Origin of the sequence: Mucilaginibacter rivuli (assembly GCF_019391655.1) — a bacterium.
GTDB lineage: Bacteria > Bacteroidota > Bacteroidia > Sphingobacteriales > Sphingobacteriaceae > Mucilaginibacter > Mucilaginibacter rivuli.
In genome coordinates, this window is sequence record NZ_JAHXPQ010000003.1 from 1 (window position 1) to 57,671 (window position 57,671).

50 protein-coding genes (1 of these 50 running past the window's edge) are annotated in these 57,671 nt (G+C 42.4%); 29 read left to right on the forward strand and 21 right to left on the reverse strand.

The window, feature by feature from the left end:
- Positions 1–172 precede the first annotated feature (172 nt).
- The 6 genes from KXQ82_RS07245 to KXQ82_RS07270 all read left to right on the forward strand — a co-directional run bounded on the left by KXQ82_RS07245 (position 173) and on the right by KXQ82_RS07270 (position 6,085).
- Positions 173–1,468 (forward strand): DNA polymerase Y family protein, encoded by a 1,296-nt coding sequence (locus KXQ82_RS07245; RefSeq protein ID WP_219487518.1) that lies wholly within the window; start codon positions 173–175, stop codon positions 1,466–1,468.
- A 71-nt stretch (positions 1,469–1,539) separates the two neighbouring features.
- Entirely contained in the window at positions 1,540–2,082 is a 543-nt protein-coding gene (locus tag KXQ82_RS07250) for a hypothetical protein (protein ID WP_219487519.1), read from the forward strand.
- Positions 2,075–2,848 carry a CPBP family intramembrane glutamic endopeptidase gene (locus KXQ82_RS07255; protein ID WP_219487520.1) on the forward strand — a complete coding sequence of 258 codons (774 nt, stop codon included), beginning with the start codon at positions 2,075–2,077 and terminating at the stop codon, positions 2,846–2,848. Before KXQ82_RS07250 ends, KXQ82_RS07255 begins: the two co-directional genes overlap by 8 nt.
- Before the next feature lie 205 nt (positions 2,849–3,053).
- A complete protein-coding gene (lepA, locus tag KXQ82_RS07260) occupies positions 3,054–4,841 on the forward strand; it encodes a translation elongation factor 4 (RefSeq protein WP_219487521.1) in 1,788 nt (595 codons plus the stop codon).
- Entirely contained in the window at positions 4,838–5,197 is a 360-nt protein-coding gene (locus KXQ82_RS07265) for a hypothetical protein (protein ID WP_219487522.1), read from the forward strand. Before lepA ends, KXQ82_RS07265 begins: the two co-directional genes overlap by 4 nt.
- A 6-nt stretch (positions 5,198–5,203) precedes the next feature.
- Positions 5,204–6,085, forward strand: a complete 882-nt coding sequence (locus tag KXQ82_RS07270) for a bifunctional 5,10-methylenetetrahydrofolate dehydrogenase/5,10-methenyltetrahydrofolate cyclohydrolase (protein WP_219487523.1) — start codon at positions 5,204–5,206, stop codon at positions 6,083–6,085.
- Positions 6,086–6,202: 117 nt separating this feature from the next.
- Here KXQ82_RS07270 and KXQ82_RS07275 read toward each other — a convergent pair whose 3' ends face one another.
- Positions 6,203–6,529, reverse strand: coding sequence for a Rieske (2Fe-2S) protein (locus KXQ82_RS07275; RefSeq protein ID WP_219487524.1), 327 nt, complete (start codon positions 6,527–6,529; stop codon positions 6,203–6,205).
- 143 nt (positions 6,530–6,672) lie between these two features.
- On the opposite strand from KXQ82_RS07275, the gene KXQ82_RS07280 reads away from it, so the two are divergent.
- Both KXQ82_RS07280 and KXQ82_RS07285 read left to right on the forward strand, forming a co-directional pair.
- On the forward strand, positions 6,673–7,296 hold the full coding sequence (locus KXQ82_RS07280) for a 7-carboxy-7-deazaguanine synthase QueE (protein ID WP_219487525.1): 624 nt from the start codon (positions 6,673–6,675) through the stop codon (positions 7,294–7,296).
- Between the two features lie 37 nt (positions 7,297–7,333).
- Positions 7,334–9,229 (forward strand): OmpA family protein, encoded by a 1,896-nt coding sequence (locus tag KXQ82_RS07285; protein WP_219487526.1) that lies wholly within the window; start codon positions 7,334–7,336, stop codon positions 9,227–9,229.
- A 114-nt stretch (positions 9,230–9,343) separates the two neighbouring features.
- On the opposite strand, the gene KXQ82_RS07290 is transcribed toward KXQ82_RS07285, so the two are convergent.
- The 4 genes from KXQ82_RS07290 to KXQ82_RS07305 all read right to left on the reverse strand — a co-directional run bounded on the left by KXQ82_RS07290 (position 9,344) and on the right by KXQ82_RS07305 (position 12,261).
- Positions 9,344–9,613, reverse strand: coding sequence for a hypothetical protein (locus KXQ82_RS07290; protein ID WP_219487527.1), 270 nt, complete (start codon positions 9,611–9,613; stop codon positions 9,344–9,346).
- A 66-nt stretch (positions 9,614–9,679) separates the two neighbouring features.
- On the reverse strand, positions 9,680–10,429 hold the full coding sequence (locus KXQ82_RS07295) for an ABC transporter ATP-binding protein (RefSeq protein WP_219487528.1): 750 nt from the start codon (positions 10,427–10,429) through the stop codon (positions 9,680–9,682).
- A complete protein-coding gene (locus KXQ82_RS07300; RefSeq protein WP_219487529.1) occupies positions 10,426–11,292 on the reverse strand; it encodes an ABC transporter permease in 867 nt (288 codons plus the stop codon). The genes KXQ82_RS07295 and KXQ82_RS07300 overlap by 4 nt, the downstream gene beginning before the upstream one ends.
- Complete coding sequence (locus KXQ82_RS07305) at positions 11,293–12,261, reverse strand: ABC transporter substrate-binding protein (RefSeq protein ID WP_219487530.1); 969 nt, start codon at positions 12,259–12,261, stop codon at positions 11,293–11,295.
- 154 nt (positions 12,262–12,415) lie between these two features.
- Here KXQ82_RS07305 and KXQ82_RS07310 point away from each other — a divergent pair, with 154 nt between their 5' ends.
- The 4 genes from KXQ82_RS07310 to KXQ82_RS07325 all read left to right on the forward strand — a co-directional run bounded on the left by KXQ82_RS07310 (position 12,416) and on the right by KXQ82_RS07325 (position 17,816).
- Positions 12,416–13,564: a methionine aminotransferase gene (locus KXQ82_RS07310; RefSeq protein ID WP_219487531.1), complete on the forward strand. Its 1,149-nt coding sequence runs from the start codon at positions 12,416–12,418 to the stop codon at positions 13,562–13,564.
- 34 nt (positions 13,565–13,598) lie between these two features.
- The gene (locus KXQ82_RS07315; RefSeq protein WP_219487532.1) at positions 13,599–14,378 is read left to right on the forward strand and encodes an amidohydrolase; all 780 of its coding nucleotides are present in this window, start codon (positions 13,599–13,601) and stop codon (positions 14,376–14,378) included.
- Positions 14,379–14,389: 11 nt separating this feature from the next.
- Positions 14,390–15,178 (forward strand): leucine-rich repeat domain-containing protein, encoded by a 789-nt coding sequence (locus KXQ82_RS07320; protein ID WP_219487533.1) that lies wholly within the window; start codon positions 14,390–14,392, stop codon positions 15,176–15,178.
- A 70-nt stretch (positions 15,179–15,248) separates the two neighbouring features.
- On the forward strand, positions 15,249–17,816 hold the full coding sequence (locus tag KXQ82_RS07325) for a GH92 family glycosyl hydrolase (protein WP_219487534.1): 2,568 nt from the start codon (positions 15,249–15,251) through the stop codon (positions 17,814–17,816).
- Between the two features lie 50 nt (positions 17,817–17,866).
- Here KXQ82_RS07325 and KXQ82_RS07330 read toward each other — a convergent pair whose 3' ends face one another.
- Positions 17,867–18,745 (reverse strand): polyphosphate kinase 2 family protein, encoded by an 879-nt coding sequence (locus tag KXQ82_RS07330; RefSeq protein ID WP_219487535.1) that lies wholly within the window; start codon positions 18,743–18,745, stop codon positions 17,867–17,869.
- 109 nt (positions 18,746–18,854) lie between these two features.
- On the opposite strand from KXQ82_RS07330, the gene KXQ82_RS07335 reads away from it, so the two are divergent.
- From KXQ82_RS07335 to msrB, 3 genes are all read left to right on the forward strand, one after another.
- Positions 18,855–21,161 (forward strand): transglycosylase domain-containing protein, encoded by a 2,307-nt coding sequence (locus tag KXQ82_RS07335; protein ID WP_219487536.1) that lies wholly within the window; start codon positions 18,855–18,857, stop codon positions 21,159–21,161.
- Positions 21,162–21,248: 87 nt separating this feature from the next.
- Positions 21,249–24,416, forward strand: coding sequence for a tolB protein precursor (locus KXQ82_RS07340; protein WP_219487537.1), 3,168 nt, complete (start codon positions 21,249–21,251; stop codon positions 24,414–24,416).
- 32 nt (positions 24,417–24,448) lie between these two features.
- Positions 24,449–24,928: a peptide-methionine (R)-S-oxide reductase MsrB gene (gene msrB / locus KXQ82_RS07345; protein ID WP_219487538.1), complete on the forward strand. Its 480-nt coding sequence runs from the start codon at positions 24,449–24,451 to the stop codon at positions 24,926–24,928.
- Here the strand turns inward: msrB and KXQ82_RS07350 are convergent.
- Entirely contained in the window at positions 24,915–25,271 is a 357-nt protein-coding gene (locus KXQ82_RS07350) for a GIY-YIG nuclease family protein (protein ID WP_219487539.1), read from the reverse strand. The genes msrB and KXQ82_RS07350 overlap by 14 nt on opposite strands.
- Positions 25,272–25,351: 80 nt before the next feature.
- Here KXQ82_RS07350 and KXQ82_RS07355 point away from each other — a divergent pair, with 80 nt between their 5' ends.
- From KXQ82_RS07355 to KXQ82_RS07380, 6 genes are all read left to right on the forward strand, one after another.
- A complete protein-coding gene (locus KXQ82_RS07355; RefSeq protein WP_219487540.1) occupies positions 25,352–26,125 on the forward strand; it encodes an XRE family transcriptional regulator in 774 nt (257 codons plus the stop codon).
- A gap of 61 nt (positions 26,126–26,186) precedes the next feature.
- Positions 26,187–26,606 carry a hypothetical protein gene (locus KXQ82_RS07360; RefSeq protein WP_219487541.1) on the forward strand — a complete coding sequence of 140 codons (420 nt, stop codon included), beginning with the start codon at positions 26,187–26,189 and terminating at the stop codon, positions 26,604–26,606.
- A gap of 67 nt (positions 26,607–26,673) precedes the next feature.
- Positions 26,674–27,795, forward strand: a complete 1,122-nt coding sequence (locus KXQ82_RS07365; RefSeq protein ID WP_219487542.1) for an aminotransferase class I/II-fold pyridoxal phosphate-dependent enzyme — start codon at positions 26,674–26,676, stop codon at positions 27,793–27,795.
- Positions 27,788–28,405, forward strand: coding sequence for a dethiobiotin synthase (gene bioD, locus KXQ82_RS07370; RefSeq protein WP_219487543.1), 618 nt, complete (start codon positions 27,788–27,790; stop codon positions 28,403–28,405). Before KXQ82_RS07365 ends, bioD begins: the two co-directional genes overlap by 8 nt.
- A 69-nt stretch (positions 28,406–28,474) precedes the next feature.
- The gene (locus KXQ82_RS07375) at positions 28,475–29,365 is read left to right on the forward strand and encodes a 3-hydroxybutyryl-CoA dehydrogenase (RefSeq protein WP_219487544.1); all 891 of its coding nucleotides are present in this window, start codon (positions 28,475–28,477) and stop codon (positions 29,363–29,365) included.
- A gap of 56 nt (positions 29,366–29,421) precedes the next feature.
- A complete protein-coding gene (locus tag KXQ82_RS07380) occupies positions 29,422–29,718 on the forward strand; it encodes a YXWGXW repeat-containing protein (RefSeq protein WP_219488057.1) in 297 nt (98 codons plus the stop codon).
- A gap of 102 nt (positions 29,719–29,820) precedes the next feature.
- Here KXQ82_RS07380 and argS read toward each other — a convergent pair whose 3' ends face one another.
- Entirely contained in the window at positions 29,821–31,590 is a 1,770-nt protein-coding gene (gene argS / locus KXQ82_RS07385) for an arginine--tRNA ligase (protein ID WP_219487545.1), read from the reverse strand.
- A gap of 83 nt (positions 31,591–31,673) precedes the next feature.
- Here argS and KXQ82_RS07390 point away from each other — a divergent pair, with 83 nt between their 5' ends.
- Positions 31,674–33,128: an arginine deiminase family protein gene (locus KXQ82_RS07390; protein WP_219487546.1), complete on the forward strand. Its 1,455-nt coding sequence runs from the start codon at positions 31,674–31,676 to the stop codon at positions 33,126–33,128.
- Positions 33,129–33,156: 28 nt separating this feature from the next.
- The gene (gene ctlX, locus KXQ82_RS07395; protein ID WP_219487547.1) at positions 33,157–34,065 is read left to right on the forward strand and encodes a citrulline utilization hydrolase CtlX; all 909 of its coding nucleotides are present in this window, start codon (positions 33,157–33,159) and stop codon (positions 34,063–34,065) included.
- Positions 34,066–34,077: 12 nt separating this feature from the next.
- Here ctlX and KXQ82_RS07400 read toward each other — a convergent pair whose 3' ends face one another.
- Positions 34,078–34,785, reverse strand: a complete 708-nt coding sequence (locus tag KXQ82_RS07400) for a hypothetical protein (protein WP_219487548.1) — start codon at positions 34,783–34,785, stop codon at positions 34,078–34,080.
- 174 nt (positions 34,786–34,959) lie between these two features.
- On the opposite strand from KXQ82_RS07400, the gene KXQ82_RS07405 reads away from it, so the two are divergent.
- Positions 34,960–36,354 (forward strand): arginine decarboxylase, encoded by a 1,395-nt coding sequence (locus KXQ82_RS07405; protein ID WP_219487549.1) that lies wholly within the window; start codon positions 34,960–34,962, stop codon positions 36,352–36,354.
- 83 nt (positions 36,355–36,437) lie between these two features.
- The gene (locus KXQ82_RS07410) at positions 36,438–36,986 is read left to right on the forward strand and encodes a hypothetical protein (protein WP_219487550.1); all 549 of its coding nucleotides are present in this window, start codon (positions 36,438–36,440) and stop codon (positions 36,984–36,986) included.
- 135 nt (positions 36,987–37,121) lie between these two features.
- On the opposite strand, the gene KXQ82_RS07415 is transcribed toward KXQ82_RS07410, so the two are convergent.
- From KXQ82_RS07415 to KXQ82_RS07430, 4 genes are all read right to left on the reverse strand, one after another.
- Entirely contained in the window at positions 37,122–38,033 is a 912-nt protein-coding gene (locus KXQ82_RS07415; protein WP_219487551.1) for an alpha/beta hydrolase, read from the reverse strand.
- A gap of 80 nt (positions 38,034–38,113) precedes the next feature.
- Entirely contained in the window at positions 38,114–39,337 is a 1,224-nt protein-coding gene (locus KXQ82_RS07420; protein ID WP_219487552.1) for a multidrug effflux MFS transporter, read from the reverse strand.
- Between the two features lie 80 nt (positions 39,338–39,417).
- Positions 39,418–39,627 carry a cysteine-rich CWC family protein gene (locus KXQ82_RS07425; RefSeq protein ID WP_219487553.1) on the reverse strand — a complete coding sequence of 70 codons (210 nt, stop codon included), beginning with the start codon at positions 39,625–39,627 and terminating at the stop codon, positions 39,418–39,420.
- 9 nt (positions 39,628–39,636) lie between these two features.
- Complete coding sequence (locus KXQ82_RS07430; RefSeq protein ID WP_219487554.1) at positions 39,637–40,824, reverse strand: BamA/TamA family outer membrane protein; 1,188 nt, start codon at positions 40,822–40,824, stop codon at positions 39,637–39,639.
- A 243-nt stretch (positions 40,825–41,067) separates the two neighbouring features.
- Between KXQ82_RS07430 and tig the strand changes: the two genes are divergently transcribed.
- The 4 genes from tig (at position 41,068) to KXQ82_RS07450 (ending at position 45,907) form a co-directional block, all read left to right on the forward strand.
- Positions 41,068–42,417 carry a trigger factor gene (gene tig / locus KXQ82_RS07435; protein WP_219487555.1) on the forward strand — a complete coding sequence of 450 codons (1,350 nt, stop codon included), beginning with the start codon at positions 41,068–41,070 and terminating at the stop codon, positions 42,415–42,417.
- Positions 42,418–42,793: 376 nt separating this feature from the next.
- The gene (gene clpP / locus KXQ82_RS07440) at positions 42,794–43,495 is read left to right on the forward strand and encodes an ATP-dependent Clp endopeptidase proteolytic subunit ClpP (RefSeq protein WP_219487556.1); all 702 of its coding nucleotides are present in this window, start codon (positions 42,794–42,796) and stop codon (positions 43,493–43,495) included.
- Positions 43,496–43,670: 175 nt separating this feature from the next.
- Entirely contained in the window at positions 43,671–44,909 is a 1,239-nt protein-coding gene (gene clpX, locus KXQ82_RS07445; protein WP_219487557.1) for an ATP-dependent Clp protease ATP-binding subunit ClpX, read from the forward strand.
- Between the two features lie 137 nt (positions 44,910–45,046).
- Positions 45,047–45,907 carry an AMP nucleosidase gene (locus KXQ82_RS07450; protein WP_219487558.1) on the forward strand — a complete coding sequence of 287 codons (861 nt, stop codon included), beginning with the start codon at positions 45,047–45,049 and terminating at the stop codon, positions 45,905–45,907.
- A gap of 45 nt (positions 45,908–45,952) precedes the next feature.
- On the opposite strand, the gene KXQ82_RS07455 is transcribed toward KXQ82_RS07450, so the two are convergent.
- The 8 genes from KXQ82_RS07455 to KXQ82_RS07490 all read right to left on the reverse strand — a co-directional run.
- Positions 45,953–46,324: a helix-turn-helix domain-containing protein gene (locus KXQ82_RS07455; RefSeq protein WP_219487559.1), complete on the reverse strand. Its 372-nt coding sequence runs from the start codon at positions 46,322–46,324 to the stop codon at positions 45,953–45,955.
- Positions 46,325–46,394: 70 nt separating this feature from the next.
- Entirely contained in the window at positions 46,395–46,886 is a 492-nt protein-coding gene (locus tag KXQ82_RS07460; RefSeq protein ID WP_219487560.1) for a hypothetical protein, read from the reverse strand.
- Between the two features lie 132 nt (positions 46,887–47,018).
- A complete protein-coding gene (locus tag KXQ82_RS07465; protein ID WP_219487561.1) occupies positions 47,019–48,644 on the reverse strand; it encodes an arylsulfatase in 1,626 nt (541 codons plus the stop codon).
- A 56-nt stretch (positions 48,645–48,700) separates the two neighbouring features.
- Positions 48,701–52,393 carry a DUF4450 domain-containing protein gene (locus KXQ82_RS07470; RefSeq protein ID WP_219487562.1) on the reverse strand — a complete coding sequence of 1,231 codons (3,693 nt, stop codon included), beginning with the start codon at positions 52,391–52,393 and terminating at the stop codon, positions 48,701–48,703.
- Between the two features lie 10 nt (positions 52,394–52,403).
- Complete coding sequence (locus KXQ82_RS07475) at positions 52,404–53,786, reverse strand: FGGY-family carbohydrate kinase (protein ID WP_219487563.1); 1,383 nt, start codon at positions 53,784–53,786, stop codon at positions 52,404–52,406.
- A complete protein-coding gene (locus KXQ82_RS07480) occupies positions 53,787–55,061 on the reverse strand; it encodes a sugar isomerase (RefSeq protein ID WP_219487564.1) in 1,275 nt (424 codons plus the stop codon).
- A 140-nt stretch (positions 55,062–55,201) separates the two neighbouring features.
- Positions 55,202–55,516 (reverse strand): L-rhamnose mutarotase, encoded by a 315-nt coding sequence (gene rhaM, locus KXQ82_RS07485; RefSeq protein WP_219487565.1) that lies wholly within the window; start codon positions 55,514–55,516, stop codon positions 55,202–55,204.
- Positions 55,517–55,601: 85 nt separating this feature from the next.
- Positions 55,602–57,671 carry the 3' portion of a bifunctional aldolase/short-chain dehydrogenase gene (locus KXQ82_RS07490; RefSeq protein WP_219487566.1) on the reverse strand. 48 nt of this gene lie beyond the right edge of the window, so the window shows 2,070 of its 2,118 coding nt (coding positions 49–2,118); its start codon lies off the right edge, out of view; its stop codon occupies positions 55,602–55,604.

The window sequence follows — 57,671 nt, forward strand, 5'->3', positions numbered from 1 at the left end:
TCCCTCTATCGGGACGACGAAGCAATCTCAAAGATAGATCTAAAAGCGATGTTTAACGGCTTACCTGTCCGCAGAGATTGCTTCGTTCCTCGCAATGACATATTTATGAACAGGCACAAAAACAAAATCGATTTAAATTTGATTTTACTAATAATTTTAGCAATTTTGAATTATGAATCAGAACTCGTTAGCCGTACGTACCGAAGCCCGGGTGCTGTTTGTAGATATGAACAGCTTTTTTGCCCGTTGCGAGCAGCAGGTTAACTTTTGGCTGCGCGGCAGGCCCTGCGGGGTTTGTGTATACACGGGCAAGTATGGCTGCGTGATATCGCTATCAACCGAAGCTAAAGAGCGCGGCCTTAAAGCAGGGATGCGTTTGGATGCCGTGATGGCAGCCTGCCCTGATTTTGTCCCGATAGAAAGCAACCCTACCCGTTACCGGGAATACCACGTTAAAATAATTAATATACTGAAAGAATACTGTGATGATGTTGTACCTAAAAGCATTGACGAGGCCATCATCAACCTCAACAACTATAAACTGCTTTACCCCGACCCAATGCTGATAGCCAAAAAGATAAAGCGCGATATACTGGAAAGGGTGGGTGATTTTTTAGAATGCTCTATTGGTGTAGCACCAAATGCTTTTTTGGCAAAACTGGGTTCGGTAATGGGTAAAAAGCGTGGCGGGACGTTCCTGATCAACCCGCAAAACATTGACGAGGTACTAAAAACCCTGCGCCTTGGCGACTTGCCGGGCATTGGCGCCAACATGGCTTACAGATTGGAGCGCTGTGGTGTAAATACACCTTATGATATGCGCCATACCCCACCCGACCGTCTCAAAGCCATTTTTAAAAGTATTGAAGGTATTTACTGGCATTACCGCCTCAACTTTATTGAAACCAATATCGCATCGCATGATTACCGGGGCATGCAGGCAATGCGGCAGATATCTGCTGAAAAGCGCAAAACTCCCGGCTACATTGAGCAACTGTTTATGACGCTGTGCCTCACCCTCGAAAAACGGATGGTACGCCATAACTTTTACAGCAAGGCCATTGGCTTTACCGCCAGTTATGTTGACGGCACCCGTTGGGACGATGCCTTTAAAGTGAACACCGCCGTGCAGGATGCCATTAGCCTGATGCGGATGATACGCAAGCGCATAGCCAAATTTGAGGAGCAAACCGGCTCGGCCCCTATTATGAACAATAACATCAGCAGCATGCGGGTATCGGTTACCAACTTTGTGGATAACAGTAATGTGCTGTACAGTTTGTTTGAGGATATTAGCAGAGCTGATACCGCACGCAAAACCATGCACCAGATAAAAGATAAATTTGGCCAGGATAAGTTAGTACGCGCCGTCGAAATGACCGACGGCAAAGTGATAAAAGATGTAATAGGCTTTGGTTCGGTGAAGGATTTAACCAGTTTGGATTACGCGGCGCAGCCGAGGTATTAATTTTATTCAGCTCTTTTAAAATTGATTCATAATATTTAATATTACAGAATAAGCTAAACCACTCCCTGACTATGAACGATGATCTTTCCATCCAGACTAATGAAGCCGCTCTTTGCGGAGCATGTTACCATACCATAAACGATGCCGACGCTTTTTGTGATAGCTGCGGTTATCCTGTAAAAGGTACATTGGAACAACAACAAGCTTTTGTTGATAACAAAATGGTAAAGGAAATTGACCTTGAAGATTATAATGCCAAAATAAAGAACGCAGGCAATAAGCTATTTTGGGTTGCAGGGATATTCGCGATAAGCGGGTTTGCTTTATACGCTACCGGTAACAACGCCGAGGAAAAAACAAACACCCTGATCGGCTGCCTTATTATATCGCTCATATTTGTGGCCTTAGGCGCCTGGAGTAGAAAGAAACCATTGGCGGCTTTGATATCGGGCGCCGCATTGTATGGCATCGTCCTAATCCTTGGCGCGATAGAAAATCCATTGTCTATCATTAGCGGGATCATATGGAAGGTTATCATTATCGGTGCTTTTATTAAGGGTATAAAAGCGGCTATTGAAGCTGATAAATTAAAAAAGGAGCTCAATATTGAATAATACTTTGACGCAAACCGAAGTTGCAGTTTTTAAAAATTGCACGCACTGCGATGGCGAAATAGCTTTTGAAAGCAGGTTTTGCAGACATTGCGGCGTTGTGCAAAAAGCCCAGGATGACATAACAAGCGAGCAAAAGTGGAACAGCATTCAATACGCCGGTCTGTTTTATCTATTAAATATCGGCCTTTGCTGCTTGTTCAAATTTATCGATAGCCTTCAAACCCTGGCTATATCATTTATTTTTGACGGGCTGCTTGCCATAGTTGCGGTGGTATTTTTTTGCAGCAACTGGGCCGAAAACAAAATGCTGCTCCGCTGGCCAAACTTTTCAATTGTGAAGCTCGCCGGGTATTGTCTGGGCGCTATACTAGCATCCCTATTAGTTGGCTTTAGCGTAAGATGGATCAATCATACCCTGTTTTCTGAAGAACTTTATTACTCGGGTTTATACCGGGGGCATAAATACGCGAATGAATTGATGGTATTGTCCATAGCATTTATGCCCGCTATTTTTGAGGAGTTAGGTTTTCGTGGGTACATGCTTCAAAATTTGCTTGGTGTATCTGATAAGAAACAGGCAATTTTTATCACCTCGTTTTTATTTGCAATTTTACACTTGTCATTTCTTTCACTTTTTTGGCTTATTCCATTTGCTTTGCTGCAGGGTTATATCCGTGTAAAAGAAAACACTTTATGGTATGGCGTATGTATACACTTCTTTTTTAACCTGACAGTCTGCATTTCTGAAATATGGAGGCTCAGGTAATTGGTCGTTGGGCTAAAAAATACTATATTGTATGGAAGGTCGGCTTTATTTGAATGTTTTTTTACTCTTCCTTTAAAGCGATGGCCAGTGAAAAACACCTGTTTTTACCTGCTTTTTGAATTTGAAAACGAGTGTGTGCAACCCGAAATATAGCATGAAAATACCATGTGAATTTATCCCCTAAAAAACCTATTTTTGCGCCTGAATGAAGCACATCCGTAATTTTTGCATTATCGCACACATTGACCACGGTAAGAGTACCCTTGCCGACAGGTTATTAGAATATACCAACACCATTACCCAGCGCGAAAGTCAGGCGCAACTACTTGACGATATGGACCTTGAGCGTGAGCGCGGCATCACCATCAAGAGCCACGCCATACAGATGGATTATACCCTTAACGGGCAGAAATATGTATTGAACCTGATAGATACCCCGGGCCACGTAGATTTTTCGTACGAGGTTTCCCGGTCTATAGCAGCCTGCGAGGGCGCGTTGTTGATCGTTGATGCATCGCAGGGTATACAGGCGCAAACCATATCTAACCTGTACTTAGCATTAGAAAACGACCTGGAAATTATCCCGGTACTGAATAAAATGGACCTGCCCGGTGCTATGCCCGAGGAGGTGAAAGACCAGATAGTAGACCTGATAGGCTGCAAGCGCGAAGAGATATTAGCTGCTTCGGGCAAAACCGGTATGGGCGTACACGAAATACTGGAAGCTATTGTAGCGCGTGTCCCCGCTCCTGTTGGTGATCCGGGAGCACCTTTGCAGGCTTTGATATTCGACTCGGTGTTTAACTCGTTCCGTGGTATCATTGCTTACTTTAAAGTAGTTAACGGCGAGATACGCAAAGGCGACAGGGTGAAATTTTTCGCTACCGAAAAGCAATACATTGCTGATGAGGTAGGTACGTTGAAACTAAATCAATTACCTAAAGACGTTATTAAGACCGGCGACGTGGGTTATATTATATCGGGTATCAAAGAGGCCCGCGAGGTTAAGGTTGGCGATACCATTACCACCATAGCCCGCCCATGCGAAGCCGGTATACAAGGTTTTGAAGAAGTTAAGCCCATGGTATTTGCCGGTATTTACCCGGTTGATACCGATGAATACGAAGAATTGCGCGAGGCTATGGCTAAACTGCAACTGAACGATGCTTCGTTAGTGTTTGAGCCGGAATCATCGGCTGCTTTAGGTTTTGGTTTCCGATGCGGTTTCCTTGGGATGCTGCACATGGAAATTATCCAGGAGCGTTTGGAGCGCGAGTTTGATATGACGGTAATTACTACCGTGCCCAACGTATCGTACCTTGCCTTCACCACCAAAGGCGAAGAACTGGAAGTACATAACCCATCCGACCTGCCCGACCCGAGCAAGTTACAGTATGTTGAAGAACCTTTCATCAAGGCCAACATCATAACCAAATCGGAGTTTGTAGGGCCTATCATGTCGTTGTGTATCAATAAACGTGGTTTTATTGTTAACCAATCATATTTGACCTCTGACCGTGTTGAGTTGGTATTTGAGATGCCTATGGGCGAGATCGTATTCGACTTTTACGACAGGTTGAAAACCATATCTAAAGGCTACGCTTCGTTCGATTATGTACAGATAGGTTACCGCCAGTCGGACCTAGTGCGTTTAGATATACGACTGAACGCCGAGCCTGTTGATGCCTTATCTTCATTGATACACCGCAGCAACAGTTACGATTTTGGTAAGAAGATCTGCGAAAAGCTGAAGGAACTGATCCCTCGCCAGCAATTCGAGATCATTATACAGGCCTCTATCGGTGCCAAGATCATCGCCCGCGAAACGGTGAAAGCCATGCGTAAAGACGTTACAGCCAAATGTTACGGTGGTGATATCTCGCGTAAGCGTAAGCTGTTAGAGAAACAGAAAAAAGGCAAGAAACGCATGCGCCAGGTTGGTAACGTAGAGATACCGCAAAGCGCGTTTATGGCGGTTTTGAAGTTAGATTGATCGAAACCAGAGATAACCTGATGGCTAAATACTTGCAAGTGAGTTTTTATACATTGATGGGAATAAAGACGATTATTAATTTGGGTGATTTTTCGTATGCAGAATGGATAGTTTATGATAACAATGTCCCTAAGTACCATGTTAACCTGTACACTGAAAACGAATCGGACATGACCATAAACTCCCTGATCAACAAGGGAATTGAAAGTATTGAAACTGTAATATCTAAAATAAGTATCAAACAGGAAGCTAACCTTCATTTGGCCAAAATGCCACTTATTCGACTTACTAAAAAGGAAGAATACGTAGAGTTAGACCTACAACCATTACCTGATTCTTGGCTCAAAAATATATAAAGCTGTATGCAATTACTCGACGGAAAATACGTATCAGAAAAACTTAAGGTTGAAATAGCCGAAGAAGCGGCTAAGCTATTAGCCAAAACAGACCGTAAACCACATTTGGTGGCGGTTTTGGTTGGCCATGATGGTGGTAGCGAGACCTATGTGGCCAGCAAGATGAAAAACTGCGAAAAGGTTGGTTTTAAATCGAGCCTTGTACGTTATGAAAGCGATGTGACCGAAGAAGAATTGCTGAAAAAGGTAGAAGAGCTTAACGCTGATGCGGATATTGACGGTATCATTGTTCAGCTCCCCCTCCCAAAACATATAGATCCCGAAAAGGTAACCGAGCGCATTGATCACCGTAAGGATGTGGATGGCTTCCACCCTGTTAATTTGGGCCGTATGCAGCGTAACCTGCCATCATTCATCCCGGCAACGCCTTATGGTATTACATTGATGCTGAAAGAATACGGCATTGAAACCGCGGGCAAACATTGCGTTGTAGTTGGCCGCAGTAACATTGTAGGCTCGCCAATGAGTATTCTGATGGCGAGGAATACTACCCCAGGTAACTGCACGGTAACCATTTGCCATAGCCGTACACCCGATATTAAAAAGTTTACGCTCGATGCTGATATCCTGATCGTTGCTATCGGCAAAAAGAATTTTATTACGGCAGACATGGTAAAAGATGGCGTTGTTGTAATAGACGTAGGCATGAACCGCGAAACCTCTACCCTAACCAAATCGGGCTATAAACTGTATGGCGATGTTGATTTTGAAGGCGTAGCACCAAAATCATCGTGGATAACGCCTGTACCGGGTGGTGTGGGTTTGATGACCATTATTGGGTTGTTGAAGAATACTCTGGCTTCGGCGAATGGAGAGGTTTATAGTTAGATTTTTTTAGCGCGTCATTGCGAGGTACGAAGCAATCCTAAACTATGCATTCACACCTGCCTATTGCCGACCTTTCTATCGAAGATTGCTTCGTACCTCGCAATGACGTAATAGTTGTTAGCCGAAAATATCCCAGATAGATTTCACCCCAACATACACCCCATCCTCCCTAACCGCAACGGGATAGGTCTGCAAATAATCACCCTGCCCCGGATTACCCCTTCCTGTTTTAATATCATAACCGTAACGGTGAAACGGACATGTCAGCTTACCATCAGTACACCAACCCTGGCTGATATCGGCGCCGGCATGGGGACATTTGGCAGCTAAGGCATACACTTCATTATCAACGCCAACAAGGCAAATAATTTTACTGCCAGCCTTTACTTTGCTAATAAACGGATATTTTAAATCACTGTTATCTAATACTTTATGCCAATTCATTTAAATACGTACAAAAGATTGTGCCAACCCGAAGTTAGTGGTTTTTCTGATGTGATGCACATCGTTCTGTGACGTCATATTATTGCTATAAAAGCTGCTTATCGGGCACAGCTAAATTTTTTGTGTAAATTTGCAGCTTAATTATGGTGAATCAGATACCGGAAGACGGCACATTGCTTCCATTAATGGAAGAGTTTTATACAATACAGGGCGAAGGTTTTAATACCGGCAAAGCCGCTTATTTTATACGCCTGGGCGGTTGCGATGTGGGCTGCCATTGGTGCGATGTAAAAGAAAGCTGGGATGCATCCATCCACCCGCTAACCACTGCTGATACCATAGTTGAAAACGCTTCAAAGTTTCCCGGTAAAGCCGTTGTAGTTACCGGTGGCGAACCGTTGATCTATAACCTGGATTACCTTACCACGCAATTACAGCAACAGGGCATCAAAACCTTTATCGAAACATCAGGTGCCTACCCTATGTCGGGCTCATGGGATTGGATCTGCTTATCGCCGAAGAAATTCAAAGCGCCAAGCTCAATGGTCGCGCCTTTGGCACACGAGTTAAAGGTGATCGTTTTTAACAAATCAGATTTTGAATGGGCCGAGCAATACGCCCAACTGGTATCGCCGGGGTGTAAATTGTACCTGCAGCCCGAGTGGTCAAAATCAAAAGAAATGATCCCGCTTATTGTTGATTATGTGATGAATAACCCTAAATGGGAAATATCCTTACAAACGCACAAATACCTTAATATTCCGTAAACTTGCAATACGTAGCGCATTTGCACGTATATAGAATATGAAACGCCTGTTTGCCATCCTGCTGCTTTGTGTACCCATGTTGATGCAGGCCCAGGAAAGATCATATTCTACAGCCAATAAAACCGCCATAAAGCAATATACCAGGGCAAGGCAAAGCATTGATGCGCAGCAATATGATGAAGCGATTACCCAGCTAAAGTTAGCCTTAGAAATGGAGCCAAACTTTTTAGAAGCGCATAACTCCATTGCTGATCTGCTCCGCCTAAAAAAACAGTACAAAGCATCAATTGAGCATTACCTGAAAATCATTGCCATAAACCCGCAATTTAACCGGGCTGTTTATTATAACCTTGGTGATGAAGAGGTTAATATTGCCGATTACACAAACGCTTTAACGCACCTGCAAACCTACCTCAGCTATCCTGCTATAACACCTGAAAAAAGGCAATATACTGAGCATTTGATAGCTGATTGCAAATTCAGCATAGAAGCCATTAAGCACCCCATGCCCTTTAAACCCATCAACTTAGGCCCCGAGGTGAACAGCAGTTACGATGAGTATTTCCCGGTGGTAACTGCCGATGAGGGCGAACTGATATTTACCCGTAAAATAAAGAACAATGAAGATTTTTACCATAGTGCTAAAGTAAAAGGCAAATGGGCCGGCGCCACCTATCTGAGCGAATACATTAATTCACCACAGTACAACGAGGGCGCCCAGGCCATTACGCAAGATGGCGAGTATATATTTTTTACCTGTTGCGACAGACCAAGCGGCTTAGGCAGCTGTGATATTTACGTAGCCAAAAAAAACGGCGATAGCTGGGATACGCCATTTAACTTAAATACGCCTGTAAATTCAAACGCGTGGGAATCGCAACCATCTATCAGCGCGGATGGACAAACGCTTTATTTTTCCAGCAACCGCAAAGGTGGTTATGGTGGTTATGATATCTGGAAATCAACGCTGACCGATAAAGGCTGGGGTACACCCGAAAATCTTGGCCCGAATGTAAATACGCCTTTTGATGAGCAATCGCCTTTTATCCACCCGGATGATAATACCTTGTATTTTTCATCGGACGGATGGCCGGGCTTTGGTAATATGGACCTGTTTATCAGCAGGCGCGGTACGGATGGCGCATGGCAAAAACCGCTTAACCTGGGCTACCCTATTAATACCAGTGCAGATGATAGCGGGCTTAGCTTAAATGCCAATGGCAATTTCGCGTTTTTTGCATCGAATAATCTGAAGGGCTATGGTGGCTTTGATATTTACACCTTTGAAATGCCGGTATCTTTACGGCCAAAACTGGTAACTTATGTAAAGGGAACTGTAAAAGACGCCAAAAGCCAGACACCCATTGCAGCCACTGTTGAGATCATCGACCTGGCTAACAGCCGCATGGTATACCAAAATACACTGAACGAACAAGGCCATTTTATGGCCACGCTAACATCAGGAAAAAACTATATGCTCAATATATCCAAACAGGGCTACATGTTTTATTCCGAAAACTTTTCCCTTGCGGGAGATACCAGCAAAAAGCAATTTCTGATAGACGTACCCTTACAGGTAATAGAGGCCGGAAATAAGGTAGTACTCAAAAACATCTTCTTTGATACTAATAAATTTGATATCAAAGCCGAATCGAAAATAGAGATGCAAAAGCTGATCATTTTTTTAGCCGAAAACCCAAAAGTAAATATCGAAATTTCGGGTCATACGGATAATGCAGGCAATGACGTGCTGAACCAAACCCTATCGCAAAACCGTGCTAAAGAGGTTTATCAATACCTGCTATCGCAGGGTGTACCGCAAAACAGGTTAACGTATAAAGGTTATGGTAAATCGCAACCGATTGCTCCAAATACTACCGAGGATGGCCGCCGCCAAAACCGCAGGACGGAGTTTAAGATCATCTCGAATTAATCATTCAGTTATGCCGTCCCGACATTCGTTGGGATCGGCCCCCCATCAGAATGATCGCCTGCTTGCCTTGCATGTGAGATCCAGAAACAAATTCAGCATGACCTGAGATGCTAATTAAGCGGCTTTAGCTTCCTCAATAATTACCGGCTCGTTAACGTTCAGCTTTTCTATCTCGTAATCGTACATCAGTTCGCTTTCGGTAATCAGTATACCAAAATCATTAAACTTACGGCCCTCGTCAAAGGGGTATAAAAGGTACCCCCTTTTATCAGCATCATAACTGCTTAATACAAACAGCTCTTCGGGATATTTTTTAGCGCGTATTTTAGCACCTTCTACCAGTTGGTAGGCATCATTTATTGTGATATAGTTATTAGCTTTCATGTTGTTATTGTTTTGATTGATCGCTGAAACTGACCAGCTGTCAGAACCTACACAATAACTTTGCCATTAGCTAAACCACTTAAAAATATCGGCTTGTTCCAGCTTCGCTTTTTCGTCCTCTTTCAGGTCGTGAATGATGCGGCCCTCTGTCATTTGTATAATGCGCTGCCCGTAGGTAAAGGCGTCTTTAAGGTTATGGGTTATTAATACGGTAGTGAGGTTAAAATCGTGTGTAAGCTTATCAGCCGTCCGCATCACAATATCTGCCGATCGTGGGTCTAAAGCGGCTGTGGGCTCATCCAACAGCAATATTTTACAGTTGGCCATTACACTCATCAGCAAGGTTAAAGCCTGCCGCTGCCCGCCCGAAAGTGTACCCATAGGCTGGTTTATTTTGGTTTCGAGGCCCATACCCAATAATGATAGTTTTTCCATCACCTTGTATTTAAAGCCTTCATCAATACCTATTTTAAGGCTTTTAGGATGCGTGCGTAATGCAGCCAGCCTGAAATTATCCAAAATACTCAAGTCGGGCGCTGTGCCGCTCAAAGGGTTCTGAAAAACCCGCGAAATATAACGGCTACGCTGATAATCGGCAAGATCGGTAACATCCCTCCCATCCAAAGCAACAGTACCTTGGGTTGGGCTTATACTGCCTGCAATAATATTCAGCAGTGTTGACTTTCCTGAACCATTTGATCCTACTACAACCAAAAACTCACCTATCTCTACATATAAGTCTATACCATTAAGGGCATTAACTTCGGTAGGCTTACCGTGGTTAAACGTTTTACTGATGCCTGCTAATTCTATCATGCTGTTTTGATTGTTAAACGTGGGATGCCAACAAAAAGCAATACAAAGCAAGATGTAACAATTTTTAACATGTTAGGATTAATACCTAAACTTAACGTAAGCGCTAATACAAGTTGAAATAATATAGCTCCGAATATCACTATCAGCAAAGTTTTCCAAACCGAAGTAATATTAAACCAATTGATCATAGTTTCACCGATGATTACGGCACCAAGGCCCAATATAACAACGCCTATTCCCATATTAATATCGGCAAAGCTTTGTAGTTGTGTCATCAGATATCCGCTGGTTGCGGTCAGTGCATTTGCTATCGCCAGACCAATGATCTTCATTCGGTCTGTGTTAACTCCTAACGAACGTATCATGGTTTCACTGTTACCTGTAGCACGCATCGCTATACCGAAATCTGTTTTTAATAAATAACCTATCAAAGTAATCATTATAGCTACAGCCAAAATGGCGAATACCAGTGTGTTTTGATTTACATCGGGTAGTATCTTCAGTCTTGTAAAAATAGTGGTATAATCTCTTAGCGGAAGATTTGAGCGGCCCATCGTTGTGAGATTTATTGAATACAATCCATTCATAACTAATATTCCCGCTAAAAGTGCATTCACTTTAAGTTTGGTATGTATCCATCCCGTTAAAACTCCGGCTAATGCTCCCGCGCATATTACTAACGGCAGAATAAAGTAAAACTTCATGCCATGTGTAAATAATGTCGCTGTAATGGCAGCACCAAGCATATAACTTCCATCGGTAGTAATATCGGGAATGTTAAATATCTTCATCGAGATGTAGATACCAAGGGCTATCCCGGCAAAGCATAAGCCTTGTAATATGGCGGTCAGTAAAAAATCCATTTATTTAACGGCTTCAAAATTTGAGGGTACAGTAATGTTATATTTTTTAGCCGATGCGGCGTTGTATACCCGTTTACGTATTTTAACCATCTCCGGTTTTAAACCTTCGGTTTTATGTGTTTTTAAATATTGGGCAGCCTGCTCACCGGCCTGGTACCCCCATTGGTAAATATCGGCGCCATAAGCAGCAACCGCGCCACGCTGTACCAAACCAGCCTCGCTGGTAAATATAGGTACATCCTTTTCGTTGCAGCTTTTCAGAATGGTCTCGAACGATGCGAATACGCTGTTATCCGGGTTGGCAAAAAACGCGTCAATATTTTTATTCAATAACGATTTAGTAACCAGTTGCGCTTCCGCGGATGAATTAAGCGGTGTTGCTACCAGCTCGATGTTCAATTGACCGGCCAAAGCTTTTATCCGGCTCATGGCATCTACCGATTGAGGTTCCGATTGATTATAGATCATCCCGATAACCAGCTTAGTGCCTTTAGGCTTCACCAGTTTGGGGATGATGGAGAATGAAGTATCAATATAGTTCAGGTCTTCTTCCGTACCAAAAACATTGGCAGGTGCATTGCCTTTGGCATCTTCAAGCTTCATCAGTTTGGCTGTAGGCGCTACCATTTTAAAAATGGGGATAGTGGTAGTTTTTTGCGCCGCTGTAATGGTTGAGAGTGTTGTACAGGTAGCCAGCAAATCAACCTTTGCGCTGATAAAGTAATTCACTATTTGGGTAAGCGTAGGTATATCCCCCTGGGCATTGCGGTAATCAATTTTTACGGTGTGCTGCTCTTCGCTAAAGCCGTTCTTTTTCAGTGCATCGGTAAAACCTGTGCGGGCCTGGGCAATAGTTGCATCTTCAAAGGCATCTATAAAACCAATTACGGGCACTGCACTCTTTTTCTCCTGGCAGGCAGTCAAAAATAATACGACTAAAAATAAGCCGGTTAACTTAATAAGCTTCATGCCACTAATTTATATATATTTTCAAATTATTGATGATTTGAACACTTAAATCAACTAAATCCGAAATTGAAAATCCGAAACGGCGCAGCCCTCTTGAGCACCTAAAAACAAACAAGGCGAAAAATTCGAAATCAAAGCCCTATTTTAGCCCACAATGATACATATTACTTCAAAGCTACCACAAACGGGTACAACTATATTCACTGTGATGTCGGCATTGGCCACTCAGGTTGGCGCAATTAATCTTTCGCAGGGTTTCCCCGATTATGATTGCCCGCCCGAACTGATCAGGCTGGTTGAAAAGGCAATGCGCGACGGGCATAACCAATATACGCCAATGGCAGGCTTAATGCCCCTGCGCGAAGAGATCAGCATTAAAACAGAAAAACTATACGGAGGCTACTATAATCCCGATACCGAAATAACGGTTACCGCCGGGGGCACTCAGGCTATTTTTACGGCCATTTGCTGTGCCATACAACCTAATGATGAAGTAATCGTATTTGAGCCCGCTTATGACAGCTATGCCCCTGCCATTAAGGTGATGGGCGGTGTGGTAAAATCGCTGGAGCTTTCGCCCGATGATAATTATGCCATCCCATGGGATATGGTACGCAGGCTCATTACCAACAAAACAAGACTTATTATACTGAACACCCCGCATAACCCTACGGCTACCATTTTACAGCAAAACGATATTGATGAGCTTTGCGCGATAGTAAAAAACCAGGATATACTGATACTGAGCGATGAGGTTTACGAACATTTGATATACGACGGGCAAACCCACCACAGCATGGCGCGGTACGAAGAGTTGCGCAAGCGTAGCTTTATAGCCGTATCATTCGGTAAACTTTTTCATACTACAGGTTGGAAAATGGGTTATTGCATGGCTCCCGCACATTTAATGGCCGAGTTTAGAAAAGTACACCAGTTTTTGGTGTTCAGTGTTAACTCGCCCATGCAATACGCCATTGCCGAATATTTAAAGGATGAAAACACCTACAATGGCTTAGCTGCTTTTTTCCAGCAAAAGCGCGATCATTTCAGACAAGGAATGGCACAAACCCGGTTTGAACTATTGCCTTGCGCGGGCTCTTATTTCCAATCAGTTAAATATCATAACATAAGTGACGAAAAAGATACCGATATTGCATTACGTATAACCAAAGAGTTTGGTGTTGCATCTATACCTACCTCGGCCTTTTATTCGAGAGGTACAGACCACCATGTATTACGGTTTTGTTTTGCAAAAAAACAAGAAACGCTCGATAAAGCCGTTGATAAACTGATGAAGGTATAACAGTACTAAGCCGATTCGCATAAACCTATTTGGAATGGATAATTTAAAAGTAACCGTTTTCCAGGGCTACCTCTTCTGGGAAAACATTGATAAAAACCTGCAAAACATCACGTTGCGCCTTTCGGGCATACGCGAAAAAACAGATTTGATCATCCTACCAGAAATGTTTAATACCGGCTTTAGCATGAATGTTGATGCTTTAGCCGAACCTATGAATGGCAAAACTATGCAATGGATGACCGGTGTGGCTAAAAAATACGAGTGTGTAGTTACAGGCAGCCTTATCATCAGCGAAAGCGGCAAATTCTATAACCGTTTGATCTGGATGCGCCCCGACGGTACTTATGAGCACTATGATAAGCGCCACCTGTTTGCCATGGGCAAAGAAGACCATACTTACACCGCAGGAACCAAGCGCCTGATAGTAGAACTGAACGGCTGGAAAATATGCCCCGTTATCTGTTATGATCTGCGTTTCCCCGTATGGCTGCGTAATGTTGATGCCGCATACGATATATTGCTGGTGGTAGCCAACTGGCCCGAAAAACGCGCCCTGCACTGGCGCACGCTCATTCCCGCCCGCGCTATCGAGAACCAATGTTATGTAATTGCCGTTAACCGTGTAGGGCATGATGGTAACGAGGTTTACCATTCCGGCGACTCGAACTGTATTGACCCGAACGGTAAAGTGATTTACTACAAACGTGATGAAGAGGATCTGTACACTTTCTCCATCAACGCCGACGAGTTGGCCTTTGTGCGCCGTGCCATGCCGTTTTTAAGGGATGCGGATGATTTTACCATTCAACAATAAGATGGTTCAATATGGTTAGAACAGAATATTATCAAGCTTCAAAGTACTTAACTGATTTAAAAGAATTTGAAGATTCTGAGAGTGCTATCGGAATGGTAGGTAACGCAAAAAATATTGACAGGTTAAAAGACCTTAATATCCAAAAACTATGGTTATTAGGAGCGAATGAAAAGGAACTAGATAAAATATTAAAATATTGTAAACCTGAATTTATCAGTATTTATCAAGTTTTAGCACAAGACCTTACCATTCTTGAAAGTCTTACGACAACAAAAACTATCGTGTTAATATGGAACTCAAAAATCGCTGAACTTTGGAACCTCAATGCAAATACAAACCTTAGCTCACTTACTATCAAGGGTTTTTCAAAACTTAATAATATTGACCCGATTGGCAAAGTAGAAAATTTAGAATATTTAGTACTAGAAGGCGGTATGTGGAAGCCCTTGAAAATTAAATCCATTTCTTCATTGGCAAATCTTACAAATCTCAAATATCTGAGACTTGCCAATTTAAAAATTGAAGATGGCTCGCTGAGGCCTATAGGAAATCTGCAAAATCTTGAAAAGCTATCGGTTTCAAATCAATTCAATACGGAAGAATATGCTTGGCTGTCGGTCAAATTAAAAAACACCACCTGTAATCTTTTCCAGCCATATATAAAACTAAATCAAAAAATTTCCGATAACGACATTATGGTAGTAGGCCGACGAAAGCCATTTTTAAATTCAGAAAAGGATAAGGATAAAATACAAAAGTATGAACAAGAGTTTTATAGATTGGTTAAAGCATCAGAATAGTATAAGGTATGCTATGTAAATTAATTTATAAGAACCATATTCACAGGGCAAAATCTTCGTTATTAACACCATGATATATAAGTTCAATTTTAATATCCTCCTTATACTATTCCTGTGTTTAAGCTTATCAGCATCGGCACAAAAAAAGAAAGATTACACCTCACTTGTTGATCCCTTTATTGGTACCGGCGGTCATGGCCATACTTATCCGGGTGCCGTTGTCCCTTTCGGGATGGTGCAGTTAAGTCCGGATACACGTTTAACAGGTTGGGATGGCAGTTCAGGTTATCATTATACAGATTCGGTAGTGTACGGCTTTTCACATACACATTTAAGTGGCACCGGCATCCCAGACTACTGTGATATTCTGTTTATGCCTACCACAGGTGAACCTGAATTTAAAAACACCGACTACAGCTCCCCGTTCAAAAAGAAGAATGAGTTTGCAACGCCGGGATACTACAAAACCCACCTGGATAAATATAACATCGATGTGGAGTTAACAGCTACCACACGCGTAGGCGTTCACAAATACGCTTTCCCGGGCGGTAGCAAGCAGGCCAATATTATTGTTGACCTGCAGCACCGTGACAAGGTGTTGGAATCATCCGTTGAAGTAATAAATGACCATGAGATACAGGGCTTCCGCCGCTCCCAATCATGGGCAAAAAACCAGTATGTATATTTCTACGCCAAATTTTCAAAACCCTTTAAAACTTATGGCATAGCGGTGAATGACGTTGTGCAGGACGGGCAAAACAAAGCCGAAGGCACAAACATTAAATTGTACCTGCAGTTTGATAACCCGGGCGAGGTAATATCCAAAGTAGGTATCTCATCAGTAAGTACCGATGGGGCGCTAAATAACATGGATACCGAAGTGCCCGATTTTGATTTCAAAAAAGTACAACGCACGGCCAAAGCAATGTGGATGAAAGAATTGGGAAAAATTGATGTAGAGGGCGGGGCGCCAACTTCGGTACAGCCCCCACCATCTAATAATAACCAAAACGGCGGCGCTTATGGTATGGGGAACCCCAGGCCAAGGCAGGCACCTGTTATTGATTACGCCCGAATTAAACAAACCATATTTTATACTGCACTATACCACAGTATGTTAGCGCCAAACATTTACAGTGATGCTGATGGCCAATACCGTGGTATTGATAACAAGATACACAAAGCTGATGGCTTTGATTATTACACGGTGTTTTCTTTATGGGACACCTATCGCGCCGAAAATCCGCTGCTCACCATCATTGATAAAAAGCGCACTATCGATTTTATCAAAAGCTTTTTAGCCATGTACGATCAGGGTGGCGTGCTGCCCGTATGGCCGCTTGCATCAAACGAAACCTTTTGTATGGTGGGTAACCACGCCATACCCGTTATTGTTGATGCCTATGCCAAGGGGGTTAGGGATTTTGATGCAGAGAAAGCCTTAGCAGCTATGAAAGCCACGGTAAACCGTAATCAGTTCGGGTTGGATTCTTACCGTAAAAATGGGCTTGTGCTGGCCGATAAAGAAAATGAATCAGTATCTAAAACATTAGAATATGCCATTGATGATTACTGCATCGCCCAAATGGCTAAAATGATGAACAAACCACAGGATTACAGCGAATACATTAAACGTGCCCAATATTGGAAAAACCAATACGATAACCAAACCGGCTTTATGCGTGCCCGCAGCAATGGCGGCTGGGTTGCGCCTTTTTCAGCAACCGATGTCAATAAAAATTATACTGAAGGGAATGCATGGCAATACGCTTTCCTTGTACCGCAGGATGTAAATACGCTGATTGACTACATGGGTGGAAAAGATAAATTTGAAACCAAACTGGAAGAATTGTTTACTACTACCGATAAGCCAACCGGCCATGAGTTACCAGACCTGACCGGCCTTATGGGCCAATACGCGCATGGCAACGAGCCGAGCCATCACATTGCCTATCTGTTCGATTTTACGGATAACCCTTATAAAACCCAGTTGTACGTTAACCGCATTATGCGCGATGAGTACAAAGCCACACCCGATGGCCTGGCCGGTAATGACGATTGCGGACAAATGTCGGCATGGTATGTAATGAGCGCTTTGGGCTTTTATACCATACAACCGGGTCAGCCCGATTTCCTGATTGGCCTGCCTGCTTTTGATAAAGCGGTCATCAATCTGGAAAATGATAAAAAATTCACCATAACCAGCTCAGGTTCTTCGGCTTCCAGCTATTACCTTCAGGGAATGAGTCTGAATAAAAACGCTTACGGCAAGGTATACCTCACCTATAATGACATTGCCAATGGCGGTGATTTTGAAGTACTAACGGGCCGTTTGCCCAACAAGCTTTTTATGCAGGACCTGGAAAAACCTGTTTCCAAAATAAGCGATGATTTGATTGTACCTAACCCCTACATGGTTTACCCGGCCGATACATTTAAAGATCAAACCACGCTTTCTTTTGGATGTGCCGATGCGGGGGCCAAAATATATTACACGCTTGATGGTTCTGAGCCTACGGCAGGTTCAACTATGTACAGCAAACCCGTTGCCATAACAGCTACTACCACAGTTAAATGCATCGCCATTAAGAACGGTGTTAAAAGCTTTGTAGTTGAGGGTAAATTATCGCGGATGTGATGATACGGGTACTTAGTTTTCCTGACCAAGTACCCGATATTTAAAATCTACTACTTCTTAAGTAACCCATTTTTCACTTTCGCCAACTTAGCCATTTCCTCATCAGGTAAAACAGGATATTTCAGGTTCATATCTTCAAGTACCTGTAGCATAATGGTTGATATGGCTATCCGGGTAAACCACTTTTTATCCGCAGGGATAACGTACCATGGCGCTTTATCCGTAGCGGTGGCGTTTATAGCATCTTCGTAAGCATGCATATAATCTTTCCAGCGGTCGCGCTCGGCAATATCGCTTTCCGAAAATTTCCAATTCTTTTCCGGGTCATCAATTCTTGCCAAAAAACGCTCTTTCTGTTCTTCCTTTGATACATTTAAAAAGAATTTGATAATAACAGTTCCGTTATCACTCAAATGCTCTTCAAAGCAACGAATGCTGTTGTACCGTCTTTTCCAAAAAACATCATCAATATCCTTCACCTCTTCTATACCAGGCAGATGCTGCGCTAATACTGTTTCAGGGTGTACTTTACAAACCAGTACATCCTCATAATGTGAGCGGTTATGTATTCCTATCCGGCCGGTTTCGGGTAGGGCGCGGTAATGCCGCCATAAAAAATCATGATCAAGCTCTTCTTTGCTCGGCTGCTTAAAACTGTATACCTGGCAGCCCTGCGGGTTAAGGCCGCTCATGGTATGTTCAATAGCACTGTCCTTACCCGCGGCGTCCATAGCCTGGAAAATAATGAGTAAGGTGTGGCGGTGTTCCGCATAAAGCGCGTCCTGCAGTTTGTTAATGCGGGTTTTCAGGCGCTCTAATACCAATTCAGCTTCGTCTTTTATATAATCGCCGCTATCATCGGTAGGATGATTTTTAATTTTAAATTTGCTACCCGAAGTTATTTTAAATTTTTTGATAATATTGTCCATAGTAAAAATAGCTTTGTGGCGTTTTAAATGCCATTAGTATATCAAACCAACAATGTTGATATTTGTTATTCTCCTATAAATTAGACCATAATTTTTACATATACACCGCATGTTTAAACGTATAAAAAACAAGTACCTACGTTACACTCTTATATTTTTCTATTTCGTTATTATTTTTTTCTGCGCTATTGAGCTTAACTTTTTGTGGCTCTTTGGCTATTCGCCTACCATGCAGGATATTAAGAATCCGAGCATGTCGCTTTCATCCGAGGTTTACTCGGCTGATGGTAAGCTGCTGGGCCGTTATTTTAAAGAGAACCGCTCGCCCGTTGAATACAAAGACATATCGCCCAACCTGGTTAACGCCCTTGTAGCTACCGAAGACGCGCGTTTTTATAAACACAATGGTGTCGATTTTTATTCATTCTTTTCGAGCATACTCTCAACCGCTAAAGGCGACAGGCGCGGCGGTAGTACAATTACGCAGCAGTTAGCAAAAAACCTGTTCGAAACCCGCAAAAAAAACTCGCAGGGTTTGGTCAGGCGCATCCCTATTTTCCGCACATTGGTTTTTAAGTGTAAAGAGTGGATAACCGCTTATAAAATTGAGCATGTTTATAGCAAGCAGGAAATTTTAACCTTATACCTTAATACGGTTCCGTTCGGCAATAATTCTTACGGGATAAAAACAGCCTCAAAAAAGTTTTTTAATAAAAACCCTAACGCGGTAAACACTGATGAAGCAGCAACGCTGATCGGTATGTTGAAAGCTACATCAACCTACAACCCGATAAATCATCCCGATAAAACAGTAGAGCGCCGCAATACCGTACTGAAGCAAATGGCCAAGTATGGCTGCATTAAACAAACTGATCTTCAGTCATATATCAGTAAAGACCTAAATCTCGATCTGAGTTATGTTGAAGATGATTCGCAGGGCGATTCATACATTCGCCGCGCAGTTGAAAAATGGCTTGCGCCCTGGTGCGCAGAGCACGAGGTTAACCTGTATGAGGATGGCCTGAAAATATATACCACCATCGACTCTAAACTGCAGCAATATGCCGAAGAGGCCGTTGCCGAAAAAATGAAGATGCTGCAAAGGCGTTTTGATAACCTGTGGGGAAAGAAAAACCCATGGCATGACCCTGATGGTAACGAAATACCTGATTATGCCTTCAAAATGTCGCAAAAGCTGCCTATTTATAAATTGCTGGAGAAAAAGTATCATGGCAATGCCGATTCTATCCGCAGTTTTTTTAGCCGTAAAAAGGAAATGACCGTATTTAGCTGGCATGGCGACAGGGATACCACATTCTCCAGCCTCGATTCAATAGCCTATTACGCAAGGATACTAAATACCGGTATGATGACCATTGAACCAACCACAGGCAAAATTAAAGTATGGGTAGGCGGTATTGATCATAAGTATTTTAATTACGACCACGTTAACCAATCAAAACGCCAGGCAGGTTCAACCTTTAAGCCCTTTGCCTATGTAACTGCTTTGGATAACGGTTTTTCACCATGTGATAAGTTTACAGATCAGCGTGTTTCTATCAAGTTTAAGGATAATGGCAAGGATGAGGTTTGGGAACCTAACAATGCCGATTTCAATTTCTCGGGTCGCGAAATGTCATTACGTTGGGCCATGGGTAAATCGGTTAACTCCATTACTGCGCAGGTTACCGAAAAGGTAGGCTGGGATAAGGTAGTTGAGTACGCGCACAAATGCGGTATTGAAAGCCCTTTAAAATCAGTGCCGTCGGTATCATTAGGTACAAATGATGTATCGGTTTATGAAATGGTGCGTGCTTACAGTACATTTTTAAATCGCGGCAATAAAATAGACCCATTATTGGTAACCAAAATCACCGATCAGGACGGTAATATATTACAGGAGTTTACCCTTAAAACAGAAAAAGTTTTAAGCGAAGAAACAGCCTGGTTAATGCTTTATATGTTCCGTGGCGGTATGGAAGAACCGGGCGGCACATCACAGGCTTTATGGGAATATAATGGCCTTTGGAAAAAGAACAGTAACCAAATAGGTGGTAAAACAGGTACATCATCAGGCTATGTGGATGGTTGGTATATGGGTATCACAAAAGACCTCATTACCGGTGTTTGGGTTGGCGCCGATGACCGCAGCGTACACTTTACCTCGTCCGAAACAGGTGAAGGGTCACATACGGCCCTGCCCATATTTGGCCGTTTTATGGAAAAGGTTTACGCCGACCCGAACTCAGGCTACGGCCCCGGCCCATTCCCTAAACCATGGAGCAAGATCAGCAAAAGCTATGATTGCCCTTCGCCGCATATGTCGGTTGATACTTTGGGAACTGATAGCTTAAATATTGATACAACATTGGCAACACCGCTGCCAACGCCTATTGAGCCAAATAATCAGAACTAAAAACAAGGTTATAACAAATATTTTTATAACTTTTACGTTTGTTATTCAAAAGCACTATCTACTAATAAGTTAAAATTTAATTTATATATGAATAAACGTTACAAGCTATCGCATATAGCTACTTCTGCGCTCATTGTATTATTATTTATATTTAGCATAATTACCCCTAACAAGGCTAATGCACAGCAGTTTGGCCAAAACAAGGTACGCTATAAAAACCTCGATTTTAAGGTTTTCCGTACCCCTCATTTTGAGATCTATTACTATATTGATAATGAGAAATTAGTAAAACGTTTTGCCCAGGAAAGCGAATTATGGTATACCCTGCACCAACAGGTATTCCGCGATACATTCAAGAAAGCTAACCCGATCATTATTTATGCTGATCATCCCGATTTTCAACAAACCACAGCCATTGATGGCGAAATTGGTGTAGGTACAGGTGGTGTTACCGAAGGTTTAAAAAACCGCATTGTAATGCCTTTTATGGAAACCAACCAAACCACGCGCCACGTTATCGGACACGAAATGGTTCACGCCTTTCAATACCATTCCCTGTTGGATGGCGATCAGACCCAGTTTTCTGAAATAGGCAACCTCCCCCTTTGGATGATTGAAGGTATGGCCGAATATTTATCGCTGGGTAAAAAAGATGCCTATACCGCGATGTGGATGCGCGATGCCTTTTTAAACAAGGATATCCCAACTATAAAAGACCTTACCGAAAGTAATAAGTATTTCCCTTACCGTTATGGTGAGGCTTTCTGGTCGTTCATTGGGTCAACCTATGGCGATACCATTATTGTTCCTTTTTTTAAAAACACCGCCCGTTATGGCCTCGATTATGGCATCAGGCGCACTTTTGGTTATGATGAGAAGACTTTATCAAGCTTATGGAAAACATCTATCCAGAACGCTTATAAACCGCTTTTAAAAGACACCACACAAGATCCTCCGGGTGAGAAACTGATAGACTACAAAAACTCGGGCGAAATGAACGTAGCGCCTGCCATCAGCCCCGATGGTAATTATATTGCCTTCCTTTCGGAGAAGGATCTATTCTCTATCGATCTTTATCTGGCAGATGCAAAAACGGGTAAAACCATACGCAAGCTTACCAGTAAAATATCCAATACACATATTGATGAGTTTAACTTTATCGAATCGGCAGGCGCCTGGTCGCCGGATAGCAGGCAGTTCGCGTTCAGTGTATTTAGTGGTGGGCGCAATAAGTTAGTAATTGTTGATGTGTCGAACGGTAAAGTGCTTCACGAAATATCGATGGAGAAAGCGGAGCAGTTTAGTTATGTTACGTGGTCGCCAAACGGGCACGATATTGTTTTCTCGGGCATGTCTGAAGGTCAGAGCGACCTGTACATGTACAACCTTGAAAGTAAAGAACTTACACAGTTAACAGACGATATTTATTCTGATTATCAGCCAAGTTTCTCGCACGATGGCACCAAACTGGTATTCGCCAGCGACAGGACAACCTACGACAAATCTAACGGGCAAACCATTACCTTTAACCTTGCGGTGATGGATGTGGCTACCCGTAAAATAACGGATATTAACATATTTAACGGGGCAAATAACCTGAACCCTCAGTTTTCATCGGATGATAAGTATGTTTACTTCCTGTCAAACCGTGATGGTTTCAGAAACCTGTACCGCTATCAACTGGCTGATGCCAAAATAGAACAAATGACCGATCTGTTTACCGGTATCAGTGGTATAACAGAATACTCTCCCGCTTTAAGCATATCCAACAATAATGATATTGTATATTCATATTACAGGGCTCAAAAATATGCCATTTATAATGGTAAGGATACTGATTTTAAACCTAAAACAGTTGATGCCAACGATTTGAATTTTGAAGCGGCATTGCTGCCCCCTTTTAAAGCTGTTGGTGTTGATCTTATCAACTCTAACCTCAACAACTTCCTTGCCTACCAAAAAATCCCTGTCGATTCGATACAGGAAACAAAATACCGCCCGCAATTTAAATTAGATTACCTGGCCAGCAGCGGTGTTGGTATTGGTGTAAACTCGCAATATGGCGCGGGCCTTGCAAGTGGCATTCAAGGTGTTTTTAGTGATATACTGGGCCGTAACCAAATGTTTGTAGGGGCATCGGTAAATGGTGAGATCTATGATTCGGGTGCTCAGTTTGCTTTTATAAACCAAAGCCACCGCTGGAATTTTGGTGTAGGTTTCTCGCATATCCCGTACCAGTTTGGTTTATATAATTCGTACCCAAGTACACTACCGGTTGGCAACAATCAAACCATTAATGTTATACAAGAAAATAACGATATCATCCGTAATTTCCAGGATGCAGTACAGTTGTTTACATCTTACCCTTTTTCAAAAGTTACACGCGTTGAGTTTGGAACGGGTGCATCTTATAACTATTTCAGGGTTGATAGGTACACTAATTATTATGATGCCAATGGTTATTACATTAATGGCGCCAGCAGGCATGATAGGGTATCCAATGCAGATGAAACCGCCAATACCGGTATAAACTTAAATTCGTATGCTATTTTCAATTTAAATACCGCATTAGTTGGCGATAACTCTTATAACGGTATAACCGGGCCTTTAGATGGGTACAGGTATCGCATAGGTGGCGAGTTTAATTTTGGCACCTACCAGTTTTTTGCCCCTACTATTGATCTTCGCAAATACGTGCGCGTTAAGCCTGTTACTTTTGCTGCCAGGGCCTACGGATATGCAAGATTGGGTAATACCGATGCTATCAGCAACCTATACCCTCTTTATTTAGGGTATCCATTTTATATCAGGGGATATGAAGCCAATAGCTTTTACAGCGGTAACGGGGCAAACAGCAGCAGTAACAACTTCACTATCGATCAATTATCAGGTAACCATATCGCATTTATTAACTTAGAGGTTAGATTGCCTTTTACCGGCCCTGAAAAGTTAGCGCAAATAAAATCAAAGTTCTTCTTTTCAGATCTTAACTTGTTTTTTGATGCGGGTTTAGCCTGGAGCAATGATGATAAAGTTACCTTTGGTAGTAAGCCGGAGTATGTTAAAACCATCGTAAATCCAAATACCGGTTTGCCAACAGCAGTTTACAGCCATATCCCGGCAACAAGCTTAGGCATATCATTAAGGGTAAATGTATTTGGCGCCTTTATATTGGAACCATACTATGCCATACCTTTTCAGCGCGACGATGTTAAAAAACCTGTATTTGGTTTAAACTTTACACCGGGCTGGTAAAACTAACTAATAGCTAAAGGCGTATATTAAATATGAAAAACACGATAAAATTAATTGCCCTTGCTTTGCTTATGGTATCGGGCTTATACCATGTTAGTAATGCGCAAACTAAAAGTGCAAAATTCCCCAATGCTAAAAGCAATGCGGAGTGGAAAAAACTGCTTACCGATAACCAGTTTTATATTATGGTTGAAAAAGGAACTGAGCCTCCTTTTAAAAATGCCTATTTTGATAATCACCAAAAGGGTACATATGTAAGTGCTGCTACCGGCGAACCTTTATTTAGCTCAACGGATAAATTTGAATCGGGAACGGGCTGGCCAAGTTTTGTTAAACCCATCAACCCGAATGCTATTATGATAGTTACCGATGCCGACGGACAGCGCGCTGAAGTAATAGAACGCAAAACCGGCCTGCACCTTGGCCATGTGTTTGATGATGGCCCTGCCGACCGTGGCGGCAAACGCTATTGCATGAACTCGGGCGCATTAAAATTTATTAAGCAGCCTTAACCCTTGCCCTCGGCATTAATGTTGGCCTGAACAGGTCACGCTGATTCGAGGCCGTTTCATACCTTAAACCAATGGTCAGGTCTACCCAGTCGGGATTAACAGATCTGATCATTTTTTCTTTCTGGCTCCTGGTAAAGCGGCTCACTACTTTAAAGCGTTCCATAGCCAGTTCTTCATTATGTATCTCTTCAAAATATACTAATCTGTTTAGTTGTTGTGCACTGTCAAAAAACAGGTTTGGCATCTGTGTATAAAAATCTAATGTCTTTAGCAGATCGGCACACATGCCTGTGTGTAAGCAGTTTCTGTTACGGTCAGTGATGATGTAGATAAAGCTGTTCATAATTTTTATTTGTTATATCAGAATTAATTACTAATTTTATTGGCATAAAAATACTAACAATTTTAGTAAATCCAAATTTTATGTCAAATATTTCATCAAATATTAAATTCCTTCGCAAAAAGAAAGGTTTAACACAGCAACAGTTTGCAGATCAGGTAAATATAAAACGGAGCTTAGTAGGTGCGTATGAAGAAGAAAGGGCTGAACCGAAGTATGATTTACTAAAAAAATTAGCTGTTTTTTTCGATATTACAGTTGATGACTTCATAAATGAGACCATCGATGAGAAATGGGCGCCAAAACCCAAAGGCAATCCTGCAAATTTAAGGGTGCTCAGTATATCGGTTGATAAGGATGACAATGAGAACATTGAACTGGTGCCCATGAAAGCCAGTGCCGGCTACATGAATGGCTATGCCGATCCTGAATATGTGGCCGCTTTACCAAAGTTCAACCTGCCCATGTTTACCGGCGGAACATTTCGCGCCTTTGAGATTAAAGGCGATTCGATGCTCCCCCTCCCATCAGGCTCTATTATTATAGGTGAGTATGTAGAAAACTGGGGCGATGTTAAACCTGCCGAAACCTATGTTGTGGTAAGTAAGAGCGATGGCGTAGTATATAAGCGTATAGGCAATAAGTTTAAAGATCAGAAAACGCTGAAGCTGGTATCGGATAACCCGGTGTACGAACCCTACGAAGTGAGCGGCGAAGATATATTGGAACTATGGAAAGCAAAGGCATTTATATCAACCCAATTGCCGCAACCCACACCCGAACCAACGATGGAAAGCCTTACCAATATGATGACGCAAATGCAGCGTTCCATATCAAAAATGCAAGGCAACAATTAAGTTACAGATTTGCAATTAAACTATTTGCCGTTATCTTTATCTTATAATTAAACTTAAAAAAATGAAAAAATTATTGATGGTAATCTGCTTCGTAGCAGGTATTGTATCTTTGAGCAAGGCTCAGGGTGGTGGCGGCCAAGGTGGCGGTCGTATGGGAAGAACTCCCGAAGATCAGGTTAAACAACTTCAAACTGCCGTTCCTACATTAACTGCGGATCAAAGCGCAAAAGCTCTGGTTGTTTTCAAAGCTCAAACAGCTACCAGAGACAGCTTAATGAAAGCGGCAAACGGCGATTTTGCCTCAATGAGAGATAAAATGGGTCCTATGCAACAAGCAACAACTGCAAAAATTACTGCTATACTAACTGACGAGCAGAAAGCGGTATATGCTCAATACCAAAAAGATCACCCTCGTGGCCGTGGCGGTCAAGGTGGCGGTGGCGGCCAGGGCGGTGGCACTCCTCCTCCCCCACAAAAATAATTGCTAACACAGAAAGCGGCCTTGAGCCGCTTTTCTTATTTTAGCGCTATATTTATTCACCCGCGCTTTGAATACAGTTGAAGATTTTATAGCATCCAAACTAAATGAACGGGAAACCGCCGGAACATTAAGAACACTAAAGGCAGATAATGATCTGATCGATTTTTGCTCTAACGATTACCTTGGTTTTGCCCGCTCCATAGTATTAAAAAGCAAAACCGATCTCTTTTTAAAACAACATCAGTCGTATTTAAACGGGGCCACAGGTTCGCGTTTACTGAGTGGCAATACTAACTTTTGCGAAGAACTCGAAACTGAAATAGCACTTTTCCATGATGCAGAAGCGGGCCTGATATTCAACTCAGGATATGATGCCAACATTGGCCTGTTCTCATCGCTTGCGCAGCGCGGAGACACTATTATTACAGATGAACTGATACATGCCAGTATTATTGACGGGGCACGCCTTAGCTATGCCAACCGTTATACATTTAAGCACAATGATTTAAATAGCCTTGAAGACAAGCTAAAGCAAGCAAAAGGCAATATTTACATAGCCGTAGAGAGCATTTATTCGATGGATGGCGACATTGCACCATTAAAAGAAATAATTGCATTAGCAGCCCCTTATAACGCCCGCGTAATTGTTGATGAGGCACATGCTGTAGGTGTTTTTAATAAGGGCCTGGTAAATGAGCTTGGTTTACATAACTATGTATTTGCACGCCTGGTAACATTCGGCAAAGCATTGGGTACACATGGCGCTATCATTTTGGGCAGCAAGTTATTACGCGGATACCTCATTAATTTCGCCCGCTCATTTGTTTATACCACAGCGGCTCCCTTTCATCAATTGGCTTCGGTAAAAATGGCTTATGAGTTACTGACCGACTCCCGATCGGAACAAAAAGCGCTCACTGATAATATATACTTATTTAAAAGTCAATTAAGCGATAATAAGAGCTTGATTAATAGTACCAGCGCTATCCAATGCGTTATTATATCCGGCAACGGGCAAACATCTCATCTTGCTAAAACAATACAAAATGCAGGCTTCGATGTAAGGCCCATATTAAGCCCTACCGTGGCAGCCGGAACTGAGAGGCTCCGCATTTGCCTGCACTCGTTTAACACTACTGAACAAATAACCGGGCTAACCGGCCTGATAAACACACACACTAATGGATAAGCGCCCCATATTTGTTACCGGCATTGGTACCGGCATTGGCAAAACAATAGTATCGGCAATATTGGTAGAAAAACTACAAGCCGATTATTGGAAACCCGTGCAAGCCGGCGACCTTGAACAAAGCGATACCATCAGTGTAAAAAACCTGGTTAGTAATTCCTTTAGTTATTTTCATCCTGAAGCATACCGGTTAACACAACCCTATTCGCCGCATAAAGCGGCTGATTTGGATGGGATAGATATTAACCTGGATAAGATCATCATGCCTAAAACCAGCAACCAGCTAATAATTGAGGGTGCCGGCGGGTTGATGGTGCCTTTAAACAGTAATTTTTTAATGATCGATCTGATCGAAAGGCTAAGTGCAGATGTTGTACTCGTTTCGAGAAACTATTTGGGAAGCATTAATCATACACTGTTATCAGTTGAGGCATTACAGAATAAAAGGATAAAAATAAAGGCACTTGTTTTTAATGGCCCCACTGATGAATACTCGGAGGATGTGATAATAAAAAGATCTAAAGCGGATACTATTTTACATATACCCGATTTAGACCTGATAAACAAAGAAAACATATTAAATATTGCCAACGGTATTAAATGGCAATAGCTCCATGAGTATGTTATCTATACGATAGATTAAACTGTTCTATATTTGTTAAAAATCAACTTACAATAAATGAAAAATATCACAGTTATTGGCTCGGGAACAATGGGTAATGGTATTGTACATACGTTTGCCCAGCATGGATTTAAAGTGAATATGGTTGATATTGATGAGCAGGCTTTACAGCGTGCCATGGCTACCATTACTAAAAACCTCGACAGGCAATTATCCAAAGACCTGATCACTGAAGCCGACAAATCTGATACGATAAATAACATACATATATTTAACAGCATTAAAGACGCAGTTGGCAATGCCGACCTGGTGGTTGAAGCGGCTACCGAAAATATAGACCTGAAGCTTAAAATATTTAAGGAACTGGACGAGTATTCCCCCGCCGCGACTATTCTTGCTTCAAACACCTCTTCTATATCTATCACCAAAATAGCATCAGTAACTAACCGTCCCGATAAGGTAATTGGTATGCATTTTATGAACCCTGTGCCGGTGATGAAACTGGTGGAGGTAATACGTGGGTACGCCACCAGTGATGAAGTGACCGATACGATCATGGAACTATCGCGAAAACTGGAAAAAGTGCCGGTCGAGGTAAACGATTACCCTGGCTTTGTGGCTAACCGTATTTTAATGCCCATGATAAACGAGGCCATATATACCTTATACGAAGGCGTGGCAGGCGTTGAAGAGATTGATACCGTAATGAAATTAGGTATGGCACATCCCATGGGCCCGTTGCAACTGGCCGATTTTATTGGCCTGGATGTTTGCCTTGCTATATTAAATGTATTATATACCGGTTTTGGTAACCAAAAGTATGCCCCCTGCCCGCTTTTGGTAAATATGGTAACAGCGGGAAGCAAGGGCGTAAAATCGGGTTCGGGTTTTTATGAATACGTTGCAGGAAGCAAAGAACTTAAAGTAGCTGCTAAATTTTCGAAATAAATTAAACTTTCGCGAAAGTACCGTGTCAATACATTATCTATAAAATGAATTGACTTATGAAAACGATAGCAAAATTAAGCCTGGCATTTTTAGTGGCAGGCACCATATTTTCAGGATGTGAAGTCCAATCGGGCTATGTGGTACGCGAAAGACCTGTTGAGCCCTATTATGTCCAACCCACTGCACCTTATGCTGATGCGGTATGGATTCCCGGCGAATGGGTTTACCGTGGCGGCAACTACGTATATGTGCGTGGCTATTATACCCACGCCCGCCATAACCGGGTTTGGGTTGCCGGCCATTGGAATAATACCCCACGTGGATATGCATGGGAAAGGGGCCATTGGAGATAACACGGGTCTATAGTCAGGAGTTCAAAGTAAAAGAGCCTGGTAATCTGTAACAGGCTCTTTTTTATTTGACTCAAGATTTCTGACTAAGTACTCAAGACTTACCTACATTCGCTCCGGCACATCTATCCCCAACAGTTTCATACTCTTGCTAATCACCTTTGCTGATGTTGCCGAAAGCGTTAACCTGAATTGCTTTACATCTTCGGGCACTTCATCTTTAAGGATGGGTTTTTCCTGGTAAAATTTATTGTATGTTTTTGCCAGTTCGTAAACGTAATTAGCTACTACCGCAGGGCTATAATCGCGGGCGGCCTGGTTAATGGTTTCGGGGAACTGGTTTAAAGCTAATATCAGATCACGCTCCATAGTATCCAGTTCGGTAACGGTAGCAGGCTTACCTAACTCAAAACCGGCACGTTTTAATATCGATTTGATACGCGCGTGAGTGTATTGAATGAACGGCCCTGTATGCCCCTGAAAATCTATCGATTCGCCTGGGTCGAACAACAAGCGTTTCTTCGGCTCAACCTTTAACAGGAAGTATTTTAACGCGCCCATACCTATAGTATGGTATAGCTTGTTTTTTTCCTCTTCGCTAAAATCGGCGGTTTTGCCTAATTCTTCGGTTTGAGTTTTAGCGGTCTGCTCCATTTCGGCCATCAGGTCGTCGGCATCAACAACAGTACCTTCACGGCTTTTCATTTTACCGGAGGGTAAATCAACCATACCGTACGATAAATGATATAAACCATTCGCCCAGCTTTTGCCTAACTTTTGCAGGATGAGGAACAATACCTTAAAGTGATAGTCCTGCTCGTTACCAACAACGTAGATGGATTTATCGGCATTATACTGGTCGTATTTTAATTGCGCGGTGCCCACATCCTGGGTGATATATACTGATGTACCGTTTGCGCGGAGCACCAATTTTTCATCCAGTCCATCGGCAGTCAGGTCAATCCAAACAGAGCCATCCTCTTTTTTATAAAATACCCCTTTTTGTAAACCTTCGTCAATAATATCTTTACCCAACAGGTAAGTTTTCGATTCGTAGTAATACTGGTCAAAATCGACACCTAATTGCTTGTAGGTTTGGTCGAAACCCGCATAAACCCAACTATTCATGGTTTCCCATAAGCTGATAACTTCCGCATCGCCTGCCTCCCACTTTTCGAGCATTTGCTGGGCTTCGATGATTAATGGCGCATTCTTTTTGGCTTCGTCTTCGGTTTGGCCGGCAGTTTTCAGCTCTTCTATCTGCTTTTTATATTCCTTATCAAAAACAACGTAGTATTTCCCGACAAGGTGATCACCCTTTAAACCACTCGATTCCGGCGTTTCGCCATTGCCAAACAGTTGCCAGGCCAGCATTGATTTACAGATATGGATACCCCTGTCATTAACCAAATTGGCTTTTATCACATCGTAACCGTTGGCTTTCAATATCTCGGCAACCGAGTAACCTAACAGATTGTTACGGATATGGCCCAGGTGCAACGGCTTGTTGGTATTTGGCGATGAATACTCTACCATTACCTTTTGGCCATTTGGCGCGAACACGCCAAAATCAGTTGAGGCTATCTCGTTATAAAGTTGCCCTATCCAAAACGCATCGGTAATAACAATATTGAGGAAGCCTTTTATCACGTTAAAGCCCGAAACCACATCCACTTCGTTTTGGATGAACGCGCCTATCTCCTGCCCTGTTTGCTCGGGGCCCTTGCGCGAAAACTTCACAAATGGAAAAGTTACAATAGTTACCTGCCCCTCAAACTCTTTACGGGTTTGCTGCAGGTTAACATCGGCGGCAGTAATATCGGTATGGTATAGTTCTTTAACGGCTTTAACAGCGGCTTCAACAATAAAATTCATCGGGCAAAATTAATCAAAATGGCTTAACCTGCCATATTTTAATATTGTTTAATTGTGGTAGCTTTGTTATAGCATTTATACCTATGGCACTTGCACGAGAAGATTTTAAAATTGATGTCGGCTCCGAAATTGGCGATCTGCGCTGCCTGCTTATCCACAGCCCCGATAGCGGCTTGGGTAAAGTAGTTCCCTCAAAAGCGCAGGATTGGCTTTTTGAAGATATTGTACACTTAGATACCGTCCGTAAAAACGAATACGACCACTATGTAAAAGTGCTGATGTACTTTTTAGATCCGGATAAGATAAAAGGCCGGCTCAATGAAATTGATTCAGATGAGCATAACCGTCACTTTTTTAAACCTGATCACCCGGATTTTCACGCCTCAACCAAAGTTATCGAGATACAGGCTTTATTATCGGATGTATTGGAAGATAGCGGCATTCGCGAAAAACTTGTGGCATCGGTTTGCGCTATAGAGAATTGCACCTACAGCTTGCAGCAAAGCCTGATAGATACCTCACCTGTTGAACTGGCAAAAACACTAATATCGGGTTCTGTTGATAATTCGACAATGATATTCGCGCCGATACCCAACTTTATCTTCTCGCGCGATATTGGTATTACCATCAATAAACATATCCTGATAAACAAACCTGCCAAACAGGCCCGTGCCCGCGAAACTTTACTGATGCGTTATATTTTGTTTAACCACCCCATATTCGCGGCATACCGCAATAATATTATTGAGATACCCGAAAGCGTACAGCACTTTTTACGCCCCGGCGAAGACAGCGGCGAAAAAACCACGCTTGAAGGCGGCGATGTGATGGTGGTAAGCCCCAACCATGTATTGATAGGCTGCAGCGAACGCACATCAACCATTGGTGCCAACGCGGCTATTAAACTGCTTTTTGCTAACAATGTGGTAGATAAGGTTACGGTAGTTAAAATTCCGCATAAGCGCGATTTTATGCATATTGACACTATTTTTACGCAGGTTAAGCGCAATGTTTGGGTATTACTCGGCTCGCTCTCCATCGCCGAAAGGCCTATAAAAGACAGCGACCCGATAGCCTGGTTTGCCGACCGTAAAACCAAAGACAAACCCGAAATTGTACAGTTTGAAAAAGGCAAAACCGATCACCCAAAAACGTTTGCCACACTTGAACTTTTACTGGACGACATCAGCCGGAACGACCTGCACAGCACCGAACCAACCAGGTTTATTTACTCCGGCAATAACAAATTTCCTTACGATGCACGTGAGCAATGGACAGACTCGTGCAATTTGCTGGCATTAAAAGAAGGCGTTGTGTTAGGATATGACAGGAATGATAAAACCGCAGAATCGTTTATTCAAAACGGTTTTAATACCATTAAGGTAACAGAACTGCTCAGGAAATTTGAAAACAATGAACTACAACCGCAGGACATAAAAGACACGCTGATACTAATGCCATCATCCGAATTATCGCGCGCACGGGGTGGCTTTCATTGTATGAGTATGCCTGTGCTGCGCAGTTCATTGGTTTATTAGTTCATTTGTTTATTGGTATTTGCAGGATATGAAATCAACCATTTTAATGATACGGCCGGTTAGTTTCGGGTTTAATGAGCAAACGGCTGGCAGTAATGCATTTCAGGTTAGAAGTTCGGAGCAATTGCACGTTCAGCAAAAGGCTCTTGCTGAGTTTGATACTTTTGTAGATAAGCTTCGCGCGAATGGTATTGATGTGATCGTTATTGACGATACCCCACAACCACATACCCCTGATTCTATTTTCCCGAATAACTGGGTGTCGTTTCACGAGGATGGCAAGGTGTTTTTGTACCCTATGCAGGCTGACAATCGCCGCTTGGAGCGTAGGCCTGAAATCATCGAGCGGTTAAAAAACAACTTCAACATTACCGAAGTTGACGACCTGAGCAATTTTGAACAGCACAATAAATTTTTAGAAGGCACCGGCAGTATGGTACTTGACAGGCCGAATAAAATCGCATACGCATGCCTCTCGCCACGTACGGATATCGAGGTGATGAATGCTTTTTGCAAAAAGAGCGGCTACTCCCCTGTTTACTTCCACGCGGTAGACAGCAATGGAATGGCCATTTACCATACCAATGTTTTGATGTGCATTGGGGAAAAGTTCGTAGTAATTTGCTTGGATACTATTCGAGATGAGCAAGAAAAAGAGGCTTTGATAGAGATGTTCAGGCAAACCGGAAAAGAAGTTATTGAGATTTCGTTACACCAAATGAATGCCTTTGCAGGGAATATGCTGGAGTTGGTGAATGATAAAGGCGAACATTTACTGGTCATGTCGGCAAGGGCTTATCACTCGCTAACACTATTGCAAATTGAAACGCTTGAGCAATATTGCACCTTGATATATTCTGACCTTACTGTTATTGAAAACAATGGCGGTGGCAGTGCAAGGTGTATGATGGCGGAAGTGTATTTGCCCCTAAAATAGCCTTGAATATTACTATTTCAATAATCGATCAATGATATGTTGATTTTGTAATAAATCTTTGATTAACGGTTTAAGTGTTTCCTCAAAAATGACATCCGCGCCTTTATTAGCTGCAAATTCGAAAACAATTCCGGTAGCACGTTGATACCACCGCTTTTTACCTAAAGGAAATTCTTGCTTCAATTCGTCAAAGTCACCTTTTAGTTCGTCTATGAAATCATATAAAACTTCTTGTCCCACAGTTAACTCATCAATTTTAATTAAAATGGCATCAATTTTTCTTGTTAAGTCTTTTGCTTGCTGTGGTGAGAATGCATTTTTTTCAAGATTTTTAACCCCTAACTTTTCAAGGTCTCTCACGATGTAGAAGATTTGCGATTCATAAAGTACTTTTCGTCTAATTCTATCTCTATGGTCTTGTTTTTCGTGATAAGAATAAACATCATATAGTGATTCATTTGGTTCTTCTTGATAATTATTAATCTTCGTTTCTAACTCTATGATTTGTTCATTAAAAAAATTCAAAGCTTCAATTAAATAAATCATTTTATCTTCATTGTTATAAAAAAGCTTTATGCCATCCGTTACTCGCTTACGAAATAATTTTGAATCAGATACAGACATATAATTTAAAATGTCAATATGTTCCTTTGTTTCACGTTTAACAATTTCGCTAAAATTTAATCCGTCAATAAATAATAATGCCTCTTTGATATCCATAGACTTTAATAAACAAATTCCAACTATTACTTAAAGGTACGAGAAAAGTAGAAAGAGAATGTTTAATCTCCCTCCCATCAATTAAATTACATTCAGCCCACTAAAATTCTCGTAATTATTAGGATTATTTCCATTTAAAAATTACATTTTTGCGCAAATTTTATTTTATAATAAATGCAGAGTTACGAGGAATTTATTGACCTGAGCGTTGGCTTCCCCCAAGAGGGTTTTGAGGTGTATGATGATGAACTATATTTTCATGACCTTAACTTAATGGAAATGATAGAAACGTACGGTACGCCCCTACGCTTTACGTATCTGCCTATCATATCTAAAAAGATCCAGCAGGCTAAAATACTGTTCCAGCAGGCCATTATAAAAAATGACTATCGCGGAAGCTATAAATATTGCTACTGTACCAAAAGTTCGCACTTTAAGCATATTGTTGAAGAAGCCTTGAAGAACGATATTCACCTGGAAACATCGTCGGCATTTGATATGCCTATGATTGATGCTTTGGAGAAAAAAGGCTTATTGAATAAGGACATGACCGTTATTTGCAACGGCTTTAAAACCTTCCAATACAAAACCTATATTATTGATATGTTGCATGATGGTTTTAAAAACATCATCCCGGTATTGGATAATAAAGAAGAGTTTAACATTTACGATGACGAGGTGGAAATGGATACACCATGCAACCTCGGCATCCGAATAGCGGCAGAAGAACAGCCCGACTCGCAATTCTACACCTCGCGTTTGGGTATCCGTATGGAAGATATTGTAGATTTTTACTACAACAAGATAGAGAAGAACCCCAACTTTAAATTAAAGCTGCTGCACTTTTTTATTAACTCGGGCATATCAGACACGCCTTATTACTGGAACGAGCTTGAAAAATACGTTACCCTGTACTGCAAGCTTAAAAAGATAAACCCCGATTTGGATACTTTAGATATTGGCGGCGGTATGCCTTTTAAGGATTCGCTTGTATTCGATTTTGATTACGAATACATGGTGAACGAAATTGTGAGCCGTATTAAAGAGATCTGCGCGGAGCATGATGTGATAGAACCGGATATTATTACCGAATTTGGTAAATACACCGTTGCTGAAGCCTCGGGTATTATTTATAAAGTATTGGGCCGTAAACAACAAAACGACCGCGAGCGTTGGCTGATGCTGGATGGCTCGTTCATTACCAACCTGCCTGATGTTTGGGCCTTGAACCAAAAATATGTACTACTTCCCATCAACAACTGGGATGCTGAATATGAGCGTGTTAACCTTGGCGGGATAACCTGCGACGGACAGGACTACTACAACCAGGAAGCCCACATGAACAGTGTATTTATGCCAAAAACACGTAAGGTGCAATACCTGGCTTTCTTCCACACGGGGGCATACCAGGAAGTATTGAGCGGCTACGGTGGTATACACCACTGTTTATTGCCATCGCCTAAACATGTTATTATCCGCCGCAACCGCGATGAGACGTTTAACTTTGAGGTATTTGGCGAAGAGCAAAACAGTAAACAAGTATTGAAGATACTGGGCTATACCGCTTAATTGATAGCGTAGTATTTACAGGTGGTTATTAAAACATAAACAGTATCCAAAAGGTTATTATATTTGGATACACTATAACCGCTATGAAAAAACAACACGTTATTACCGGCAATGCTGATGATAAAGCCTGGCAGCAAATTGGCGACGACCTGACAAAGGATCAGAACCTGTTTGAGTATGACATTATTATCGATAAAAACCACCACAAGGTGAGTTTGGATATTGAAGTGGATATGGGCGGCGGTTTTGAAAGCGGCTACTCTACTACCATATTTTCGGCACAGCTAAACGAGCTCGACTTTAAATTTGCCGTACACGAAGAGCATTTTATTGATGAGATAGGTAAGTTTTTTGGTATAGAAGATATTGTTATCGGTTACACCGAGCTGGATAAACACCTCATCATCAAAACCAATGATGCGGATAAAATGAAATACCTGTTCAGTAACCCAAAAGCACGTGCGGTTTTCGAAAAACTGGAAAACTTCCACTTTGGTATCGTAAGCAAAAGCATTGATAACAGCAGCCTTAAAGTGCCCTACCTTGAGCTATTTATTGAAGAAGGCATTACAGACCCCGTACGTTTAAAAGAGCTTTACGAAGCCTTTTATTCCATCCTGATACATATTTAGTTTATTGGTTATTCGGTGTTAGTTTCTGTGCTACAAAGCATTAAGTAAATGCAACCCAATACGATAAATAACTTAATAAACTAAAGATAACTTAACAACCCAGTAACCTAACAACTCAATAACTCAGAAATAACTCTACTTCACCCATCCATTAGCCCGCATCCAATCCTGGCAGCGGTCAATCCAATGGCCGGTATTGGTATCGTTAATGCCAAATCCGTGGCCGCCTTTAGGGTAAATATGCATTTCGGCAGGTACACCATTTTTTAGTAAAGCAAGGTACATTACAATGCTATTTTGCACCTTAACGGTTTTATCATCGCCGGCATGTACAATAAATGTGGGTGGTGTTTGGCTGGTAACCTGGTAATTTGCCGAATACAGGCGAATCTTTTCAGGCGTAGGGTTTTCGCCCAATAAATTAACCCGCGATCCTTTGTGCATCAGGCTGTCGCTTAGATCAAGCACGGGGTAACCCAATATCATAAAGCTTGGCCGCAAATTAGTTTTTTCTTTGTTTTCGATAACAGGCATATTAAAATGCGTGCCCGCGGTCGAGGCCAGGTGCCCTCCTGCCGAAAAGCCAATAATACCCACTTTACCGGTATCTACCCCCCATTCTTTCGCACGTGTGCGTACTATTTTAATGGCAGTTTGCGCATCCTGCAGGGGGCCAATGTTTTTGTCAACCATATAGGCATCACTCGGAATCCTGTATTTTAATATGAACGCAGCCACACCCATTTTGTTAAAGGCCGCGGCTATCTTAATACCTTCATGTGTGTACGATGTAAGGGTATAACCACCACCGGGGCAAATAATTACCGCGGTTCCGTTAGCGATATCTTTTTCGGGAAGCATTATTTCGAGCGTAGGCACTGATGTTTTGGAATACCGCACATTGCCGGATTTATCAACGGTGCGTACCTCAGGATCGGGCACTGTTATAGAGTTGGGTATTTTTCCGGGGTATAGCGGTATAATAGTTTGCGCCTGCGTGGTAAATGCTGCTGCCATAATAGATAGCAATACAATGGTCCTTTTCATTTCGATGTTAAAATTGGTGCTGCAAGCTAAATATTTAAGCCCCATTCCGCAAATTTTAAACATCAAAATGCTGTTACATATTAGTGCATAACCGCGGCACCGGCTTGTGCTGATATACTTTGTTTGATATTACGCTGGCCAATAAATATTACCAAAAAAGCCATTAATGATGCGCCTGCCATTACAGCGGCCATTGGTACAATGGATATGGTTACTATCATCCCTAAAACACCTGATGTTAATGCCCCTATGCCCAACTGCATAGCCCCCATTAAGGCTGAAGCACTGCCTGCATGCTCTGCAAAGGGAGCCAGGGATAATGCCGAAGCATTTGAACTGATAAAGCCCATGGTTAGTAAAAAAATAAAAATGAACGCGATAACACCAATAAGGTCCAATAAGCCCATCAGGCTTAATATTAAAAATACAACGCCTGCAAGTACTTGCACCGTTATAGCAGCCTTAACCAATTGCGGACTTGTGTATTTGCGCAAAGCAAGGGTATTCACCTGGCTTGAGCCAATAAAAGCTACTGACAAACCTGCAAATACATAACTGAAGGTTTGTTTATCCATATCAAACACCTGCATAAAAATACCTGGTGCACCGGCAACGTAGGTAAATATCCCCGAAAAGGCAAAAGCGCCGCCTATAGCGTAGGTATAAAACTGTGGCTCTTTAAATACCAGTAAAAAATTACTGATGATAGGCCCCGGTTTTAATGACAATGAAGTATTGGGCTTGTATCCATCGGGGAGTTTAAAAATTACAGCGAGCAATATCAGCACTGCTATTAACCCCAGTGTTAAAAATACTGATTGCCATCCAAAATAGCTTGTTACTACCGTACCGGCCCAGGGCGCAAGCATCGGCGAAAGCCCGACAACCAGCATCAGCAAAGAGAATATCTTGGCATTTTCGTTTACCGGAAAAAGATCCCGTACCATGGCTACGGCGGCAACGGCTGCGGCGCAGCCACCAACAGCCTGTACAAAACGCAGGGCAATAAGCGGATTAATACCCGTTACCGACATACAGCCTACAGATGCCGCAATATAAATCACTAAACCAATATATAAAGGCTTTTTACGGCCAAAGCGGTCTAATAAAGGCCCATATAACAATTGCCCTACTGCCAGGCCTATAAAATAGCTGCTTAGCGAGAGGCCAACTTCGTTGGTGGTGGTGTGCAGGTCTTTAGCGATGAGCTTAAAACCCGGCAGGTACATATCTATTGAAAAGGGGCTCAGGGCTGTTAAAAAACCCAATATTAGTATACGGAAAAAACGTTCGCGGCTATTCATTATCTATAAAACGGGGCAATACCCGCAAGGCCGCAAAGATGAGCATTATTCGTTTCCGAATTATGAATATAATGTCACGATTACTTTATCTGCTCTGCAAACTCCTGCTGCAGTTGTAGTAAACATTTTGCGCACAGGCAGCCGTCAAATTGCTCGCTGATGTATTGCGTTTCGTTGAGATTGAGCGGAACTGTGGAGCACTGGCAGCGCGTAAATGAATTAGCCTTACACTCGAAAGTTGTACCGCAACGATCGCAACCAATAATTTCGTGTTTCGAATATCCGTTCATGTAGCCGGGCTAAAATACTTCGCCCAAATTTACAAAGAAACCGCGAGAACCTTGAGTACCAAAGCCATAATCAATACATAAGTTGGTGTTGGAGTGTTTGTTAATTTTAATACGCAGGCCGCCCCCACCCGCGGGCAATATATTCTGCAGGTCGTCGGTAATGTTTTTTGAGTAGTTGGCCGCGTTGCCAAATATTACGGCGCCAAGCAAACCGTTGCGGGTAATGCCAAAGCGGTACTCGGCTTCCAGGTATATCATGTTATTCCCTCTAAACCTATCTATGGTATAGCCACGGCCGGTATTGTTGTACATATCGGCGCCGGTACTTGGCAGATCAAGGTATGGGGGTTTGCCGCTTAGCACCATCCAATCATAACTCCATATAGCCAGAACATTGTTTGAGTTTTTGGAGAGCTTAAAGTATTTACGGATATCAAACACGGCCGATGTATAATCCACATCGCTACGCAAAAACTTGTAGTTATTTCTGAATATGAGGTTAACATACATCCCGCCAAGGGCATTTACCGGGTTATGGCGGCTGTCATATAAAAAATCAAAGTTATAGCCTGACGAGGTAGATGTTGACGGTACTACTGCTCCGGCATATTTTTCGTAATTGGTGCGCACTTTAGGTTTTGTACGGTAATTAGTTATTTCGTAGTGATAATCAAAGTTGTAGCCAATGCCCACGTAAAAGTTGCCATCAATACGCCTCAAAAAAGTTTGATAAAGCCTGAGGTAATTATACGTGATATCTTCGGCCAACTTAGCTTCATTACCTAAACCATAAGTTACATCGGGATATTTTGTGATACGGAAATCGGATACGAATTTGTAGTTATCATGGTCGGCCCAGATATTGGCCTGTGCGAAAAGCGTTTTCTGATTGTTTGAATCAAAAAAAGCCTGCGCATTAATTACAGATGTATTGAGGCTATGATCGGGCTGGGTGTAAAAAGTAGTTACGCTGCTTAAGCCGGCTGCAAAACCTGTAGAAAGCGTATAGCCCAATGTTGGGATAATAGAAACGTATACTTTATGGGGTTTTACGCGTTCGTTGGGATCTTTTACTTTATCAAATATGCCGTGTAGTACATCGATCACATCGCGCTGAGTAGAATCGGGAGGAGTTTGCTGAGCAAATGCACAGTGGTGCAATAAAAACATACAAAGCAGCGATGTGCAAATACGCATATTGAAATATGATAAGTTAATTAGGGTATTACTTAACAAACTAAGTTTGGTAACATGAATTTTATATGAAATTCAATATAACAAACCTGTTACATAGTTAAGACTTTGTACTTGCGGAATGGTTTAGTTGTTTCAAAAAAATTGAACAATGCCTAAACTGTTACTTCAATTAAGATTAGGCATTTAAAAAAAATTTATACCTTTGCACCCTTTAATTTGTATAACACCATTTAGTACAACATAATGAATATCACACAGGAAAAAATTGATAAACTAAATTCAACTATTAACATTAAAATTCAGCCTGAAGATTATACCCCACAGGTTGAAAAAGCCATAAAAGAGAATGCCAAAAAAGCTAAGATAGCGGGTTTCCGCCCGGGCATGGTACCTCCGGCTCATATCAAAAAAATGTATGGTAAAAGCATTTTGGTTGATACCATCAATACCCTGCTGAGCGATACATTAAATAACTACATCAGCGAAAATAAAATTGAGGTTTTGGGCCAGCCCCTTCCTAAAATTGATGAAACAACAAACTTTAACTGGGATTTTACCGAAAACTTTGAGTTTAACTACGAAGTTGGTTTGGCACCGGAGTTTGAAGTTAACTTTTCGGCTGCCGATAAGTTAACCCAATACGAAATTAAAGTTGATGACGAAACGTTAGCCGCGCGTATCAAAAACATCCGCCGCAGCTATGGTAAAATGACAAACCCTGACGTATCGGCAGATGACGATGTACTTTACAGCGAATTGAAACAACTTTCGCCGGATGGTTCTGTTTTTGAGGATGGAATAAGCAATACAACATCAGTTCGTTTAGACCAGGTAAAAGACGAGAAAATAAAAAAATCGTTGATCGGGTTGAAAAAAGAAGATGTTATCGTTTTTGATATTCAGAAAGCGTTTAATAACGATGCTGCTAAAGTTGCCGGTTTATTAAATATTGAAGAAGATGAAGCTGCCGATTTGAAATCGAAATTTCAGTTAACAGTTAAAAACGTAAACCGCCTGGAAGAAAGCGATTTGAACCAGGAGTTCTTTGACAAATTATTTGGAGCAGGTGCCGTAACCACCGAAGAAGAATTTACAGCTAAAATTAAAGAGGAAGTTGAAGGAATGAGCACGCAAGACAGCGAACGCAAATTGCAAAACGACCTTTACAATTACGCTTTAGATAAAATTCAGTTTGAGTTGCCTGATGAGTTTTTAAAACGTTGGTTAAAAGCCACCAACGAAAAACTGACAGACGAAGAATTGGATAAAGATTACGATGCGTTTGCAAAAAACCTGAAATGGACTTTAATTGAGAACAAAGTAATTAAAGACAACAAACTCGAAATTAAATACGAGGAGGTTTTTGAATTAGCCAAACAACGTTTAGATGCCCAGTTCAGGATGTACAGCCCGCAGCCATTAGCAGAAGAGCAATTGGCCCAGTACACTGTACAATACCTGCAAAACAAAGAGAACGGCAACAAAATTTTTGAAGAGGTTAAAGCCATTAAAACTTTAGACTTTTTAAAAACCGTTGTTACACTTGACAAAAAAGCGATAAACCACGACGAGTTCAGCAAGTTACCGGCATAAGGTAACCATCAATAATATGATTGAAAATGCCGGGCTGTTTAGTCCGGCATTTTTTGTTTCTGTCCTGGTCATTGGGGCATTGTGTCATTAAGTCATTGGATGCTAAAGATTGAAATAAGGGTTGAACTGTTTCTTACTTTATCCCCCCTTCTCAAACTATGTCATTGCGAGGCACGAAGCGATCACTGAGAAAGTTTCGCGGACAATGCATGATGATCACTTTTCTCAGTGATTGCTACGCTTTGCCCGCAATGACATGATGGTATTGAAAATTGACCCTATACCCACAATTAAATAAATTAAAAAATTTTAATTTGCTATAATAATTTACCGCCAAGTACTATATATTAGCAGCTGGCCTAATCCAATAAATAACATGAATATTGACAAAAACGAATTTCGCAAATATGCTGTAAAGCATCATAGAATAAACAGCTTAGCTGTAGATGGTTTTATCTCTCGTATTGATAACAGCCGCATACCAACAGGATATACTACGCCAAATGTTATTGAAGAACGCCAATTAAACGGTAGCGTGATCGACGTATTCTCGCGTTTGATGATGGACCGTATCATCTTTTTAGGTGATGCTATTTATGACGTTAACGCCAATATCATCCAGGCACAATTACTATTCCTGCAATCTGCAGATAGCAAACGTGATATCCAGATCTATATCAACTCGCCGGGTGGTTCGGTTTATGCCGGTTTAGGTATATACGATACCATGCAGTTTATCAGCAATGATGTTGCTACTATTTGTACCGGTATGGCTGCTTCAATGGGCGCCGTATTGCTTTGCGCAGGTACTGCAGGCAAACGTGCTGCTTTACCACACTCACGTGTGATGATCCACCAGCCATCGGGCGGTGCTCAAGGTCAGGCTTCAGATATCGAGATATCTTACCGGGAGATCACCAAACTAAAAAAAGAACTATACGAGATCATTGCTGAACACAGCGGTGCACCCTATGAAAAAGTTTGGGATGCATCAGACCGTGATTACTGGATGACATCTGAAGAGGCTAAAGAATTTGGTATGGTTGACGAAGTTTTGCGCGGCTCAACCAAAAAATAATTTAACTTGTATTTTTAAAATGGAAGATGCGGATGATCTGTATCTTCCATTTTTGTTATATGTTTTACATTAAGTTAAACATTATCATACAGTTAAATGTAGTACGGGTGTAACCTATTCATAATAAAAAGCATCTTTAATAAAAAAATCGTATTTTTGATACAAATTAACTGTGATGAATAAAAACAGTAAAGACATAAAATGCTCGTTTTGCGGAGCCGGAAAGCAAGATTCCTTAATGCTGATTGCCGGTTTAGATGCGCATATTTGTGATAAATGTGTAAACCAGGCCAACGAAATATTAGCCGAAGAACTTAAAGTTCGTAAGGTTAAAAACCCCGGCCAGGCTGCCGCAATTTTAAAACCACAAGAACTAAAAACACACCTTGACCAGTATGTTATCGGCCAGGATGATGCCAAAAAAGTATTAGCCGTAGCCGTATACAATCACTACAAACGCTTAAATCAAAAAGTTGATAAGGACGAAGTAGAGATAGAAAAATCGAACATCATTATGGTGGGCGAAACCGGTACAGGTAAAACCTTATTGGCTAAAACTATTGCTAAAGTATTGAACGTTCCGTTCTGTATTTGCGATGCTACCGTATTAACCGAAGCCGGTTATGTTGGCGAGGATGTTGAAAGTATATTAACCCGACTGCTGCAAGCTGCTGATTATGATGTAAGTACAGCCGAGCGCGGTATTGTATATATTGATGAGGTAGATAAAATTGCCCGTAAAAGCGATAACCCGTCAATCACCCGCGATGTATCTGGCGAAGGTGTGCAACAGGCCTTGTTAAAGATTTTGGAAGGCACTATGGTTAACGTACCACCACAAGGTGGCCGTAAACATCCCGACCAGAAAATGATCACGGTAAATACCAGCAACATCTTGTTTATTTGCGGTGGCGCTTTTGATGGCATCGAAAAAAAGATAGCTAATCGTTTACGCACTCAAACTGTGGGTTACAAATTTAAAAGTGAAGATCATGATATTGATGTGAAGAATATATATAAATATATTACTCCACAGGATCTGAAATCATTTGGTTTAATACCTGAGTTGATAGGCCGATTACCGGTGCTTACGTATTTAAATCCTTTAGACAGAGAGGCGTTGCGCAACATACTAACCGAGCCTAAAAACTCGCTGTTAAAGCAGTACACCAAATTGTTTGAATATGAAGGCATTAAATTAAACTTTGAGCCCGATACTTTAGAGTTTATTGTAGATAAAGCAATGGAATTTAAATTAGGTGCACGTGGCCTCCGCTCGATATGCGAAGCCATTATGATAGATGCCATGTTTGAGTTCCCATCTAAAAAAGATGTAAAGAGCCTTACAGTAACTTTGGATTACGCTTTGGAGAAGTTTGATAAATCTGATCTGAAAAAATTAAAAGTAGCTTAACAGCTAAAAGCCGAAAGCATGAAGCTGAAAGCAACATAGATACAAAAAAGAGCTCCGGTGTATGTCGGGGCTTTTTTGTAACATATAATATTCGTTGGCAGGTATTCTCCTAAGCCAGCAAACCTAAATACAATACAATGAACGAAGAAAAAGACGTTAAGAAAGCCGCCGCCGCCAACCCAGCCAAGAGTGTTAAAGAAGTACATACACCCGTTAAATCGGGATTAAAAACCAAAGAAGCAATTGTAGCCAACTGGTTGCCACGTTATACCGGCAGGCCATTGGAAGATTTTGGTGATTATATTATACTTACCAATTTCTCCAAATACCTGTCCATGTTTTCGGAGTGGCATGATAATGCGCCTATAATGGGTTTGGATAAGCCTATGCAAAGCGTATCTGCAGATGGTATTACCATTATCAACTTCGGCATGGGTAGTGCCCTTGCGGCAACAGTAATGGATCTGCTTACCGCGATACACCCAAAAGCAGCTATATTTTTAGGCAAATGTGGTGGTTTGAAAAAGAAGAACAACGTGGGTGACCTGATACTACCTATTGCCGCAATACGTGGCGAAGGTACATCTAACGATTACATGCCTGCCGAGGTACCCGCCCTGCCATCATTCGCATTGCAAAAGGCGATATCAACAACTATACGTGATCATGGCCGTGATTACTGGACAGGTACCTGCTATACCACCAACCGCCGTGTTTGGGAGCATGATAAGGAGTTTAAAAAATACCTTAAAACCTTACGCGCTATGGCCATTGATATGGAAACGGCAACCATATTCACTACCGGCTTCGCTAACAAGATCCCTACGGGTGCAATCCTTTTAGTGTCAGATCAGCCAATGATCCCGGAAGGTGTAAAAACTGCCGAAAGTGATTCGAAGGTTACTGAGCAATATGTAGAAACACACTTGCGTGTAGGAATAGACTCGCTAAAGCAATTGATAAACAATGGCTTGACAGTAAAACACCTGAAATTTTAAGCCCCCTAACCCCCTGAAGGGGGAACGAAATATAAAGAAGCCCTACTATTCCCACTTCAGGGGGTTAGGGGGCTCTGCCTTTAAGCGATTCATTATCACTTCAAATTCCTTTTCGTAATGCTTCATGCGGGCATGCAGTAACTCAACTTCAGTACGGAGCAGTTGTATTTCGGTTACCAGCTTAGGGCTGTCTGTACCGTCAAACTTTTTTTCACCTGTACCCAGGATCACCCATTCGGGCGAGTAACCCAATTGATGACAAACACCTGTTATCACGGTAAAGTTAACCTCCCTATCACCCGATAGCATCAAACTCACTAAAGATTGTGATATGCCGCAGGCTTTGGCAAACTTAACCTGTCCGCCGCAGGCCTTAATTATAATTCGTAAGCGTTTTATGAGTTGAGCGTCTGACATGTAAAACAGGTTGTATTTGCTTTCAGGCAAAATAAATGCAATAATAACAATTTTTAACGGAATGTTTTTACTATTGATCCGTAGCCTGGAGCACCCTGGTGAGGCCCTTATCTAACGTAAAAACAGACCTACCCTGAACTATCCGCCCCGCTTCTTTTTTATTATAAGTATGCGCAATGGTCCAACCATCCTGTACACCTTTATATGTGTCCCTGTCGGCCGTTACCTGGTTATTAACTGCTTCCAATACCTTTACTATTGAGTCTGTTTTGCTTTTTTGATAAATCGCCTTTTTACTGCCACCATACATCAAAGCTGATAAGCTGTCCCTTGTTTTTTCAAGCTTTTGCCGTTTATCATCCAAAGTTTTATAACCGTTAGTTTGCTCATAAGGATGATAATGAGGCTTTAAACTTTCATAAGTTAAGGGTTTATATTCATCGGGCGAGAAAAAGTTATTATTGCAATAGGCCTCCACCAATTCATGAGCTTTCTCATCATTCGGTTTATTGCATGCAACAAAAACAAAAAGTAATAGAAATAGCGGGGTTATTCTATTCATAGTTTTAGGTTAACAGGTTATACTAATATAGGTACAACACTGTTACCTTTTGCTATTTCATTAAAATAATACCGGTAAACACAGGTTAATTTACAATTATCGTAATATACTAATAAATTAATACTTACAACATTAAAATTCTTCTCCCTTTCGTTTTTCTAATTTTTCGAAAGGTATTACACCCGCATGTTCTGCCCAGGCGTTGTACATATCTGTCAGTGCCTTTACCTTTTCGGGATATTTTGCACTCAGGTCGGTTAATTCTGCGCGATCGGTGCTGATGTTGTACAGTTCCCATTTATTTTCAGGCCTTTGCGATACCAATTTCCAATCGCCCTGCCTAACAGCCCTGTTACCCTCGTGTTCAAAAAACAAGGCGTTATGGCCTGTCCATTTATGGCCTTCCAACAATGGAGCTATGCTCATCCCTTCAGTTGGTAAAATGGTATTGCCATTATAAGTTTTGGGATATGGCACACGTGCAAAATCCAAACAGGTGGCCATCAAATCAATAATATGTGCAGGTTGCTTAGATATGCTTCCTGCTTTTACCACACCCGGATAATTAGCGATAAATGGCGTAGCTGTGCCGCCCTCATACTCCCAATGCTTAAATAAGCGGAAAGGCGTATTGCTCACATTAGCGCCCCAGTACTCATACGCGGTAAATGATGTCGGGTCGCTGGCTGGTTTGTTGTTGGCGGCCAGTACTTCAGGTGTAAAACCGGGGCCTTTTATACTCTCATTGCTGGCTCCATTGTCTGATAAGAACATGATCACCGTATTTTTATCCTGGTGCTGCTTTTTCAACTCTGCACGTATGCGGCCAATGTTCTGATCCATCCTGTCTATCATGGCAGCATAAACGGCCATTTTGGTATCCCAGCGATCTTTTTCTTCGGCGGTCAGGCTATCCCATTCCGGCACATTTTTATCCCTTGGCGATAGTTGCGCATCCTGCGGTAAAATGCCGGCAGCTTTTTGACGGGCAAAGCGTTCGGCACGTAATATGTCCCAGCCTTTCATATACTTTCCCTTGTATTTGGCAATATCTTCGGGCAAAGCCTGCACCGGCCAGTGCGGACTGGTAAAGGCCATGTACAAAAAGAAAGGCTTATTGCTGGTTTTGTTGCCATCAATAAACTTCACCGCGTAATCAGCATAGGCATTGGTAGAGTACCAGTTTGGGCCCGGTGTATACTCTTTATCATCCAATGCTATGGTCAGTTTTTGATTTGGGCGATAAGGCATGGTCGGTGTAAAATAGCTACTTGCACCGTCTATCAAACCAAAATAATGGTCGAACCCACGCTTGGTAGGCCAATGCTCGGGTGCCTGGCCAATATGCCATTTACCCGCCATATAAGTATTGTAGCCACCTTGTTTCAAAGCCTCGGCAATAGTTACGCAGTTTTGGTTCAGATAGCCCTGGTAAGCAGGCTGTGTGCGGGTATTCACCATATCGCCAACGCCTGCCTGATGCTGGTACAAGCCCGTCATCAGCGAAGCCCGTGTTGGGCAGCAGCGCGATGCATTGTAAAATTGCGTAAGCTTGGTACCCGTTTTAGCCAGCTCATCCAAATTAGGTGTTAAAGTTTCTGAGCCAAAGCAACCAATATCCGAGTACCCCATATCATCAGCCAGAATGAGAATGATATTAGGACGTTTTTTGGTAGTAACTGTTTTTTTCTTGGTTTGTGCCGATGCGACATACCCCAAAAGGAATACGCCTGCAAATACAAGGCTGATCTTTTTCATAGTATTCTGTATTAACCATAACAATGGGTTAAATCCATCATTATAGCATTATTAAATTATTCTCGTACCAACGTCACTCCCATTAAACCGATCACCACATCATTGGCAACAGCTTTTACCTGCAGGTTTTTAAGCTCCTTGGCGGGATTCAATGGCAGATCGAGTATCGTACCAGCACCGCCATCAATACCGCGTGTAGCAAAGCCTTTTATACCTTTAAAGTTATTCCATTCCAGGGCAGCGATGCCGCTCTTCAGGTACACCCGTATCGGCCTCGCAGCATTCAGTTGGAAGGCGTAGCCATCCTCCTCATAATCCTGCTCTATCGGCCACCAGGTTTGCGGGTTCTTTAGTTCCAGCACATCGCTGGTACCATCAGTATAGTTCACCACCACCTCACCATTGGTAATGCGACTTTGCATCGGGTTGGTAGAACCTGCCATCATGAAGTACGCATGCGACGCCTTCCCCGACAAAGGTACCTCCACCTGTTTAGGATAATTATCCCAGTTTGATGTAAACAGGATGTTCTTCTCTCCCATTTTACCCGGCGTAGCGAACTTCAAGCCCTGCGGTGTTACAAACTCGTTTTTATCACCCGCGGCTTTGCGCAGCCCCGAATCATCAATATTGGCATCCACCAACGGATAACACCAGTTACCTATCCCCTGCCATGGCAGTTGCAGTGTTGGCGATTGCGGCCTTGGCGACAGGTATTTGTTTTTGAAGATATTGGTTACCTGGTCGTTAAAGTATGGGGTAAGATTGATAGTTTCTTGATTTTGAGGTGCTTTTTGGATGTTCCAGTTGGTGATAGTGGTTTGGTAAGATTCATTGTCATATTCTATGCGTACAGTATTACTTCCTTTTATAATATTAGAAAGGGGAACACTGATATTTCTTGATAAACTATCTTTCTTAAAATCAACGCCAACGTTGTATCGATTTATTCCGCTATTTACAATCACTTTACATTGATAGCAACCAACTTTAAATACTAACTTATTTGATAACTGTTTATTCGTTGCGGCGACAATATCATCAGGGTCAATACTGGTTGTCATTGGTGCCCACCAAATAAATTCACCCTGCTTTAACTTTAAGAATGTTGTGTGGACACCATTTCCTAAGTTACTCTTTTCAACTCCTTGCGGGTCGTATTTATCCACGAGTTTGGAATATTCAGTCATATAAATTATTCCTTTGTCGCCAATAGCTCTACCCGGCTGATCAAAAGTTCCCGCTGTTTCAAAATCCTCGTAAGTAATTAGTATCTCATAACGAGGCCTAATGTCGGCTTTGATCTGTAAAACAGGGCCGTCAATGGCATTTTCAACATTTTTCCATTGTACTTTTTGACCATTTACGGTGACTTCTTTTACATGAGGAGCCATTGCTGTTACTTCAAAAACCAAATTCATTGGTTTTGAAAAGGCAGGGACTATGATGTAGCTCTCAGTTATTGTTTGGTCTTTGGGAAGCCCGGTCATTTTCGATATTCTCTTAAAATCAAATTGCACATCAGGCGTATGCAACGATGCATGATCCCACTTCCCCGGCAATCCTGGTTTAATGGTCAGCGTTCTTGCCAAAGCATCGGGATGTATACCGAATAAACCCTCCACCAGCGAGCGGCCGGCCATACCTATCGGGTCGGCAAAATCACGGTACAATTCACCACGGGTGGAGTCATAGAAAGATAACTGGTCAAAATTACCGGGACTGCTTTCCAGGTATTGGGAATTTAACAACGAACCTTTCCAAAGCTTGAAAGCCTCTTCTGCCCTGCCGCCCTGCCAGTATGCTAAAGCGGTATGCAATTCTTCGGCAAGGGCTACGTTATTCAGGCTCCAGTCATATGGCATCCAGTTGGTGGTGCTCAGGGTGTACAAGCCCGGTTCAACGCCTTTGGCTATAATGGGGATATGCGGTATCTGCGTATCCACATAGCGTAGTTCCTGGTACGCCTGGAAATTATCAGCGATGCCTTCGTCAATCGCATGGTACACCGTCCATAAAGCTGCACTTGGATGTAACAAGCGGTTACCTAACAAGTCCTGATATTCGGCGTATTGGCCGGTTTGCGGCATCCACAGGGTTTTGTTGATAGCCGTAAGAATATGCTCTGCTTCTTTTTGATATGGTGTCGGATCCTCGCCTATCAGTTTGGCTAAGCGGGCCGCATCCTTGTTGGCGCGGTAATTATAGGCCGATGAATGTGTTACACCGCCACCGCTATATTGCAGCGCGTCGCTGGCCCAAATGGCGCAATAGGCATCGTAAAGCCCGTCGCCATCGGCATCAAAGTTACGTTTTTCCCAAGCAAGTGAACGGGTAATAACGGGCCACATTTTTTTCACATAGTCCAAATCGCCTGTCCAGTTAAAATGGTTCAGCAACTCATCAATCGTCACCAGGTTCATATCATAATGATGCGCTATTTTATTGTTGTTGGGATTGCGGCTGATATACCCATCGCTGAACATGGCATTACCCATTTTCTCCTGCGACCGTGCCAAATGCAATGCGGTATCAGCTACAACACGGCCCGGTGGCAACGTGGTTTGCGAAGCTGCGTAGGCATCAAAGTGCGAGCGTGCCCTGTCGTGCCAACCCAGCACATCGGCTACATACGGGCCTCTCCAGGCATTCAGACGCATGCGCCAGGCAATAGCGCCATGCATATACGATGGCGACTCCCATATCGCGTCTGCGGCAATGGATAAGGTACCACCCAAGGTGTTGATGTATGGATCGGGGGTATTGACAACTATGCGGTTGGCTATTTTTTGCCTTGCCACTTCCGCAGCAGCGAAAAGCCTTGGCAATTCGGCATAAGGCACAATACTTTTTTGTTCCGGACTCTGGATAAGAAAATACTGTGGTTTTAAATTGGCAACAGCGATCTTACCGGTAACCATAGGCGATGATGCCGATTTCGAATCAAAAGCTGTTAAAGGTGTATTCAATTGTGTTGCATCGCCAACCCGCAGTTCGCTCCCTGTCGGGAAAGTTCCGTTCAATACCTTTTTATCGGTAATATCAACGGTATTGGTAGCAGTTCCCGGTTGCTTAATTTCGTAACGATCAGCCTCGCTGATAGCTTTGCCGGTATAGTTGAGGTAAAAACTGTTATTATTGATCTGTATCGCATTACCCGCGCAATACTCGGGTTTTAAATAGAATGATGATTCCGGGTCGGCCCCAAGATCGCCGTCCCTGCTAAATTTCTTTCCTGTAACGCCGCCAAATGCCCAATACAGGGTTACTGGTGCGATTACGTTGTTCAGTTCTGTTTTAATAATAACACTTTCGGTTTCGGCGCCTGCCAACACAGTGACGGTCAATGTGCCTTTACCCAGCAGTTCGTCATGAATGGTATAGATCATTGATCCCGCACGGTACCTTGCCTCAATATTCTTCGCTTCTATGAGCCACTTTGAGCTTGAACCTGAACCCAGTCCAAAATGCAAATTACCGCCCATCCCCGGAAGGTAAAGCGCAAACTCAGGCAAATCTCCTGTTTCTACCCTAAAAGCTGTATTTGTACCGTAAATAGCGCGGTTGAAACGGTGTTTACCGTTCACAATAAAGATATCCTGCCCATCGGGATGATAATTAAGGACACGTTCTTTATTATGCCATAATTTGGGTGCTCCCGAATTATCCTGCGCGTTTACAATAGCGTCCGAAAACAAAAAAAGGGCGCATATCAATAATACGGCCCTCTTAGTACTCAATTTATTCATATAATGAATGTTATGCTTCCATAATAGGTAAAGCAAAGTATTTTAATTCGATCATATCGCCCGGTATTGTTTTGGTGTTCCATTGTTTATGGATAGACAATGCCGCGCCAATAGCCGTAGCTTGCGCAACCGAAGCTGCATATACTTCGAAATGCGGGAACGCTGCTGCCAGTAAGTTCATGTAAACCACGTTCTTACCAAAACCACCATCAACAAATATACGTTTAACGCCAGTATCCTGTATGATCAGGTTTGTTGACGCTTCCTGCTGGCTCATGATATCCATCAATAAGCAATGGTAAGCTTCTTCGTACGATGTAAAATCGGTCAGGTCGCGGGTACCAAATTGCGATTCCTGCATCAGCATATCGGCATCGCCAACCTTAGCGCGCACATTGGTGCTTGAGCTTACCAAAGCGGCATCATACTTCACATTTTTAAAATGATCTAAAGGTTTGCCGAAGAACTTTGCCAAACGTTTGGTTTGTATCTCGTGCTCGTTACCGGCAAACAGGCGCGATGCTTTTACCGGGCGGCCATGGTATTCCATGTAGCACAAACAATCTTTATGCAACTCATCAACTGTGAGCGGGTTGTTATTGAACGGATTTAAGCTGATACACCAGGTACCTGTAGAGATCAGGATAAACGGCTCGGAAAAACTTGCCAGGTAAGGTATCAAAGCCGATGAGCTATCATGAAGACCTGAGCCTACCTGATACTCATGCCCTTTAATAACAACCGGCATGGCAGTATCCGATGGGGATATTGGTGCCAGTATCTTATCAATACCTTCTTTATACACCCAATCGTGATAATCGTTCTTCACAAAATCCCACAGCTGGGTATGGCAGCCAATACTGGTAATATCTGAGTAAAATTCGCCTGTAACCAAATGGTTAAGGTACTGCGGCAAATGCAATGAGTACTTGATCTGCTTGAACAATTCAGGCTTACGTTGCTTGATGCGGTACAATTGCATGCCTGAGTTTAAGTTACCCAATACCGGAGAGGCAGTCTCGCGTGAGATAACCGACTCGCCATTGTATTTAGCGTAAAACTCAGCTTTTAAATCTTCAGGATAATCCTTCAGATAATTGCATAAAGGCGCCACAACTGTATCATCATGCCCAATGTGTACAAAACTGGCCCCATAGGTAGAAAAATTGATGGCCTTAACTTCAAATCGTTTTGATTTCAATATTTCGGCGAGCGATTTTTTAACCCAGTTGGTCAGCAGGTTCACATCTTCGCAGGGGTCGCCGTCATCGTCCATTGTCTCGGCAAAGTTGACGGTATTTTCTTGTACAATTTTATAATACTCGTCTATCAGGAAGAACTTTTTATTGGTCTTCCCGATATCGAATATAGCTATAACCGGAACAGTATTCATTTATAACCCCGTAGCAACGGTTTTAGCACCGCGTTCTTTGATCAGATTTTCTCTCACTTTTAACTCACGATAAGCGCCTATCGGATCGATAGCGCCACCTGCACGCAGGCTTGCTTCAGATACCAAAGCACGAACATCGGTACGGTAAGCGGCCTGTAATATCTCTTGTGCTTTAGCTACATCGTTAGCAGCTTGTGCAGCTTGCAAAGCAGCCTTATCAACTATTAATGCCTGCGCGTAAGCCAATTGAATAGCCTGTACAGATTGCAGTAAATCTTCGATAGGATCTTTCAGATTATGCGATGCATCGATCATCCAACCCAAGTCTGTAGCATGGTTCATGCCGCGGGCATCCATACCTTCAACCAGTTCGTTAAAGATCAGGAACAATTGGTAAGGGTTGATACAACCTACAGTTAAGTCATCATCACCATATTTCGAATCGTTAAAGTGGAAACCTGCTAAACGGCCTTCCATTAATAATAACGACACAATTTGCTCAATGTTGGCATTTGGCAAGTGGTGACCTAAATCAACCAAAGTATAAGCTTTAGGACCTAATTTGGTTACATATAATAACGACTGCCCCCAATCGGCAACGGTAGTTGAGTAAAAGTTTGGCTCGTAACATTTGTACTCCAGGTACAATTTCCAATCATCCGGAAGGGCAGCGTAAATTTGTTTTAAGCTATCCAAAGTACGCTCAAAAGCGCCGCGGAAGTTTAACTGGCCCGGGAAGCTTGAACCATCAGCCAACCAAACGGTCAGTGATTTTGAACCCAAGGCAACACCTTGTTTAATTACTTCGATGTTGTGTGCGATAGCTTGGTCGCGAACAGCTTTATCAACGTGCTGTAACGAACCGAATTTATAACTTTCAGGGGCATCAGCCTGATCCTGGAAAGTGTTAGAGTTCATGGCATCAAACACTAAACCGTGTTGGGCGGCTAAAGTTTTGATAGCCTGTGCGTTTTGTGGGATATCCCAGGGAATATGCAATGATATGGCACCGCTTGATTGGTTTAAAGCGTGGATAACACCAACATCTTCAATTTTTTCCTCCAGGCTACGTGGCTCGCCACCACCCGAAAAACGGCCGAAACGTGTACCACCGGTACCCAAAGCCCAGCTTGGTATTGCTACCTGGAAAGCTTGCAGTTTTGTTAAAACGTCTTCAACATTTTTTACATCGGCTTTAACAAATTCAAGCCTGCGTTTGTGGTCGGCTAAAGCGGCATTATTAAGCTCGCTTACTTTATACTTCTCTACTTGCATTGTATTTAGATTTTTGAGAAGAGAATCAAGAGTTAAGAATCAAGAGCCGAGACGACTATTAACTATTATTTCTTTATTCTGTTCCCGTGTGTGTTATTGGTTTTTCTCTTGGTTCTTGATTCTAACTTCTTGCTTCTGTTTTACGGCATATAAAACACCTCTTGCAAAGGCACGCTTACCGGCGAATTATCAGGATTGCTCTCCATAATATCACCCATGTAGGCCCACCATTTTTGCATTACGGCATGGCTTGGCAAGTTATCCAATTCCTTGGCATCTTCCGCCTTTAATACCCCGAACAACGAGTTGGTTTCCTCATCCAAAAATATGGAGTACTCACTGATACCGGTATCTTTCAATAACGCTACCAACTCCGGCCATATTTCATCGTGCCGTTTTTTATATTCCTCCTTTAAGCCGGGGAATAATTTCATTTTAAAGGCTACTCGGTTCATAGTCTATAGTCTTGAGTCCTAAGTCTTGAATCTTAAGTTAAAAGTCAAATGACTCCTGACTTAAGACTCAGAACTAAAGACTGAATTATCGTGCAAACGCCATAGCAACACCGCCGTCAACGTTCAGCATGTTACCGGTTGATTTGCTCAACAAACCACCTGTAAATGCGAAACATGCGTTAGCGATGTCATCAGGTAATATAATTTCGTTCAGTAAAGTACGTTTCGCGTAGTAGGCAGGCAATTCGGCAACGGTAATTCCGTATGCTTTTGCACGGCCTTCTGCCCAGCCACCAGCCCAGATATTACTATCGCTGATAACGGCATCAGGGTTTACTACGTTCACACGGATCTTATCAGCGCCAAGCTCCGCAGCGTTCAACCTGCTCAGGTGTAATTGAGCAGCTTTCGCCGATCCGTAACCTGCGTTATTAGGGCCGCTTACCAAAGCGTTCTTACTTACAATGTTGATCACATCGCCACCAATGGCTTGTTTTTTCATTACAGCAACGGCAGCCTGGGTAACAAAGAACTGGCCTTTTACCAATACATCATATAACAGGTCCCAGTCTTTTTCAGCATGGTCGCCTATGGTTTTTGATATTGATAAACCTGCATTGTTTACAATGATATCAACACCGCCAAATGCTAAGGCAGCGGTATCCATTGCAGCTAAGATCTGGCCTTCGTTAGTTACATCCATTACGGCTGTAGCGTACGAATCTTTACCAAATTCTTTCTTAAATTCTTCGCCTGCGGTTTCTAAACGCTCGGCGTTCATATCGTTAAGGATAACTACGGCACCTTCGGCAACAAATTTCTTAGCGATAGCTTTGCCAATACCGCCCGCGCTGCCCGTAATTAAGGCAATACGGCCCGATAATGCTTTAGGCTTAGGCATACGTGAAAGCTTCGCTTCTTCTAACAACCAATACTCAATGTTAAAAGCTTCCTGGCGCGGTAATGAGGTGTATTCAGAAATTGCTTCCGCACCTTTCATTACGTTAATGGCGTTGGTGTAAAACTCTGCCGCAACGCGGGTAGTTTGTTTATCTTTAGAGAAAGAGAACAAACCCACACCAGGATATAATATAATAACCGGGTTAGTATCGCGGATAGCAGGGCTGTTTGGATGTTTGCAAGTCTCGTAGTACTCGGTGTACATTTTGCGGTAAGCTTCGAAAGCCGGGGCTAAACGGTCTTTTATCGCTTGTACATCGCTTAAGTCTTCGTTTGGTTTCAGATCTAAAACTAACGGGCTGATCTTGGTACGTAAAAAGTGATCCGGGCAGCTGGTACCTAACGGTGCCAAACGGTCAAGATCGTTAGAGTTGATGAACTCTAATACACGAGGATCATCAGTAAAGTGGCCAATCATGTTACGCTGGCTCGAAGTGAAACCACGCAGTATAGGCGCAATAGCTGCCGCTTGTTTTTTACGATCAGCTTCCGGTAAGCTGGTAACTTTCTGGCCACCAAAAACAGGACCTTTTTTGCCGTAGTTTGCTTCAAGGTATTCAGCGCATTTTTCAATTACTTCTAAGGTGTTGATATAGCTTTCGTAAGCGGTATCGCCCCAGGTAAATAAACCGTGCGAGCCTAACATAATACCACGGATGCCCGGGTTCTCATCTAAACAGGCTTTTAATTGCAGGCCTAATTCAAATCCTGGTTTTTTCCATTCAACCCAACCTATCTGGCCATCGAATAATTCTTGTGTAATCTTTTTACCATCTTTTGCTGCCGCGATTGCGATAGCCGCATCCGGGTGCAAGTGGTCGATATGAGCGAAAGGTAAGAAACCGTGTAACGGTGTATCAATTGAAGGCGCTTTTGATGATAGGTCAAAAATGCAGTGATTGAACAGTTCTACCATTTCATCTTCGTGCTCAACGCCACGATAGATATTTTTAAGGCTGCGTAAACGGTCAACGTAAAGTGCGGCCAATCCGCTTGCTTTTAACGTGCCTAAATCGCCACCAGAACCTTTTACCCACATTACCTCAGTTTCCTGGCCGGTTAACGGGTCTTTAGCCTGTGCTTTGCATGATGTGTTTCCGCCACCATAATTAGTCAGGCGAAGATCGGCACCTAAAAGGTTTGAGCGATATATTAAAAGGGCAACTTCGTCGCCAGCCAATTTAGCTGCTTCCGC

Bases quoted from the DNA above. Each gene is read 5' to 3' on its own strand.
- KXQ82_RS07340 (WP_219487537.1), top strand. From the start codon at position 21,249: ATGAATAAACGTTACAAGCTATCGCATATAGCTACTTCTGCGCTCATT.
- KXQ82_RS07285 (WP_219487526.1), top strand. From the start codon at position 7,334: ATGAAACGCCTGTTTGCCATCCTGCTGCTTTGTGTACCCATGTTGATG.
- bioD (WP_219487543.1), top strand. From the start codon at position 27,788: ATGGATAAGCGCCCCATATTTGTTACCGGCATTGGTACCGGCATTGGC.
- KXQ82_RS07425 (WP_219487553.1), bottom strand. From the start codon at position 39,627: ATGAACGGATATTCGAAACACGAAATTATTGGTTGCGATCGTTGCGGT.
- KXQ82_RS07450 (WP_219487558.1), top strand. From the start codon at position 45,047: ATGAACGAAGAAAAAGACGTTAAGAAAGCCGCCGCCGCCAACCCAGCC.
- argS (WP_219487545.1), bottom strand. From the start codon at position 31,590: ATGAATTTTATTGTTGAAGCCGCTGTTAAAGCCGTTAAAGAACTATAC.
- KXQ82_RS07320 (WP_219487533.1), top strand. From the start codon at position 14,390: ATGGTTAGAACAGAATATTATCAAGCTTCAAAGTACTTAACTGATTTA.
- KXQ82_RS07380 (WP_219488057.1), top strand. From the start codon at position 29,422: ATGAAAACGATAGCAAAATTAAGCCTGGCATTTTTAGTGGCAGGCACC.
- rhaM (WP_219487565.1), bottom strand. From the start codon at position 55,516: ATGAACCGAGTAGCCTTTAAAATGAAATTATTCCCCGGCTTAAAGGAG.
- clpP (WP_219487556.1), top strand. From the start codon at position 42,794: ATGAATATTGACAAAAACGAATTTCGCAAATATGCTGTAAAGCATCAT.
- KXQ82_RS07410 (WP_219487550.1), top strand. From the start codon at position 36,438: ATGAAAAAACAACACGTTATTACCGGCAATGCTGATGATAAAGCCTGG.
- ctlX (WP_219487547.1), top strand. From the start codon at position 33,157: ATGAAATCAACCATTTTAATGATACGGCCGGTTAGTTTCGGGTTTAAT.
- KXQ82_RS07460 (WP_219487560.1), bottom strand. From the start codon at position 46,886: ATGAATAGAATAACCCCGCTATTTCTATTACTTTTTGTTTTTGTTGCA.
- KXQ82_RS07455 (WP_219487559.1), bottom strand. From the start codon at position 46,324: ATGTCAGACGCTCAACTCATAAAACGCTTACGAATTATAATTAAGGCC.
- KXQ82_RS07390 (WP_219487546.1), top strand. From the start codon at position 31,674: ATGGCACTTGCACGAGAAGATTTTAAAATTGATGTCGGCTCCGAAATT.
- KXQ82_RS07325 (WP_219487534.1), top strand. From the start codon at position 15,249: ATGATATATAAGTTCAATTTTAATATCCTCCTTATACTATTCCTGTGT.
- clpX (WP_219487557.1), top strand. From the start codon at position 43,671: ATGAATAAAAACAGTAAAGACATAAAATGCTCGTTTTGCGGAGCCGGA.
- KXQ82_RS07405 (WP_219487549.1), top strand. From the start codon at position 34,960: ATGCAGAGTTACGAGGAATTTATTGACCTGAGCGTTGGCTTCCCCCAA.
- KXQ82_RS07415 (WP_219487551.1), bottom strand. From the start codon at position 38,033: ATGAAAAGGACCATTGTATTGCTATCTATTATGGCAGCAGCATTTACC.
- KXQ82_RS07270 (WP_219487523.1), top strand. From the start codon at position 5,204: ATGCAATTACTCGACGGAAAATACGTATCAGAAAAACTTAAGGTTGAA.
- KXQ82_RS07330 (WP_219487535.1), bottom strand. From the start codon at position 18,745: ATGGACAATATTATCAAAAAATTTAAAATAACTTCGGGTAGCAAATTT.
- KXQ82_RS07300 (WP_219487529.1), bottom strand. From the start codon at position 11,292: ATGGATTTTTTACTGACCGCCATATTACAAGGCTTATGCTTTGCCGGG.
- KXQ82_RS07475 (WP_219487563.1), bottom strand. From the start codon at position 53,786: ATGAATACTGTTCCGGTTATAGCTATATTCGATATCGGGAAGACCAAT.
- KXQ82_RS07335 (WP_219487536.1), top strand. From the start codon at position 18,855: ATGTTTAAACGTATAAAAAACAAGTACCTACGTTACACTCTTATATTT.
- KXQ82_RS07280 (WP_219487525.1), top strand. From the start codon at position 6,673: ATGGTGAATCAGATACCGGAAGACGGCACATTGCTTCCATTAATGGAA.
- KXQ82_RS07480 (WP_219487564.1), bottom strand. From the start codon at position 55,061: ATGCAAGTAGAGAAGTATAAAGTAAGCGAGCTTAATAATGCCGCTTTA.
- lepA (WP_219487521.1), top strand. From the start codon at position 3,054: ATGAAGCACATCCGTAATTTTTGCATTATCGCACACATTGACCACGGT.
- msrB (WP_219487538.1), top strand. From the start codon at position 24,449: ATGAAAAACACGATAAAATTAATTGCCCTTGCTTTGCTTATGGTATCG.
- KXQ82_RS07315 (WP_219487532.1), top strand. From the start codon at position 13,599: ATGGATAATTTAAAAGTAACCGTTTTCCAGGGCTACCTCTTCTGGGAA.
- KXQ82_RS07275 (WP_219487524.1), bottom strand. From the start codon at position 6,529: ATGAATTGGCATAAAGTATTAGATAACAGTGATTTAAAATATCCGTTT.
- KXQ82_RS07360 (WP_219487541.1), top strand. From the start codon at position 26,187: ATGAAAAAATTATTGATGGTAATCTGCTTCGTAGCAGGTATTGTATCT.
- KXQ82_RS07295 (WP_219487528.1), bottom strand. From the start codon at position 10,429: ATGATAGAATTAGCAGGCATCAGTAAAACGTTTAACCACGGTAAGCCT.
- KXQ82_RS07470 (WP_219487562.1), bottom strand. From the start codon at position 52,393: ATGAATAAATTGAGTACTAAGAGGGCCGTATTATTGATATGCGCCCTT.
- KXQ82_RS07355 (WP_219487540.1), top strand. From the start codon at position 25,352: ATGTCAAATATTTCATCAAATATTAAATTCCTTCGCAAAAAGAAAGGT.
- KXQ82_RS07250 (WP_219487519.1), top strand. From the start codon at position 1,540: ATGAACGATGATCTTTCCATCCAGACTAATGAAGCCGCTCTTTGCGGA.
- KXQ82_RS07420 (WP_219487552.1), bottom strand. From the start codon at position 39,337: ATGAATAGCCGCGAACGTTTTTTCCGTATACTAATATTGGGTTTTTTA.
- KXQ82_RS07465 (WP_219487561.1), bottom strand. From the start codon at position 48,644: ATGAAAAAGATCAGCCTTGTATTTGCAGGCGTATTCCTTTTGGGGTAT.
- KXQ82_RS07430 (WP_219487554.1), bottom strand. From the start codon at position 40,824: ATGCGTATTTGCACATCGCTGCTTTGTATGTTTTTATTGCACCACTGT.
- KXQ82_RS07350 (WP_219487539.1), bottom strand. From the start codon at position 25,271: ATGAACAGCTTTATCTACATCATCACTGACCGTAACAGAAACTGCTTA.
- tig (WP_219487555.1), top strand. From the start codon at position 41,068: ATGAATATCACACAGGAAAAAATTGATAAACTAAATTCAACTATTAAC.
- KXQ82_RS07245 (WP_219487518.1), top strand. From the start codon at position 173: ATGAATCAGAACTCGTTAGCCGTACGTACCGAAGCCCGGGTGCTGTTT.
- KXQ82_RS07310 (WP_219487531.1), top strand. From the start codon at position 12,416: ATGATACATATTACTTCAAAGCTACCACAAACGGGTACAACTATATTC.
- KXQ82_RS07305 (WP_219487530.1), bottom strand. From the start codon at position 12,261: ATGAAGCTTATTAAGTTAACCGGCTTATTTTTAGTCGTATTATTTTTG.
- KXQ82_RS07375 (WP_219487544.1), top strand. From the start codon at position 28,475: ATGAAAAATATCACAGTTATTGGCTCGGGAACAATGGGTAATGGTATT.
- KXQ82_RS07400 (WP_219487548.1), bottom strand. From the start codon at position 34,785: ATGGATATCAAAGAGGCATTATTATTTATTGACGGATTAAATTTTAGC.
- KXQ82_RS07290 (WP_219487527.1), bottom strand. From the start codon at position 9,613: ATGAAAGCTAATAACTATATCACAATAAATGATGCCTACCAACTGGTA.